This is a genomic window from Hymenobacter telluris (assembly GCF_017313265.1).
Lineage (GTDB): Bacteria > Bacteroidota > Bacteroidia > Cytophagales > Hymenobacteraceae > Hymenobacter > Hymenobacter telluris.
In genome coordinates this window covers 1-57,671 of sequence record NZ_JAFLQZ010000005.1, presented here as the reverse complement: position 1 = coordinate 57,671, position 57,671 = coordinate 1, and the positions used below count along the sequence as shown (strand labels likewise).

Annotated in this window: 42 protein-coding genes, 1 tRNA gene and 1 pseudogene (1 of these 44 running past the window's edge); 25 read left to right on the top strand and 19 right to left on the bottom strand. The window is 58.9% G+C overall.

The window, feature by feature from the left end; all coding sequences use genetic code 11:
* From atpH to atpG, 3 genes are all read left to right on the top strand, one after another.
* Positions 1-55: the 3' portion of an ATP synthase F1 subunit delta gene (gene atpH, locus J0X19_RS09850; RefSeq protein WP_206984188.1), read on the top strand. Its footprint begins 506 nt before the window's first position; 55 of the gene's 561 nt are visible here — the last part of the coding sequence; its start codon lies off the left edge, out of view; its stop codon occupies positions 53-55.
* A 4-nt stretch (positions 56-59) separates the two neighbouring features.
* Positions 60-1,643 (top strand): F0F1 ATP synthase subunit alpha, encoded by a 1,584-nt coding sequence (atpA, locus tag J0X19_RS09845; RefSeq protein WP_206984187.1) that lies wholly within the window; start codon positions 60-62, stop codon positions 1,641-1,643.
* A gap of 107 nt (positions 1,644-1,750) precedes the next feature.
* Positions 1,751-2,641, top strand: a complete 891-nt coding sequence (gene atpG, locus J0X19_RS09840; RefSeq protein WP_206984186.1) for an ATP synthase F1 subunit gamma — start codon at positions 1,751-1,753, stop codon at positions 2,639-2,641.
* 65 nt (positions 2,642-2,706) lie between these two features.
* Here atpG and J0X19_RS09835 read toward each other — a convergent pair whose 3' ends face one another.
* Complete coding sequence (locus J0X19_RS09835; RefSeq protein WP_206984185.1) at positions 2,707-3,432, bottom strand: HAD family hydrolase; 726 nt, start codon at positions 3,430-3,432, stop codon at positions 2,707-2,709.
* A gap of 149 nt (positions 3,433-3,581) precedes the next feature.
* Between J0X19_RS09835 and pafA the strand changes: the two genes are divergently transcribed.
* From pafA to J0X19_RS09820, 3 genes are all read left to right on the top strand, one after another.
* Positions 3,582-5,288, top strand: coding sequence for an alkaline phosphatase PafA (gene pafA / locus J0X19_RS09830; RefSeq protein WP_206984184.1), 1,707 nt, complete (start codon positions 3,582-3,584; stop codon positions 5,286-5,288).
* 138 nt (positions 5,289-5,426) lie between these two features.
* On the top strand, positions 5,427-6,011 hold the full coding sequence (locus tag J0X19_RS09825) for an inorganic diphosphatase (RefSeq protein ID WP_206984183.1): 585 nt from the start codon (positions 5,427-5,429) through the stop codon (positions 6,009-6,011).
* 259 nt (positions 6,012-6,270) lie between these two features.
* Positions 6,271-7,179, top strand: coding sequence for a UbiA prenyltransferase family protein (locus J0X19_RS09820; protein WP_206984182.1), 909 nt, complete (start codon positions 6,271-6,273; stop codon positions 7,177-7,179).
* A 15-nt stretch (positions 7,180-7,194) separates the two neighbouring features.
* Here the strand turns inward: J0X19_RS09820 and J0X19_RS09815 are convergent, their stop codons facing one another.
* Positions 7,195-8,709 carry an NAD(P)H-hydrate dehydratase gene (locus tag J0X19_RS09815; RefSeq protein ID WP_206984181.1) on the bottom strand — a complete coding sequence of 505 codons (1,515 nt, stop codon included), beginning with the start codon at positions 8,707-8,709 and terminating at the stop codon, positions 7,195-7,197.
* A 39-nt stretch (positions 8,710-8,748) separates the two neighbouring features.
* Between J0X19_RS09815 and J0X19_RS09810 the strand changes: the two genes are divergently transcribed.
* Both J0X19_RS09810 and msrB read left to right on the top strand, forming a co-directional pair.
* On the top strand, positions 8,749-9,579 hold the full coding sequence (locus J0X19_RS09810; protein WP_206984180.1) for a M949_RS01915 family surface polysaccharide biosynthesis protein: 831 nt from the start codon (positions 8,749-8,751) through the stop codon (positions 9,577-9,579).
* A gap of 102 nt (positions 9,580-9,681) precedes the next feature.
* Entirely contained in the window at positions 9,682-10,152 is a 471-nt protein-coding gene (gene msrB / locus J0X19_RS09805; RefSeq protein WP_206984179.1) for a peptide-methionine (R)-S-oxide reductase MsrB, read from the top strand.
* A gap of 77 nt (positions 10,153-10,229) precedes the next feature.
* Here the strand turns inward: msrB and J0X19_RS09800 are convergent, their stop codons facing one another.
* Positions 10,230-10,640 (bottom strand): hypothetical protein, encoded by a 411-nt coding sequence (locus J0X19_RS09800; RefSeq protein ID WP_206984178.1) that lies wholly within the window; start codon positions 10,638-10,640, stop codon positions 10,230-10,232.
* A 220-nt stretch (positions 10,641-10,860) separates the two neighbouring features.
* Between J0X19_RS09800 and sdaAA the strand changes: the two genes are divergently transcribed.
* Positions 10,861-11,760 (top strand): L-serine ammonia-lyase, iron-sulfur-dependent, subunit alpha, encoded by a 900-nt coding sequence (gene sdaAA / locus J0X19_RS09795; protein WP_206984383.1) that lies wholly within the window; start codon positions 10,861-10,863, stop codon positions 11,758-11,760.
* Positions 11,761-11,861: 101 nt separating this feature from the next.
* Here the strand turns inward: sdaAA and J0X19_RS09790 are convergent, their stop codons facing one another.
* The 5 genes from J0X19_RS09790 to ispF form a co-directional block, all read right to left on the bottom strand.
* Positions 11,862-19,217: an Ig-like domain-containing protein gene (locus J0X19_RS09790; RefSeq protein WP_206984177.1), complete on the bottom strand. Its 7,356-nt coding sequence runs from the start codon at positions 19,215-19,217 to the stop codon at positions 11,862-11,864.
* 489 nt (positions 19,218-19,706) lie between these two features.
* A complete protein-coding gene (locus J0X19_RS09785; protein WP_206984176.1) occupies positions 19,707-20,771 on the bottom strand; it encodes a hypothetical protein in 1,065 nt (354 codons plus the stop codon).
* 41 nt (positions 20,772-20,812) lie between these two features.
* Positions 20,813-22,267 carry a LutB/LldF family L-lactate oxidation iron-sulfur protein gene (locus J0X19_RS09780; RefSeq protein WP_206984175.1) on the bottom strand — a complete coding sequence of 485 codons (1,455 nt, stop codon included), beginning with the start codon at positions 22,265-22,267 and terminating at the stop codon, positions 20,813-20,815.
* Between the two features lie 160 nt (positions 22,268-22,427).
* Positions 22,428-24,125: a M28 family peptidase gene (locus tag J0X19_RS09775; protein ID WP_206984174.1), complete on the bottom strand. Its 1,698-nt coding sequence runs from the start codon at positions 24,123-24,125 to the stop codon at positions 22,428-22,430.
* A gap of 134 nt (positions 24,126-24,259) precedes the next feature.
* Positions 24,260-24,739 carry a 2-C-methyl-D-erythritol 2,4-cyclodiphosphate synthase gene (ispF, locus tag J0X19_RS09770; protein WP_206984173.1) on the bottom strand — a complete coding sequence of 160 codons (480 nt, stop codon included), beginning with the start codon at positions 24,737-24,739 and terminating at the stop codon, positions 24,260-24,262.
* Positions 24,740-24,989: 250 nt separating this feature from the next.
* Between ispF and J0X19_RS09765 the strand changes: the two genes are divergently transcribed.
* The 5 genes from J0X19_RS09765 (at position 24,990) to J0X19_RS09745 (ending at position 32,536) form a co-directional block, all read left to right on the top strand.
* Entirely contained in the window at positions 24,990-25,604 is a 615-nt protein-coding gene (locus J0X19_RS09765) for a TetR/AcrR family transcriptional regulator (RefSeq protein ID WP_206984172.1), read from the top strand.
* Between the two features lie 23 nt (positions 25,605-25,627).
* Positions 25,628-27,328: a TolC family protein gene (locus J0X19_RS09760; RefSeq protein WP_206984171.1), complete on the top strand. Its 1,701-nt coding sequence runs from the start codon at positions 25,628-25,630 to the stop codon at positions 27,326-27,328.
* A gap of 62 nt (positions 27,329-27,390) precedes the next feature.
* Positions 27,391-28,530, top strand: a complete 1,140-nt coding sequence (locus tag J0X19_RS09755; RefSeq protein WP_206984170.1) for an efflux RND transporter periplasmic adaptor subunit — start codon at positions 27,391-27,393, stop codon at positions 28,528-28,530.
* 192 nt (positions 28,531-28,722) lie between these two features.
* Positions 28,723-32,145, top strand: coding sequence for an efflux RND transporter permease subunit (locus J0X19_RS09750; RefSeq protein WP_206984169.1), 3,423 nt, complete (start codon positions 28,723-28,725; stop codon positions 32,143-32,145).
* Between the two features lie 127 nt (positions 32,146-32,272).
* The gene (locus J0X19_RS09745; protein ID WP_206984168.1) at positions 32,273-32,536 is read left to right on the top strand and encodes an acyl carrier protein; all 264 of its coding nucleotides are present in this window, start codon (positions 32,273-32,275) and stop codon (positions 32,534-32,536) included.
* A 510-nt stretch (positions 32,537-33,046) separates the two neighbouring features.
* On the opposite strand, the pseudogene J0X19_RS24990 reads toward J0X19_RS09745, so the two are convergent.
* Both J0X19_RS24990 and J0X19_RS09735 read right to left on the bottom strand, forming a co-directional pair.
* Positions 33,047-33,217: pseudogene (locus tag J0X19_RS24990) on the bottom strand (YkvA family protein); the annotation flags it as partial.
* Positions 33,218-33,574: 357 nt separating this feature from the next.
* Positions 33,575-34,180 (bottom strand): C40 family peptidase, encoded by a 606-nt coding sequence (locus tag J0X19_RS09735; protein WP_206984167.1) that lies wholly within the window; start codon positions 34,178-34,180, stop codon positions 33,575-33,577.
* Between the two features lie 303 nt (positions 34,181-34,483).
* Here J0X19_RS09735 and J0X19_RS09730 point away from each other — a divergent pair, with 303 nt between their 5' ends.
* Positions 34,484-34,849 (top strand): hypothetical protein, encoded by a 366-nt coding sequence (locus tag J0X19_RS09730; protein WP_206984166.1) that lies wholly within the window; start codon positions 34,484-34,486, stop codon positions 34,847-34,849.
* A 109-nt stretch (positions 34,850-34,958) separates the two neighbouring features.
* Here J0X19_RS09730 and J0X19_RS09725 read toward each other — a convergent pair whose 3' ends face one another.
* Both J0X19_RS09725 and J0X19_RS09720 read right to left on the bottom strand, forming a co-directional pair.
* Positions 34,959-35,690 (bottom strand): SDR family NAD(P)-dependent oxidoreductase, encoded by a 732-nt coding sequence (locus J0X19_RS09725; protein ID WP_206984165.1) that lies wholly within the window; start codon positions 35,688-35,690, stop codon positions 34,959-34,961.
* 163 nt (positions 35,691-35,853) lie between these two features.
* Entirely contained in the window at positions 35,854-36,657 is an 804-nt protein-coding gene (locus J0X19_RS09720) for an SDR family NAD(P)-dependent oxidoreductase (protein WP_206984164.1), read from the bottom strand.
* Positions 36,658-36,850: 193 nt separating this feature from the next.
* On the opposite strand from J0X19_RS09720, the gene J0X19_RS09715 reads away from it, so the two are divergent.
* Entirely contained in the window at positions 36,851-37,360 is a 510-nt protein-coding gene (locus tag J0X19_RS09715; protein WP_206984163.1) for a hypothetical protein, read from the top strand.
* Positions 37,361-37,518: 158 nt separating this feature from the next.
* Here the strand turns inward: J0X19_RS09715 and J0X19_RS09710 are convergent, their stop codons facing one another.
* Positions 37,519-39,822 carry a heavy metal translocating P-type ATPase gene (locus J0X19_RS09710; protein WP_206984162.1) on the bottom strand — a complete coding sequence of 768 codons (2,304 nt, stop codon included), beginning with the start codon at positions 39,820-39,822 and terminating at the stop codon, positions 37,519-37,521.
* Between the two features lie 207 nt (positions 39,823-40,029).
* Here J0X19_RS09710 and J0X19_RS09705 point away from each other — a divergent pair, with 207 nt between their 5' ends.
* The 5 genes from J0X19_RS09705 to J0X19_RS09685 all read left to right on the top strand — a co-directional run bounded on the left by J0X19_RS09705 (position 40,030) and on the right by J0X19_RS09685 (position 49,325).
* Complete coding sequence (locus J0X19_RS09705; RefSeq protein WP_206984161.1) at positions 40,030-41,484, top strand: phytoene desaturase family protein; 1,455 nt, start codon at positions 40,030-40,032, stop codon at positions 41,482-41,484.
* 168 nt (positions 41,485-41,652) lie between these two features.
* Positions 41,653-42,954 carry a glycoside hydrolase family 28 protein gene (locus tag J0X19_RS09700; protein ID WP_206984160.1) on the top strand — a complete coding sequence of 434 codons (1,302 nt, stop codon included), beginning with the start codon at positions 41,653-41,655 and terminating at the stop codon, positions 42,952-42,954.
* Positions 42,955-43,341: 387 nt separating this feature from the next.
* A complete protein-coding gene (locus J0X19_RS09695) occupies positions 43,342-46,632 on the top strand; it encodes a SusC/RagA family TonB-linked outer membrane protein (protein WP_206984159.1) in 3,291 nt (1,096 codons plus the stop codon).
* Positions 46,633-46,654: 22 nt separating this feature from the next.
* Positions 46,655-48,430 (top strand): RagB/SusD family nutrient uptake outer membrane protein, encoded by a 1,776-nt coding sequence (locus tag J0X19_RS09690; RefSeq protein ID WP_206984158.1) that lies wholly within the window; start codon positions 46,655-46,657, stop codon positions 48,428-48,430.
* Positions 48,431-48,473: 43 nt separating this feature from the next.
* Positions 48,474-49,325, top strand: coding sequence for an endonuclease/exonuclease/phosphatase family protein (locus J0X19_RS09685; protein ID WP_206984157.1), 852 nt, complete (start codon positions 48,474-48,476; stop codon positions 49,323-49,325).
* A gap of 92 nt (positions 49,326-49,417) precedes the next feature.
* Here J0X19_RS09685 and J0X19_RS09680 read toward each other — a convergent pair.
* Positions 49,418-49,490, bottom strand: a tRNA-Thr gene (locus J0X19_RS09680).
* A 174-nt stretch (positions 49,491-49,664) separates the two neighbouring features.
* Here J0X19_RS09680 and J0X19_RS09675 point away from each other — a divergent pair.
* Entirely contained in the window at positions 49,665-50,129 is a 465-nt protein-coding gene (locus J0X19_RS09675; protein ID WP_206984156.1) for a hypothetical protein, read from the top strand.
* Between the two features lie 10 nt (positions 50,130-50,139).
* Here J0X19_RS09675 and J0X19_RS09670 read toward each other — a convergent pair whose 3' ends face one another.
* Positions 50,140-50,832, bottom strand: a complete 693-nt coding sequence (locus tag J0X19_RS09670; RefSeq protein ID WP_206984155.1) for a hypothetical protein — start codon at positions 50,830-50,832, stop codon at positions 50,140-50,142.
* 98 nt (positions 50,833-50,930) lie between these two features.
* Here J0X19_RS09670 and J0X19_RS09665 point away from each other — a divergent pair, with 98 nt between their 5' ends.
* On the top strand, positions 50,931-51,704 hold the full coding sequence (locus J0X19_RS09665; RefSeq protein WP_206984154.1) for an FkbM family methyltransferase: 774 nt from the start codon (positions 50,931-50,933) through the stop codon (positions 51,702-51,704).
* The gene (locus tag J0X19_RS09660; protein ID WP_206984153.1) at positions 51,704-51,985 is read left to right on the top strand and encodes a DUF4834 family protein; all 282 of its coding nucleotides are present in this window, start codon (positions 51,704-51,706) and stop codon (positions 51,983-51,985) included. The genes J0X19_RS09665 and J0X19_RS09660 overlap by 1 nt, the downstream gene beginning before the upstream one ends.
* Before the next feature lie 73 nt (positions 51,986-52,058).
* Here J0X19_RS09660 and J0X19_RS09655 read toward each other — a convergent pair whose 3' ends face one another.
* Positions 52,059-54,689 carry a DUF5686 and carboxypeptidase regulatory-like domain-containing protein gene (locus J0X19_RS09655; RefSeq protein WP_206984152.1) on the bottom strand — a complete coding sequence of 877 codons (2,631 nt, stop codon included), beginning with the start codon at positions 54,687-54,689 and terminating at the stop codon, positions 52,059-52,061.
* A gap of 210 nt (positions 54,690-54,899) precedes the next feature.
* Between J0X19_RS09655 and J0X19_RS09650 the strand changes: the two genes are divergently transcribed.
* The gene (locus J0X19_RS09650) at positions 54,900-55,406 is read left to right on the top strand and encodes a regulatory protein RecX (protein WP_206984151.1); all 507 of its coding nucleotides are present in this window, start codon (positions 54,900-54,902) and stop codon (positions 55,404-55,406) included.
* A gap of 138 nt (positions 55,407-55,544) precedes the next feature.
* On the opposite strand, the gene J0X19_RS09645 is transcribed toward J0X19_RS09650, so the two are convergent.
* The 3 genes from J0X19_RS09645 to J0X19_RS09635 form a co-directional block, all read right to left on the bottom strand.
* Positions 55,545-55,811, bottom strand: coding sequence for a hypothetical protein (locus J0X19_RS09645; RefSeq protein WP_206984150.1), 267 nt, complete (start codon positions 55,809-55,811; stop codon positions 55,545-55,547).
* 151 nt (positions 55,812-55,962) lie between these two features.
* Positions 55,963-56,598, bottom strand: coding sequence for a DUF4230 domain-containing protein (locus J0X19_RS09640; RefSeq protein ID WP_206984149.1), 636 nt, complete (start codon positions 56,596-56,598; stop codon positions 55,963-55,965).
* A gap of 93 nt (positions 56,599-56,691) precedes the next feature.
* Positions 56,692-57,612: a 1-aminocyclopropane-1-carboxylate deaminase/D-cysteine desulfhydrase gene (locus J0X19_RS09635; RefSeq protein WP_206984148.1), complete on the bottom strand. Its 921-nt coding sequence runs from the start codon at positions 57,610-57,612 to the stop codon at positions 56,692-56,694.
* Positions 57,613-57,671: the final 59 nt, after the last annotated feature.

Below are 57,671 nucleotides of genomic sequence, written 5' to 3'. Positions count from 1 at the left end.
TCTGCGCAAGCTGCGCAACGAATTCTCGAAGAACCCCTACCAACCTTTAGTATAAGATCATGGCAGAAGTACGTCCGGATGAAGTATCCGCCATTCTGCGGCAGCAGTTATCCAACTTCAAAACCGAAGCCGAACTCGAAGAGGTTGGTACGGTACTGCAGGTTGGCGACGGTGTAGCCCGCATCTACGGCTTGGGCAAAGCCCAGTCGGGGGAATTGCTCGAATTTGAAAACGGCCTTCAGGCCCTGGTGCTTAACCTGGAAGAAGACAACGTAGGCGCTGTAATGCTCGGCGACTATTCTGATATCCGGGAGGGGGCTACGGTGCGCCGCACCAATAAAATTGCGTCTATTCAAGTAGGCGAAGGCATCGTGGGCCGCGTGGTAAACACGCTGGGTCAGCCTATTGACGGTCGTGGTCCTATCCAGGGCGAAACGTTTGATATGCCACTGGAGCGTAAAGCGCCGGGCGTTATCTACCGTCAGCCGGTAACCGAGCCTATGCAAACGGGTATCAAGGCTATTGACGCCATGATTCCGATTGGCCGTGGCCAGCGGGAACTCATCATCGGTGACCGTCAGACCGGTAAGTCGGCCGTTGCTATTGACACCATCCTCAACCAGCGCGAGTTCTTCGACCGTGGTGAGCCGGTTTTCTGCATCTACGTAGCCGTAGGCCAGAAAGCCTCCACGGTTGCTCAGGTGGTAAACGCCCTAACCAAGGGCGGTGCAATGGACTATACGGTAGTGGTTTCGGCTTCGGCGGCTGACCCGGCCCCGATGCAGTTCTTTGCGCCCTTCACGGGTGCTGCCATTGGTGAGTTCTTTCGTGACACGGGCCGCCCAGCCCTAGTTGTGTACGACGACTTGAGTAAGCAGGCCGTAGCGTACCGTGAGGTGTCGTTGCTGCTGCGTCGTCCTCCGGGACGTGAGGCGTATCCTGGTGACGTGTTCTACCTGCACAGTCGCTTGCTGGAGCGCGCCGCGAAGATCAACGCTTCCGACGCCATTGCCCGCGACATGAATGACTTGCCCGACAGCATCAAGCACCTGGTGAAAGGTGGTGGTTCGCTGACGGCCCTGCCGCTCATCGAAACCCAGGCTGGTGACGTATCGGCGTACATCCCAACCAACGTAATTTCGATTACCGACGGTCAGATCTTCCTCGAAACCAACCTGTTCAACTCGGGTATTCGTCCGGCTATCAACGTTGGTATCTCGGTGTCGCGGGTGGGTGGTAACGCCCAGATCAAGTCGATGAAGAAAGTGGCTGGTACGCTGAAGCTCGATCAGGCGCAGTTCCGCGAGCTGGAAGCCTTTGCCAAGTTCGGTTCCGACCTCGATGCTTCGACCAAGCTCACGATTGAGCGTGGCCGCCGCAACCTGGAAATCCTGAAGCAGCCCCAGTTCTCGCCGCAGAAAGTGGAAGACCAAGTAGCCGTTATCTACGCCGCTACCAACGGTCTACTCGACCAAGTGCCGGTGAACCGCGTGCGGGACTTCGAAAAGGAATTCACCCAGACCATGCAGACCCGCCACCCGGAGGCGCTGCAAGGCCTGAAAGCTGGCAAGCTCGACGACACCATTATCGGTGCCATCCGTCAGGTTGCCAAAGACCTTTCGGCCCAGTACGCTACGAAATAATTAATAATTAGGAATTGAGAATTAAGAATTAGGAGTTGCCTCTAAATGCCATCAGGTTACGGGAGCAATTCTTAATTTTTAATTCTTAATTATTAATTCAAACAAGAATGGCTAGCTTAAAAGAAGTCCGCAACCGCATCGTATCTGTGCAAAGCACGCAGCAAATCACCAAAGCCATGAAAATGGTGGCGGCGGCCAAGCTGCGGCGGGCACAGGACAATATTTTGCGGATGCGCCCCTACGCGCAGCGCCTCAATAGCATCCTTACCAACCTGACAGGTCAAACTAATGGCGAGGTAGTAAGCGAGTATGCCGTGCAGCGGGAAGTACGCCAGGTGCTGATTATTGCCGTTACCTCGGACCGTGGTTTGGCCGGAGCTTTCAACAGCAACGTGTTCAAAGGCGTAAACGCCCTGATTCGGGAGCGGTACGCGGCGCAGGCAGCGGCTGGCAACGTGACGATGATGGCCATTGGCAAGAAAGCGCACGACTACTTCGGGAAGCGCGGGCCACTGCTCGGTAATTACACGCACGTATTCGGCAAGCTCTCGTTTGACACGGTGCGGGTAGCTGCTGAAGAAGCTATGCTGGGGTTCCGGGAAGGCCGCTTCGACGAGGTGGTGATGGTGTACAACGAGTTCCGGAACGTGGCCACCCAAATCATCCGGGCCGAGCAGTTGCTGCCGCTGGTACCCGCCGAGCCGGCGGCCAACGATGCCAAAACGATGAACGTGGATTACATCTTCGAGCCCTCGAAAGAGGAAATCGTGCAGACGCTGATTCCGCAGTCGTTGAAGGTACAGCTCTACAAGGCCGTGCTGGAAAGCAATGCCTCGGAGCACGGCGCCCGCATGACGGCCATGGACAAAGCCACCGAAAACGCCGGCGAACTGTTGAAGTCATTGAAACTAACGTACAACCGTACGCGCCAGGCAGCTATTACCACCGAGATTCTCGAAATCGTGGGTGGTGCCGAAGCCTTGGCTGCCAGCCGGTAAAAAAGTATGCTTACCAAGCAAAAGGCCCGCTTCCTTTCGGAGGCGGGCCTTTTTTATGTGGCTACCTACAACTGCATGTATTGCCGCTTGGCCAGTTCCTTGCTGGGCTTGGGCGCTTCAGGATGTTGTTCTAACAATTCTATAATCCGCTCCGGCGTGAGGGTAGTAAAGTCTTTAACTACGGCTAGTGGCGCCTGAAACTTGCTGGGTTTGATGGAAGTGCTGAGGGTCAGGCAGCGCATACCGGCTTTGTAGGCAGCCTGCTCGCCCATCAGGGCGTCTTCTAACACCAGGCACCGCTCGGGCGGCACTCCCAGCTTTTGGGCCGTGAGGGTGTAGGTATCAGCGTGGGGCTTGCCGTTGTCCACGTCGTCTTTCCCGATAATCACATCGAAATACGGTCGGATATTTAGGTGGTCGATGAGGTAGCTGATGGTTTCGTTGATGGAGCCGGTGCCCAACCCGATTTTGAAGCCGGCGGCGCGGGCCGCTTGCAGAAACGGCGTGAGGCCCGGTACCTCCCGGCGCTTGTCCCAATAGAGGGTGCGGTAGAGAAATTCGCGCTGAGTGGCGTATTCTTCCAGCTTTTTCTTGGGTACATCGTGGGTGAAAACGGTTTTCAGGATGGCGGTGGCCGGCATGCCGTTCAAACGCTCAAGCAGGCGACGAGCGTTGGTGGTAAGGCCTAAGTCACGGAACAAGAGCTGGAAGGCGCGGGCCTGGTAAGCGGTGTTATCAACGAGGACGCCATCCATGTCGAAGATGAGGGCGTAAGCAGGGGTATCAGGCATAAGCAAGAAGAGGGCAGCTCGGAATGTGAACCGCTTGTTACTTCTTTACGCAGATACGCTCGATTTTGCTGCTGTGGCGCTTGGTCCTGCCCCGATGGCCTATCTTTGCAGCCTCGTACCTAAGGGGCTATTGCTCCTACTATGTTGATTTGAAAAAGAGCCTGAGTTTCGTGCTGGCCGCTGCCTTGGCCAGCCCTGTTTTTGCGCAAAAGCAGAAGCCCTTGTCGCGCCCCAAACTGGTAGTGGGCATTGTGGTCGACCAGATGCGTTACGACTACCTATACCGCTACTGGAACAAGTATGGCAACGGTGGCTTCCGGCGGCTGCTGGGGGAGGGGTTCAATTACTCCAACACCCACTACAACTACGTGCCCACGTACACTGGGCCGGGCCACGCCAGCATCTATACCGGCACTACGCCTTCGGTGCACGGTATTGTAGGCAACAACTGGCTGGTGCGTGAGGAAGGCAAAGGCACTTACGTGACCGAAGACAAAACCGTGCAAGCCGTGGGCGGCACGGCAGCGGCTGGCCAACAGAGCCCACGCCACATGCTTACCAGCACCATTACCGATGAGCTGCGGCTGGCCACCAACTTCCAGAGCAAGGTAATTGGGGTGTGTATCAAAGACCGGGGCTCGATCCTGCCGGCTGGGCACGCCGCCAACGCCGCCTACTGGTACGACGGCACCAATGGGGCTTTCATCAGCAGCACGTTCTACCAGAACAGCCTGCCCGAGTGGGTAACCAAGTTCAACGCCCAGAACCGCGCTGCGCAGTACCTCGATAAACCCTGGACCACGCTGCTGCCCATTGCGCAGTACACGGAAAGCACCGCCGACGATGTACCGTGGGAAGGCGCGTTCAAGGGCGAAGCCAAACCCGTATTCCCGCACGATTTGCCTACGCTGAGTGCCGGCACCAGCCCGGCCGTAACGCCCAGCCAGCCCACCGGTGCCGAGAAAGTGCCGGCTGCCGTCCGCAACCTCGACCTGATTCGGAGCACGCCATTTGGTAACTCGCTCACCGCCGACTTTGCGCTGGAAACCATCCGGGCCGAGCAGCTGGGGCAGCGTGGTGAAACCGACTTTCTGGCGCTCAGCTTCAGCAGTACCGACTATGTGGGGCACCAGTTTGGGGTGAATGCCATTGAAACCGAAGACACGTATCTGCGCCTCGACCAGGACCTGGCCCGCGTGCTCGACTACCTCGACAAAACCGTGGGCAAAGGCCAGGCGCTGGTATTCCTCAGCGCCGACCACGGTGCGGCTCACTCGCCGGACTTCTTACGTAGCCAGCGGATTCCGGCCGGCTCGGTGGGGCCGCGCCTCATGCGCGACTCGTTGCAGCAGGAACTGGTGCGCCGCCACGGGGCTGGTAAGTGGGTGCTGAGCTATGAAAACCAGCAGGTGTACCTCAACCGCCCCCTCATTGCCCAGAAAAAACTAACGCTACGTGCCGTGCAGGATGAAGTGGCCGATATTATGATTGGCTACGCAGGCGTTACGCGCGCCATCACCGCCGACGATTTACAGAAGTCGCACTGGGAGAGCGGGATGCTGATGTACCTGGAGAACGGCTATTTCCCCAAGCGCAGCGGCGACGTAATGGTGGTGCTGGAACCGGGCTGGCTGGAATCGTACCAGTATCCGGTAAATAAGGGCACCACGCACGGCTCGTCGGGCAACTACGACACGCATATTCCGTTGATATTCTGGGGCTGGCACGTGAAGCAGGGCCGCTCGGTAGCGCCGGCGCGTATTGTGGACATTGCCCCTACGTTGGCGCAATGGCTCAATATTCAGGAGCCCGACGGCTGTACTGGCGTGCCGCTGCCGGAGGTGCTTGGTAAATAAAAGCGGAAGCAACCGAGTTGCCTTTGGTTATATTAAAGGATAGTTGCATTTTGCACGACCATTCTTTTAAAAAGAACGTTTATTCCTGAAATCAGGATAAATTTAGACCGTAGTAACAAGTAACCGAAACATAACTCGATGGCTCATTTTAACCCGTGGCATGATGTGGAGCGTGGCACCAACACTCCTCAAACCGTAAACGGCATCATTGAAATTCCGAAAGGCTCGAAGGCCAAGTATGAGTTAGATAAAGAAAGCGGCTTGCTCAAGCTGGACCGTGTGCTATTCTCGGCGGTGCATTATCCGGCCGCTTACGGCTTTATTCCGAAAACCTACTGCGACGACAACGACCCCCTCGACATCCTGGTACTGTGTTCGGTTGATATCGTACCCATGTGCCTGGTGGAAGCCAAGGTGATTGGCGTGATGCAAATGATTGACGGCGACGAGGAAGACGACAAAATCATTGCCGTAGCCGCGCACGATATTTCGGTGAATCACTTCAACGATATTTCCGACTTGCCGCCGCATACGCTCAACGAGATGCAGCGCTTCTTCGAGGACTACAAAGCCTTGGAACACAAGCACGTAACGGTAGAGCGTTTCATGGGCCGCGAGGATGCCTACCGCATCATCGAGGACAGCATCAAGCTCTACAACGAAACATTCCCCAACGGGGCCGCTTCGGAGTCGGTAGAAAAGACCAGCGGCGTTGAGCTGTAAGCTCTAGCGTCAGCGTATCAACAGCAAGGCCCTTCCTGAACCACGTTCGGGGAGGGCCTTGCTGTGTGCGTAGAGTGGGTTCCTTCGCATTATGGCGTGACTAAGGACGTTGATCTACCTGCGGACTAGGGTTGAGCCAACCCAGCCCATTGAGGTGAGCTGCCAGGAAAAAGGCAAGAATTGGTTGTTATTTGCTGTTGGACGGTCAGCATTAAGTGCCAGTCATAGTGCAAGCAGGAAATAAGCCAACAAATACCACATGTCGCCAGAGCCACTTCATTCGTCGAGCACTGCGCCGGATGCCGGTGTGGTGCGTGTGCCACAGTGGCGGCGCGGGCTCGATGCCGTGCTGTATAGCAGTACGTGGTTGGCGCTGGCCGCCTTGGCCCTGACTTGGTCTACGTTTCTGTTCTGGCAGGTGCACATCCCGTTCCGGCTGGGGCTGATGATTTTCACGGCCACGCTTTTCCTTTATAACATCGACAGTGTGCTACCTTACAAGCACGGGCAACCGCTGATGCTGTCGGGGCGCAAGCGCTGGATGCTGGAGCACCGCCGGGAACTGCTGGCTTTGGCAATGGTGGCGCTGGGCGTGTCGGGGACGTTGTTTTTTCTGGATGGGTGGCAACATCTGATGCTGTTTCTGGGGCATCTGGCGGCTATTTCCATGCTCTACTCGCTGCCGGTGGTGAAGGTGCGCGGGCAGTGGCGTGCCCTCCGCGACTTGCCGCTGCTCAAAGTGTTTTTGATTGCCTACGTGTGGGCGGCCGTGACGGTGTGGGTACCCGCGCTGCACCTCAATAAGCCACTTTTGGGACCGGTAGTGGGGGTATTGTTTCTACGACGCTTCTTCTTCATTCTGGCCCTGGCATTCGTGTTCGACATCCGCGACTATACCAAAGACCTCCACACCGGTACCCGCACGTTCCCGGGCATGTTCGGCGTACCTGCCACCAAATGGATAGCCTTGGGCGCGTTGGTTTTGGCGGGCATAGTGGTGCCCGCAGGCGTAGGAACGGCGGAGGCACTGGTGCTAACCCTGCCGCTACTGGCCGCGGCCAGCACTATCTGGTATGCCGAAGAAACCCGCTCCGACTACTACTTCGCCTTGCTCACCGATGGCGTGATGATCTTTCAGTTTCTGGTGGTGTATGTGGTGAAGTGGTGAGTTAAACAACCACCGTCAGCTTACCAGCTCCGCTAGTGCCGGCCCAATGAAACGTACAATGTCGCCGGCAATGAGGCCAGCTTCGCCGGTTTGCTGGGCCGCTAAGTCGCCGGCACGGCCGTGGGCGAAGATGCCGAGCAATGCCGCATCGAGTGGTGAGAGGCGCTGGTCGGCGCGCAGGGCCAAGAGTAGGCCGGTTAGCACGTCGCCGCTGCCGCCGGTGCCCATGCCGGGGTTGCCGGTGCTGTTGAAGTACAGTGGGCCTTCGGGGGTGCCAAGGGCGGTGTAGGCGCCTTTAAGCACGCAGTAGCAGCGGTGGCGGGCGCAAAAGTCGCGCAGTAGTTCCAGCCGGTGGTAGTCGTCGTGGGCGGGTTCGGTGAGGCGCTCAAACTCCTTGGGGTGGGGGGTAAGCAATGCGTTGGGAGGAAGATCATCCAGCAGTTCGCGGTGCGTACCCAGGATGTTGAGGGCGTCGGCGTCAATAACCAGCGCCAACGAAGCTTCGGCGGCTTTCCGTAGCAGCTGGCACAGCACATTCGCCGTCGATTCTTCCTGCCCTAGCCCCGGCCCGATGCCTGCGGCAGCATACGGCTTCAGGTCGGGCAGCTCGGTTACGAAATCGGTGGCTGGGTCGGTGAGGGCCATGGCCTCTGGTACGGCCGTTTGCAGAATGGTATATCCTACGGCCGGGGTACGCACCGTAAGTAAGCCCACGCCGCCGTGCAGACAGGCCCGCGCCGCCAGCACCGCCGCTCCTACTTTGCCGTAGCTGCCCGCCAGCAACAGCGCATGTCCGAAAGTGCCTTTGTGGGCAAATTTCGGCCGTTTCGGATAGCGCCCAGTCAGGAATGCAGTGTTGACAAAGTGGTTGTCCACATCAGTATTGTGGATAAACTCGGTGTTCAACCCAATTGGTAGCACCTCCCATTCGCCTACAAACCGGGCATTCTGCGGTAGCAGGTACGCTAGTTTTGGCAACTCGAACCCTACCGTGTACTGAGCCTGCACCACGGCGCTTTCTGAGGGCTGGGGTGCGTCGGTAAACAAGCCGGAAGGCAGGTCGATGGCGTAGATGGTGGCCTTTGAATCATTGAGATGCTCCACTACCTCAGCGGCCAGGCCAGCGAGGGGCCGGCTCAGCCCGGTGCCAAACAAGGCATCTACTACAGTAGCTTTGGGGGATACTGAGGGTAGTTTCTTGGGCTTCAAGTGAGTGCACAGTACCTCGGTGGGCAGACGCTGGCGGTTTACGGTGAAGTCGGGCGAGTACTTGTCGGCGGGCAGTAGCCACACCTGTACGGCATAGCCCGCCAAGTGCAAGTGCCGGGCCACGGCTAGGCCGTCGCCGCCGTTGTTGCCGGGGCCGCAAAAGATATGCACCTCGTGCGGAGTGAGTAGGCTTAGCCGGTCCATCAGCCAGTCGCTGAAAGCGGAAGCGGCGCGCTCCATCAGCTCATCGGAGCGGATGCCTTCGGCTTTGATGGTGGCCTGGTCGGCGGCGCGGGTCTGGTCGGCAGAAAGGATTTTCATAAGTTGCTGCTTCTGGAATACACCTAGCTCTTACGGGAAATGCGCAAAACTTTATGGATTCTGCTGCTTGCTAGTCTAGCAGCCTGCTCCGATAACGCCAACCAACAAGCCCAAACCGGCTCGCCGGCAGCAACGGCCAGCGTTTCTCCTGACTCGGTGCCCAGCACGCCCACTACTCGTTATACCCCGCAAGCCGTAAAGCTGGCTGATATTCCGGCTAAGCTGCGCCTGCCGGGGCAGCTACTGGAAGCGTGGCGCTGGAACGACGCCAACGGAGAAAATATGCTGGTAGCATTCCGAACGGTATCTAACTCAAAGCAGCAGGCAAATCCCTCTTCCGATTCCACGGAAGAGCAGGAAATGACGGATTTAGAGCGAACTGCTCGCCTGGCTGTCCGGCAATACGTGCGCCAGCCAAAGCAAACAGAGTACAGCGAGTTGTGGCGTCTCCAAGATGCCGTTACCGACTGTCCTCTTGATATGACACTGCGCCTCCAGCCTGGTAGCACAACCGTAACTGATTTAGACCAAAATGGCCGTAGTGAAACCACGTTGGTATACGCTCTAGCGTGCCGAGGCGACATAAGCGGCGCCGACCTAAAGCTGATTATGCGAGCCGGTGCCGCCAAATACGCCCTGCGCGGTTCCTCCCTAGTGCAGTACGATTCTGTTCCGGCTCAGCAGCAGCAACCCCGCAACCCCTGTTGTCTTGATAAGCTTAGTGCCGCCCAGCGAGAACAGGGTAATACCGAAGGCTACTACCAAACCGAGGCGGAGTTTCGGACTGCCCCGCCTGCATTCCTGACGTTTGCACGTCAGCACTGGCAAAAGTTCAGTGTTGAGGAGCAAGTTGAGCATGAAGATTTATAAAATAGCCTTTGCCATCAACCTCAGCCGTGCAGAGTAAACTTCCGGCGGTCCGTTTGCGTTTTGCTTGTAAGACTCCAACCTGCTGACCCCAAAACCAACAATATGCAAACCTGGAACGACGTAATCCGCTTGGCCAATCACCCAGTTCCTTCGCCCCGCCGCGTAGAGAAAACCGATGCCGAGTGGAAAGCCCAACTTACGCCCGAGCAATACCACGTAACCCGCCAGCACGGCACCGAGCGCGCCTTCACCGGCGAATACTGCGAAGCCCACGAAGCCGGCCTCTACGCCTGCATCTGCTGCGGCACGCCTCTCTACGACTCGCGCACCAAGTTCGAGTCGGGTACCGGCTGGCCGAGCTTCACGCAGCCCGTGGATGAAAGCGCCATCCGCTACAAGAAAGACACCAGCTACGGCATGGTGCGCGTGGAAGTGCTCTGCAACGTCTGCGACGCCCACCAAGGCCACGTTTTCCCCGACGGCCCTGCTCCGAGCGGCCTGCGCCTGTGCATCAACTCGGCCAGCATCAAGCTGGTGAGCGAAACCAAAGAAGCTGCCGCCGCTGGCGTGTAGCTTCCACAAAAAACGGCGGGCAGTTTACGGCACTATGCACCGTAAACTGCCCGCCGTTTTTTGTGGAAGCTAGCCAATCAACGCAGGAAAGCGTCAGAATTGATGTTGTAGCCTATAATCCGAATAGAATCATGCGCCCCCTCCCGGCGCATGGTGAAGGTTTCAACGGCTTCTCCCTTTTCGTACTTGTTCTTGTATTGCAGCACGTACTTGCTGGCTGGGTCGGAGCCGCTGACTACAACGGTTTGCCATTGGCCCAATTCTGTGCTTTTGAGACGGCCCAGTATTTCATTGCGTTTAGCAACCATTTTCTCCATTTTTTCGCGAGGAGAGACCTGCCAGAACTGCTTGGAAAATAAACGGAAGTTTGCCGCCGTGCTGTCCATCTGCTGATTGGAAAAATAATCCAGTAAAAACTCTTCTGCTATCTGCTTGTCCTCTTCGCTGTTTGTGCGCGAAGAGTTCAGATGACAGCTAGTGAAGGGCACTGCTAGCAGCAGGTAGCAGGCGGTAGTATAAGTACGGAGTGAAGAGAAAGCCAACAAAATGAGCGAATAGCGTTGAATGATTGTTGGCCCAAAATACAGTCATTTGCAGGGTATTCGGCTTGCTCTGGACGAATTACCTCAGTAGCTGGCTAAACACCCGAAGTTCCCGTTTTAAAGGCTGGTACACACCAGCTACATGCCCTCTAAACTCCCACTCGCCATGTCGTTGCTTTTCACTGATTTCACCTCTTGGCGTGCCCATTGTGCCGCCACTGGCGAGCCTCTCTACCAGCCGGTGCTGGCCTACGAAATCGAGCAGAAGGGCCGCACCGAAGAAGAAATCTGGGATGGGTTGCAGCGGGCCTACGACGTGATGCGCGACGCCGTGCAAACCGGCCTCACCCAGGACATGACCTCCCGCTCGGGTATGGTGAACAACGGTGCTAAGAAAATTGCCGCCTCACCCATCACGGTGTTGTCGCCGGAGTTCAAGAACCTGATAATGCGGGCGTTTGGGGCCAAGGAGGTGAATTCGTGCATGGGCCGGGTGGTGGCTGCTCCCACGGCGGGGGCGTCTGGCATTTTGCCCGGCGTGTTGGTTACGTTGCAAGAATTACACAAGCTGGAAGACCGCCAGATTCTGGAAGGCCTGCTGGTGGCGGCGGGTATTGCCCTCATCATCGAGCAAAATGCCTCGCTGGCTGGCGCCGTGGGCGGTTGCCAGGCCGAAACCGGCTCGGCCGCAGCCATGGGTAGTGGCGCTATTGTATACTGCCTCGGCGGTTCCGCTGATCAGGCGTTTGCGGCGGTGGCCGTTACCATCCAGTGTATGCTTGGGTTGGTCTGCGACCCGGTGGCCGGGTTGGTGGAAGTGCCCTGCGTGGTGCGTAATGCTTCGGCGGCGGCCATTGCGTTCAGCTCGGCCCAAATTGCCATTGCCGGCATCGACCCGGTTATTCCGGTGGACCAGTGCGTGGCAGCGCTGGGCGAAGTAGGCCAGAGCATGGAAACCCGCTACAAGGAAACCGCCCTCGGCGGCCTCGCCAACACCCCCCGTGGCCGCGAAATCGAGAAGATGGTGTTGATTCAGGACGTGGACATTCTGCCCGACGAATCATAGGTTATTTTTTCTTTTTCAAAAAATAACCTACAAACCTGGGTGTATAAAAAAAGAGCCTTCCCAAGTGGGAAGGCCCTTTTCAATGTCAGAAAGCAGCGTTGCTATTCTTTGGTGATGCGGCGCACATCGAGGCCGCCCTCCGTGCGGGCACGCAGGATGTACACCCCAGCGGGCAGCTGGCGCATATCCAGCGGAGCGGTTTGCACGCCGCTCTTACCCGATACCGAGGTACTTAGCACTAACTGGCCCACCGCGTTGTACACGTTCAGCTCGGTGGCTTTGGTGTAGCCCTTCAGTTCTACCGTCACGTTGCCGTCGGCGGTAGGGTTGGGGAACACGCTCAGGGCCGAACCCGCCAGCGGCTTCACGCTGCTGTTCACAATGAGTGGCAGCGAAGGCAACGACGAGCAGCCCGTAGCCGGATCGGTTACTACTACTGTGTACGAGCCAAACTGTGCCGCCGAATTCACCACATAGGTCGGGCCGGTAGCTCCTACAATAGCCACACCGCCCAGGTACCACTGGTTGCCGGTAGGGCTGCTGCTGGTGAGCGTGGTAGTAGCGCCGTTGTAGGTGGGCGTAAACGTCGGTTGAGCTGGACGGGCATTGATGGTTACCGCGAAAGTAGCCGTAGTGGCCGCGCAGCCACCGGCCGCCGCAATGGTATTGGTTACGGTGTAGGTGCCAGCCGTGCTGGTGCTCAGGTTGATAACGCCGGCTGAGGAAATTACCAGGCCGGTGCCCGAAGCCGTGAAGGTACCCGCCGTAGCGCCCGTGCCCAGCACTGGGGCGGCCGTGCCCGTAGTGCCCACGCAGTACGCTGCGTTGGCATAGGTAAACGTAGCCACCGGCGCCGCGGTAATCGTCACGGTGAAGGTAGCCGTAGTGGCCGCGCAACCGCCAGCGGTTGCAATGGTGTTGGTAACGGTGTAGGTGCCCGGCGTGCTGGTAGCGGGCGTGAGGGTGCCCGTGCTGGCATTCAGGCTAAGGCCCGCCGTGGAGCTAAACGTACCGGCCGAAGCTCCCGTGGCAAATACGGGCGTTGCGGGCGTGGTACCACTCACGCAGTAGCTGGCGCTGCCGTACGAGAAGGTAGCTACCGGCGCCGTAGTGATAGTGACAGTAGCCGTGGCCGAAGCTGGGCAGTTGCCGCCTACGCTGTACGTCACGGTGTAGGTGCCCGGCGTGCTGGTGGCCGGCGTAATGGCCCCTGTAGTAGCGTTGATGGTCAGGCCCGTAGTGCTGGCGAAAGTACCACCGGTGGTGCCCGTAATGGTTGGCGTGGCGGCGGTGCCGCTCACGCACAGCGTGGAGCTGGCGTAGCTGAACGTGGCCGTAGCGGGAGCAGTAACCGTTACGGTAGCCGTAGCCGATGACGGGCAAGGGCCGCTTACGCTATAGGTCACGGTGTAAGTGCCCGGTGTGCTGGTCGCCAGGTTGATAGCGCCAGTTGTAGCATCGAGCGTCAGACCGGCTGTGCTGGAGAAGCTGCCACCGGCCGTGCCCGTAACGGTAGGCGTGGGGTTGGTGGTAGCGCCCTGGCAGTAGCTGGCCGCCGCGTAGCTGAAGGTGGCCGTTGTGGCCGGGTTAATTGTCAGAACGGTTTGGGCGGTGCCGGCGGCGCAAGTGGTGCCGGCCGGGCCAGCGGCCGTGAGCGTAATCGTTACGCTGCCGGCCGTTACATCGGCGGCCGAAGGCGTGTAAGTGGCGTTCAGCGTGGTAGCATCCGGCGAGAAGGTGCCCGTGCCGGTGCTGGTGTAGGTGCCCGTAGTAGCCGAGCCGCCAATAGTGCCCGTCAGCGAATAAGCCGACGTGCCGCAACTGGCCGCCGTAGCGGGCAGCGTAGCCGTGGGAGCAGGCGTCACGTTCACCTGGATAGGCGTACGCGTGCCAGCGCATGAGCTGCCAATCTGCCAGTTGTAGAAATAGTAATAGAACCCGGCAACGCTAGGCCCCGTGATGGAAATAGTGCCGCCAGGCGAAGTGTAGGGGTAACCCGTCAGGTTAGCGCCTGCATTATCGCGCAGCAACCCGCTCTGCGAAGCCGCCGACAGGTGAAGCGTGTAAGCCCCCGCTGCTGGCACAGTGTAGTTCAAAGGAATTACATAAGGCGCTACGCCGGTAGTAGGGCCGGCTGGTACGGCAAAGGCCGTCGTTTGCCCGCTAACTATTGCTCCGCTGGTGCTGGAGCCCGTGCGCAGGTCAATGGTAACGGTACCAGCGGCCTGTCCGGCGTTGAGGTACACCGTTACGCTGGCAATAGTGGTAGGAGTCGTGGCCGTGAAGTAAAGGGCACCACCCGTCTGCGGGGTCTGGCCGGTGCTGGTGTAAGCGGCGGCCCCTACGTCTTCCTGCGTGCTGGCTACTGCCTCCACGAAGTACTGCCGCGAAGCGGTGAGAGCCGGCGTGGTAAACGAGGTTCCCGTAGCCAACGCCGTACCGCCCGTAGCCGCATCGAAGAAGCGAATTGTGGAGCCCGTAGCAGCTGTAGCCGTCAGGGTGGCCGTGCTGCCTTCGCAAATAGCTACGGGTGTATTTGTGCCGGTTACCTGCGGGTTGCTCACCGTTATGGTTACTACGTTGGAAGTAGCCACAGTGGTATTGCAGGTGGTGCGGGCGCGGAAGTACGTGGTCTGGGTGAGTACTGGCGTGGTAAAGGTGGCACTGGTAGCACCGCTGATGTCCGTAAACGTTACGTTATCGGTGCTCTGCTGCACCTGAATACTGCCATTGGCCGAGCCCGTGAGGGTCAGGGCTGCGGTGCCGCTCACGCAGATTGCCGTGGTGCTAGAAGCCAGCGTACCAGCGGCTGGGGCGGTTACCGTCCGGGTTGGGGCTGGGGTTAGTACATCGTTGGCTGGCGTAGCATCACCCGTTACTGTGGCCGTTACGGCGAAGGAATAGGTGCCGGGGGCCGTCATGTCCAGCGTACCGGGCAGGGTTACGTTTTGGGTGGCGCCGCTGGCCAGTGTGCCCGTGTTGAGGGTGGTCGTGAAGGTTTGGGCCGGGCCGCTCGGTGGCGTTACCACTACCGTTACGGTAGCCGGTGCGGTGCTGAAATCAATAGCGGCGCTACCTACCGTCCGGATGGTTACTACTACGGGCTCGGCTGGGCTGTAGCAGGAGTTGCTGGCAGCCGGACCAACCAAAGCCGTAGGGGTCAAATCAGCCGTTTGGGGCAGCGCGAATTCGTCGGCTCCCAGGTCGGGCGTGGTGGCCGAGCGGGCTTCCCCGTCGTAGTCCACCGTCACCGATACGGGCGTGCCCACGTTGTTCAGGTCGAAGGAAGTGGTGTGCAGATCCGCCGCCGAAACAAACCCCGGATTAACGGATACCGAGTTGGCGTCCTGCGTGGTAGTGGTGCGCAAATCAGCCAGGGTAGCCTTATCAGCCGCTACATACGCCAGCACGGCGTTGCCGCCGCTCACGTAGTAGTCGTTGTAGTTGATGGTGCCGAAGCTGGCGGCCACGGTGGCATAAAGGGCGTAGCTTTTGGTGCCCGCGCCGCCGGTCAGGGTGTTGGCCAGCACGTTGTTGCGCAAGTCGAGGCCGGTAACCGAGCTGGTTGTTACCAGCAGTGCCGCGCTCAGGTCGCTGGTGGTAACGGTGGTGAAGGCGCCGGTCAGGTTCACCGAGTTGTAGTACACCTTGGTGCCCGTACCGCCTGCCAGCCGAATACCGAAGGGGTTGAAGGTGGTAGAAGAACCGTCGCCATCGGTGATAATATCCGAAATCATGTTGTTGCTGATTTCGTTGCCCGTAGTGCCCGTGGTGCTGGAAATGCTCACGCCGTACGCGCCGTAACCGCTGGTGCTGGTCGAGCGCAGGTTGCTGATGTAGTTACGGCTTACCACTGCATTGGCTACGTTCGAGCCCAGGTCAATGGCCGCAATGCTGATAGAGGCGGTGGTTTGCATGCCCACCACCCGGTTCTGGCTGATTTGCGGTGCCGCGGCGGCTAATACATCAATACCCCGGTACGTAACTGTGGTAGTGGCTGTGCTGCCGCCTAGTTGGTTGCCGGTTATTTGCAACCCATTGAGCAGGCCAGTGCTGGTGCCGCGGGCGTAAATGGCCTCGTAGGCGCTGCTGATGGCGTTGTTCTGGATAACCAGGTTGTCGTTGTCGCCGCCGGTGCCCGTGGCGCTCAGCGTGGTGCCCGCCGCGTAAATCCCGAAGGCCGTGGAGCTGGTAACGCTGCCACCCACCACGTTCAGGTTCTGAAGCGTGATGTTGGTAGCGCCCGCCGCGTCGCCCAAACTGCCCACCCACACCACGGCCGAAGAACCGGTGTTGGCGCTGGTCAGGGTCAGGTTGCGGGTGGTAGTGCCGTTGGCCGAGCCATCCACCGTTACGTAATCGGTGCCGTTGAATTGTAGCACTGCCCCGGCGCTGCTGCTACCCGTAATGCTGGCCGTTACGCCCGTATTAGGCTTGATGGTCAGGGTGTTGGTGGCGCTGGCATCAGCGTTGGCGTTGAACGTCACCGGGAACGTTTCGTTGGTGCCGTACGTGGCGTCAAGCAGGGCAAAGGTTACTGCTCCGCCGAGGTTGTTGTTGTTGTACGCAGCCGCGGCAGCCGTCAGAGTTGGGTAGGTGCGAGTAGGGTCTGGCGAAGTGCCCGCGCCCACGTAATACGTACCACTCAGCGCGCCTTGCACAAAAAACTGGTTTGGGGTGCCGGTAAAGGCGGTGCCGGGCGGGTTGTTGCCCGTGGCGCCTACCGGAACCGAGCTTACGTTTTGGGCCGGTGCATTGTCTTGGGCCGCCACGTAGTACTGCACTACGTCGAAGCCCGCTACGCCGCCAATGGCCGCAAAATCAAATGTAAAGGTGTAGTCGTTGCCGCTCACGCTGGTAGGATTCACGAAGCTGTAAGCGCCGCTGTTCTTGCGGTAGTACAGGCGCGGCGCGTTGGCCCCCGTTCCGATGCCGCTGGCATCCGTAATGGTGGCCGTCAGCGTGCGGTTGGCGGTGCTGTTGGTGTTGCCCAGCGCCGTGTACGCAATGGTTGGGCCGCTCAAATCCTGGGGCGTGAAGCTGCCTTCATCGGCCCCCATGTCGGGCGTGGTGGTGTTGCGCGTGTCGCCGTCGAAGTCGGTGGTGATGCCGCTGATGGGCGTGCCACCGGCTTCAATCTGGGTTGGCGTGGTGGTATTAACGTGCAGGAAGCCAGCATTGCTGCCAGTGGTGCTCAGGAAAGCCACATCCTCGGTAACCGAAACCGTTTCCCGGGGGGCCGCAAACGCCTTATATGTTACAATGGTCTGCTGCGGGTTGGTAACTGTGGCCGTAGTGCCTTCCACGTAAATTACGTTGGTGGCTGAGGGCGCGCCAGCATAGTACAAGTTGTTGTTGGAACTGCTGCCCAGGTTGGTAGGCACCGTGCCGGCCGTACCAGCGGCGCGGCGTAGCGCTGCCGTGTAGCCGCCCGTACCCGCTGCCGTCGATTTGTTCACCACCACGTTGTTGCGCAGGTCAACCGTCGTGGGCGTGCCCGAAAAGTAGATGCCCGAGGTGCCAAACGTGGCGCCCGTGCTCGTGGCATTCAAGTAGACGGTGTTGAAGTAGACGTTGATGGTTGTGCCCGAACTCAAAAACAAACCGGCCAGCGCGTTCAGGCCGGTTGCAGCCGGGGCGCGCAAGTCGCCCACCAGGTTGTTGTGGATGGTAACGGTAGTGCCGCCGGCGGTGTAAATACCGTAGATAGTCACGCCCGTACCAGTACCCGACAGGTCGTACACCTTGTTGCGGTACACGGTGGCGGTGGTAGGCGAGGTGTAAATACCATAAATCGTGCTCGATGTACCCGTAGTAGCTAGCCCGCTCACGGTGTTGCTATAAGCCGCATAGCCCGAAAAGCCCGTATTGGCGAAATACAAGCCGTAGATAGTGCCGCCCGAGCTGATGTTGCTCACGGTGTTGCCGTTGAACTGCGAAGTTGTGCTGCCGTAGGTGGTATACAGGCCGTAAATCGTGCCTGTACCGCCCACTACGTTGCTCACAGTGTTGCCCGTGCGCACCTGCGTTTCTGAGGCCGCCGTGGTCGAGTAGATACCATAGTATATGCTCGAACCGGCTACCGTCACGTTGCCAAAGGTATTGTTGCTTACCGTCTGCGTGCCCGTGCCGGAGGCGTTGTTGTAATAGCCGTACACCGAACCCGAAGTACCCGTGCGGTTTACGCTGGTAATCTGGTTGTTCTGCACATTGGTCACGGCGGCACTCGTGTTGTTGTAGTACAGGGACGTGGTGCCCGTGTTCGAAAGCGTGGCGCTCAGCGAGTTGCCGGTCATGTTCACCGTGGCCGAGGTAGCCGAGTTGTAGATACCGTTCACCGTAGCCGTGGTAGCCGTGGTGTAGCTCAGCGCTACCGTGTTGCCGGTGATGTTGATGGTGTTGTTGGCCGCCGTAGCACCCGCCCCGTTTTCAATGCCCGACAGCTGCGAGGTTGTCGCGCCGCTGGCCACCGTCACCTGATTGTTGGTGATGTCGATGTTGGCCGAAGTGCCCGAGGGCGTGTAGATGCCGCGTAGCGTGCTGGTCACCGTGCTGGCCGCCACCGGCGTCGAGGCCGTGGCGGAGGTGTAGTTCAGCGTGCTGTTGATGGTATTGCCACTAATGCGGAAGCTGATTTGGTTGGAGCCACCGACGCCCCAAGCCGAAGCCGAACTGCCGAAGTTGCCCACCGTGTTGCCAGCCGTTACCCCAATTTCATTGTCTGCATCAAGGAAACCAGCCGCCGAGCTACCCGAGAACTGAATGCCCGTGGCGGCGTTGGTCACCACGTTGCCGAACACCTTGTTGTTTGAGTTGATGCCCGACGCTGCCGTTACCGTTAGCGCGGCGGTGGCCGTAGCCAGCGAGTTGGCGCCGTAAATACCGATGCTGTTGGCGTTGGTTTTGTTTAGCGTCACCACTGCATTCTTGATGACGTTGAACTGCGCCCCGTCCGTTGCTGAGGCGCGGAACAGTGCATAGCCGAACTCCATCTGGGTAGTGGCCGTCGTGTTGGCGGCACTTTCGCTGATGCTGATGCCATCGAAGGTCACGTAGTCGGAACCCGCCACGCCCAGCACAAAGTCCAGCGTGGCACTGGTACCCACGCCGGCCGTCAGCAGTGGGTTGGCGCCCGTGCCCGCTTTCTGGAACACAATGGGGTTGGCGTTGGTGCCGGTAGCCGTCAGCAGCAGATTAGCCGCCGTTTCGGTGTACCCCGCCGCAATGTTCACCGTGACCCCACCCGCCGGTACGCCGTTGGTGTTAAGGTCGGTGATGGCCGCCGCCAGGCTGGGGTAGTCGCCGGGCAGGGTGCGCACCACCTGGGCCTGAGCGGCAGTGCCCCCAAGCAGGCCCAACAGGGCCAACACTGGTAAGCGCCGGAGCCAACGGCTGGTTTGCTGCGGTGGCACGAGGGTGGGAGGCACCGTCGCAGCAGTTTGTAAAGCTGTTTGCATAAAAAGGGAAAAAAGGATGGTAAATGAGTAGTAAAGGCAATAGGTAGTTGAGCCAACTAGCAGAGCAGAAGGCTAATGTGAAGAGCAGAGGCAGGAAAAGGGCGAAAGCAACAAGGCTTCGAAGGAAAATAACGTGGATAGTAACTCAGCGTACCAAGCCGAGTAAGCAATAGTAAAGTGTGCCTGTAAAGGAGTTTAAAGCACCAGAATAAGGATAAGGGGTGGCAGAAAAGATGTGGCCTAAGCAATAATTGCTTGATAACACCGGGCGGCATAGTACAACTTAAGCGCCCGAAAATACAGATTTAGTAGAATTATTCAATTGATAGCAACTATATATTTTATATGCGCTTTTCAAGCGCGCAGAACCCGCCGGCTCGGCAGAAATCCGGCCGTGAATAGCCCGCATATTTCAACCTGCAATCAGCCAGATAATGAGCAGGCAAACTGCTGTAGCCAGCCACGAAAAAGGGTGGGCTTAAGTGAAAACTATTGCTCGTTGCCAATCATTCTCTGGTCGGGCGACATGGTGAGGCGCGCCAGAAAGTCCAGCGCTTCGGTATAGCGCCCACGTAGGCTGTGGTAGGTTTTCCAAGCCTGCTCTAAGTCGGGCTGAAGTTGTAGGCCCGCTGCTTGCAGCTGTTCGCAGGCGCTCATAAAATCCTGGCGGCGCGGGTCTTCAATCGGCGGGTCTTTGTCTTCGGGCTGCTTCGCTGGTTCAACGTGGGCCCGCTCGTGAAAGAAACGGGTTACCCGGTTCATGGCCACGCAGCCCGCCTTAAAGCATATCTCTACATTGGGGTTGCGGGGTTGCGCCACCGTGCTGATAAGCAAAGCCGCCGCGTCGAGAATAATGCCCGCGGCTGTTACCCAGGAGCGGCCTGGTTGGGGTGAGCGGAAAAAGGAGAGGATAGGCAATGAGGTGTGCGTTTCCTCTATTTCCACAAACCACTCTTCCCAATCCTGCCACTGCGTGTTGTTGTCCTGCGATGAGCCAGCCCGGTTCAGCCACACAACCAAATCAGTGGCCGAGTGGCTGGGGCTAGAGCGCAACTCCAGGCGGGCTACCACCAATTCGCGCCGCGAAAAGGCCTGGTACATGGTCGGTAGGTAAGAGATGAGCAGCGTCAGCAGCAGCAGCCCCATGGTAGCCTCTGCAAAAGTGAAAATGGTGATGATGGGGCCGCGGGTTTTGTGGGTGCCCAGCGTGAGCAAGGAGCTACCGCTCAGCTGGTAGCTTTCCAGCCAGGAGCCTTCGTGCAGTGCCCAGTAAATGGCCGTGAAGCCCAACGAAATAACGGCCAGCCACACAATGGGCAGCGCCACTAACCCTACCGGCGCGTACAGCGCCATTATTCGGTCGCGCTGGGCGTAGGTGCGGCCAAAGCGAGTAATCTGCTCGAATACGAATCGAATACTCGTGAATACTACGTTGTTGAGCAGCACCGACTCGTTGCGGGGCAGCACAAACGAGCGGATGGCCGCCAGCACGGTATGGATAATCAATAGGACGCCCGCTGCAAAGGCTACTACCCGGAACACAAGATCAAGCATATAGCTACGAAAAGCGCCTCCCGTTGAGGCTGCCTTTGTACTCAGCTTACTGGCCCAAGGTTGGCTGTCAGGGCCGGAGTGGCAAAGCTAAGTGACTTCCGCGCCTTCCAGAGTTGCTTGAACGACTTAGGAGCCACTTGCAGCGCGTCGCGGCGCTTGCTCCAGCCTACCTGGCTGAGCAGGCGCAGCAGCACCCAGTTTTTGGCGCGGGCAGGCAGCAAATCCAGTAGGCGGCGGTTCTTCATGGCCACCAGCCACAGCCGGATGGCGGTGCGTTCTTCCTTATCGGTGAGTTGCTCGCGCACGGCTTGCTGCCGGTTCTGGAGCAGCAGATTATGAATCGGGATTTTCACAGGGCACACCGAGGTGCAGGCGCCGCACAAGCTGCTGGCGTAGCTCAGGTGCTTGTTGTCGGCCATGCCCGCCAGGTGGGGGCTGATAACCGAGCCGATGGGGCCGGAGTAGGTGGTTTCGTAAGTATGGCCGCCGATGTTCTTGTACACTGGGCAGATGTTGAGGCAGGCGCCGCACCGGATGCAGTTCAGGGCTTCGCGCTGGGCGGGCTGGGCCAGCAGGTTGGTGCGGCCGTTGTCGAGCAGCACCACAATCATTTCGTCAGGGCCGTCTTTTTCCAGCGGCTGGCGCGGACCAGTGTAAATGGTGTTGTACACCGTCACTTGCTGGCCGGTGCCGCTGGTGCTGAGCAGCGGCCAAAACAAGGCCAAGTCTTCCAGCTTCGGAATCACCTTCTCGATGCCCACAATGGCAATGTGGGTGCGCGGAAATGTGGCCGACAGCCGGGCGTTGCCTTCATTCTCCGTAACGGCAATGGCCCCAGTGTCGGCAATCAGGAAGTTGCCGCCCGTGATGCCCACTTCGGCGGTGGTGTACTTGCTGCGCAACAGGTGCCGGGCCGTGAGCACCAGCTTCTGCGCGTCGTCGGTGTACTCAATGCCGAGATGCTTGACGAAGATGTTGGCAATGTCGGTTTTGCTCAGGTGCATGGCCGGCGTCACGATGTGGTAGGGCCGCTCCCCGTTCAGCTGCACAATGAACTCGCCCAAGTCCGTTTCCACCGACTCGATGCCGTTTTGCTCCAGGAAGTGGTTGAGGTGGATTTCCTCGGTGGTCATGCTCTTGGCCTTCACCACGGTTTTGGCCTTGCGCCGGGCCATAATCTTCCCGATTTCGTGCAGCGCCTCGTCGGCGTTCTGCGCCCAGATTACCTTGCCACCCCGCGCCGTGAAGTTGCGCTCGAACTCCAGCAGGTACTCATCCAAGTGGTTGATAACCTTGGTTTTCAGGTACGATGCCCGTTCCCGCGCCAGCTCGTGGTCTTCGTAGAAACCCAGGCCGGTGCTCACGGCAGCATTATACTTGCCGATGTTGAATTGAATCTTGCGCCGGTGCTCCAGGTCAAACGCCTTGGCGTCGGAGTCGGCTAGGAACTGGGCGGCTTTGTTGGCAGCGGGCGTGGTGGTGGTCGTCGGATTCATAGCGGGCGGCAGATGGTCAGCAAATATAAAACCCGCCGGCCCCAGATGGGTTCCGGCGGGTCTAGCGGTTGTTCTGGTATGGTTCCCGCAGAGGGCGCAGAAGGTAGCGCGGAAGGCGCAGAACGTTCAGCGCCCTCTGCGGGAACCGCTATACGCATTGTTACTTCTTGTTGGAGTCCACTACGAGGCGCTGGTCACGGTTCACCACTTCCCAGGCGGAATAGAACACCAAGCGGGCGCGCTTTTCCATCTTCGGAAACTCGATTTTCTCTACTTCGTCGCCCGCGCCGTGGTAGTCGTCGTGCACACCGTTGAAGAAGAAGGCCACCGGGATTTTGTGCTTGGCGAAGTTGTAGTGGTCGGAGCGGTAGTAGAAGCGGTTCGGGTCTTCGGGGTCGTTGAAGCGGAAGTCCAGGTCCATCTTGGTGTACTTCTCGTTGGAGTTCAGCACAATTTCGTGCAGCTCCGAGGAGAGCTTGTCGGAACCGATAACGTACACGTAGTCGCCTTTGCCTTCGTGGTCTTTATCGGTGCGGCCCACCATGTCGGTGTTCAGGTCGGCTACGGTAGCGCTGAGCGGGAAAATGGGGTGGTCGGTGTAGTACTCTGAGCCCAGTAGGCCTTTTTCCTCGCCGGTTACGGCCAGAAACAAAATGCTGCGGCGCGGACCGTGGCCCTCGGCTTTGGCTTTCTGGAACGCCTGCGCCATTTCCAGCAGCGTAACCGTGCCCGAGCCGTCGTCGTCGGCGCCGTTGTGCACCTCACCGCCAATGATGCCGATATGGTCGTAGTGGGCCGAGAGCACCACTACTTCGTCTTTCTTGTCGGTGCCTTCCAGGTAGCCCAGCACGTTTTCGGTGGTGAAATCCTCCACTTTCTTGGGCGCCGTCACCATAAATTTGGCGGGCTTGAACGCGCTGGCTACCGGTTTACCGGCCTTATTAACCGACGCCGTATACTTGGTTACGGCGGCGGCATTGGAGCCCAGCAGCTTATACCCCACGGCCGGCGACACGAAGAAGGCCGAAGCCCGGCGGGCACCCGGCTTGGCATCCTTAAACGAAATGCTCGGCCGGCTGATGTACTGCGTCATGCGGCCGGCCAGCTTTTCGAAGTTGCTGTTCGGGTTGAAATCCACGAAGAACACCGAGCGGGCACCTTTCTCAGTGGCCATAGCCAGCTTGGCGCGGAAGTCGTTGCCCCACTTGCTGCCGGCCCCGTCTTTGCCCAGAATAGCCTTGCCATCAGTGCCCGTGGGCTCGCCCAGCAGAATCACTAGGTCTTTGCCTTTCACGTCGAGGCCGGTGTAGTCGGAGTAGCCGTCCTGCTCGATGCCGTAGCCCGCAAATACGGGCTGCACGGCGGTTTCCGTCTGGAAAGGCGTGGAGCCCATACCGTAGAAATCAGTGAGCCACTTGTAGGTCTGGCCGCCCACTTTCAGGGTACCGCCCTCGGCCCAGGTGCTGCGCTCCATGGTGAAGTGCTGCAAATATGGGTCGTCGGAGCCTTGCACCGGACCCGTCAGGCCCAGCTCCCGGAACTGCTTGCTTAGGTACTCGGCGGCCATTTTCTGGCCCTTCTCGCCGGTTTCGCGGCCTTCGTACGCATCCGAAGCCAGAACAGTCAGGTGCTTGCGCAGGTCTTCCTGCGTGATGGTGGGGCCGTACTGGCCGGCCAAATCCACGGCCGCAGTGGGCGTGGCAGTAGCGGCGTCGGCAGCCGGAGCGGGTGTGGCTGCGGCCTCCGTTTTGGCCTTGCGCTTGGTCTTGACTTTAACTTTTTCGGGTGCTTGCTGGGCCACGGCCGAAGCCGTAACGCCCGCCGCCAGCAGCCAGGTTAGAAAGGGTTTCTTCTGCATGTACTGTGATTGAGTGAAGTGGTGAGACGGTGAGCTAGTGAACTAGTGAGCTTGACGTTCAAGCCGCGCAGTCTGCGCTAGTGAAGCTATTGGAACATCAAACTCACCATTTCACAATCTCACAAGTTCACTGGTTAGGGTTGCACGATGAGGACGGAAGCATAGGCGGCCACGCCTTCGCGGCGGCCGACAAAGCCCAGTTTTTCGGTGGTAGTGGCCTTGATGCTGATATCGTCGGTGGGGATGCCCATGACTTCCGCCAGCACGCGCTGCATTTCCGGAATGTGCGGGTTCACCTTGGGCGCTTCCAGGCAGATGGTGGAGTCGATGTTGGAAATGGTGTAGCCGCGCTCCGTGAGCAGGCGCACCACTTCGGTGAGCAGCCGCTTGCTGTCGATGCCCTTGTACTGCGGGTCGGTGTCGGGGAAGTGGAAGCCGATGTCGCGCAGGTTGGCCGCGCCCAGCAGCGCGTCGCAGATGACGTGGATGAGCACGTCGGCGTCGGAGTGGCCGAGGGCGCCGTGGGTGTGCGGCACCTGAATGCCGCCGAGCCAGAAGGGGAGGCCCTCCCGCAGCTGGTGAACGTCGTAGCCGAAGCCAGTCCGGATTTTCATGGAATCAGAAGGGGAATAACAACGAATGAGGCGGCAAGGTACAACAACCGCCGAACCGCTTCAGCACGGTGCCGCTACGAACACCGGCACCCAACACAAGTGAAAAAAAGTGGTGGCCACTTAAAGTAAAGCCAGCACTTGTTCGTCAGGGTAAAAGATACCAGCGCAGCCGAGTGCAATTGGATAGCAAAATAAATATGGAAACTTTGGATTCATTAAAAGTTTCCGCAGTATCTTTGCTGCCGAAGTTATGGAAATCAAAGACCGTATTCTATCCGCTGCCCTCACGCTTTTCACGCGCAACGGCATCAAGAGCGTATCAATGGATGACATTGCCACGCATTTGGGAATCTCGAAAAAGACGCTCTACAAATGGTTTGAGAACAAAGACCAGATTGTATCGGCGGGTATTGCCAACCACCTGAACGGGGTGCAGGGCGAGTGCGAAGGCATTGCCGGGAAAGCCCGCAACGCCGTTGATGAGATGATACTGATGATGGACTGGGCCAAGCGCCAGTTTTCCAACGTCAACCCAACGGCCGTGCACGACCTGCGCAAGTATTATCCGGCCGCCTGGGCGCTGTTTCACACCCACAAAAGCAAGTATATCCTCAGCCAGATTCAAGATAACCTGCGCCGCGGCGTGCAGGAAGGCCTCTACCGGGCCGACCTCGATATAGAGGTGCTGTCTCGCCTGCGTCTCGCTCAAATCGATATTCTGTTCGACCCCGAAATATATCCGCACGCCGAGTTCGACCAGTCGCGGGTACAGTTTGCCTGCAACGAACATTTTTTGCTGGGCATGGTCACGCTCAAAGGCCACAAGCTCGTCAACGAGTACCGTCACGTGACGGAAGAAGAGTAAGCACCATCTCCCGCTTTCCTGATATGAAAAACAACCTCCGCGTTTTGCTGCTGGCTGCCGGGCCGGGCCTGTTGGCCCCTGCCGGAGCCGCCCTGGCGCAGACTACTGCTCCGGCCGCTCGGCCTACTTTAGGTGCCGCTACGGCCGCTGGTATCGTGCCGCTGTCGTTGCAGCAAGCCATCGACTATGCCGTTAAAAACAAATCCAGCCTGCTGGCTACGCGCTTGGCCGAGCAAACGGCCAAAGCTAAAGTAGGCGAAATCAGAGCTGCTGGCTTGCCGCAAGTGAACGTGGCCGCCAACGTAGCCGACAACTTCAAGCTCCAAAAGGCACTGGTGGATTTCGGTGCTCTAGGCGGCGGCGGCTCGGCTACCACCCTCACTTCCTCTGATATTGCGGCGGCCCAAGCTGGGCAAACCGTGAACCTGGGTACGGTGACCTTGCCCGCGGAGCCCGTGCCGCCGCAGGCATTTGCTTTCGGGCTGCGCTACGCCGGCAACACCAGCGCCTCGGTGTCGCAGCTGCTCTTTGATGGGGCCTACCTGATTGGGTTGAAGGCGGCTAAGGTGTACGAAGAACTCGCCAAAAAGCAAACCCAGCAAGCCGAAATCGACGTGGTGGAGCAGGTGAGCAAGGCCTACTACAGCACGCTGGTAGCCCGCGCCCGGCTGGGCTTGCTGGCCCGCAACGTGCAGCGCCTCGACACGGTGCTCTACCAAACCAACGAAACCTTTAAGGCTGGTTTTGCCGAGAAGCTGGATGTGGACCGCCTGCGGGTGCAGCGCAACAACCTGATTGTGGAGCAGCAGAAAGCCCAGCGCCTCACCGAGTTGAGCGTGGCCTTGCTGAAATTCCAGATGGGCTTGCCGCAAGACCAGCCCGTGCAGCTCACCGACTCGCTGGGAGCCGCCGTGGTAGATGCCGGTGCCTTGCGCCAGCGCCTGGGTAGCGCCAACTTTGCCACCGGCGGCGGCGACACCAACCTCGGCGGTGTACCTACGGCTCCGGCTGGCGGTACCGCGGGTAGCCCCGGCTCCGAGCAGGCCCGCCAGGACCAGCAAACGGCCCTCAGTGGTGGCCGCACCAACCAGCTTTCCGCCACGTTCAACTACAACAACCGCATCGAGTTCAGCACACTGGAAACCCAGCAGGCGTTGGCCGGCCTTGATTTAGCTAACCGCCGCGCCGGGGCTTATCCGCGCCTGGTAGCTACGGCGGCCTATGGTTTCTCGGGCTCAGCGAAAAACGGCGGCGACTTATTTGCCTTCCGGGGGCCTGATTCGCGCTCTTCCAACGGTTTTCCCAACCAGAACTGGTTTGGTTTCGGCAACGTGGGCCTGGCCCTGAACATTCCGGTGTTCGACGGTTTCCGCCGCAAGTATCAGGTGCAGCAGGCCCGCATTCAGCAGCAGACGCTGGAGAAAGGCTTCGAGACCCTGCGCCAGACCATCGACTTGCAGGACGCCCAAAGCCGCACCACCCTCATCAACGCCCTTGATGTGCTCGACAACCAGAAAGCCAACCTCGACCTAGCCCAAGATGTGGCCCGCGTGTCGCGCATCAAGTTTCAGGAGGGCGTAGGCTCCAACCTGGAAGTAGTAACGGCCGAAACCTCCCTGCGCGAAGCCCAAACCAACTACTACGCCGCCATTTACGACGTGCTGGTAGCCAAAGTGGACCGCGACAAAGCTACCGGCGAGCTGTACAACCAAGCCAAAAAGTAAGCTGTTGGCCGATGGCTGCTAGCTGTTGGCTTTTCCCCGAAGACACTCTCTTTCCTCTTTATATGAATCGCCTTTTCCTGACGAAAGCTGTCAGCTATCAGCTACTAGCTATCAGCTTATTTACCACTGCCTGCGGCAGCAAAGACCCCAAGGCAGAGCTGGCCAAGCTGAAGCAGGAGCAAGCCGCCAACCAAGCCAAAATTGCCGAACTGGAAGCCAAAACGGGTACCGCTTCCGATTCGGCGGCGGTAATTACCACGCCGGTTTCGGTTATCAAAGTGGCGCCCGAAAGCTTTAAGAGCTACTTGGAGCTGCAAGGCCGCGTTGATTTCGACCAAAACGCCACGGTAGGTGCCCGCGCTGCCGGTACCCTCACCAGCCTGCGCGTGCAGCGAGGCGACCGGGTAAGCAAAGGCCAGACCCTGGCTACCGTGGACGCCTCCGTGCTGGATGCCAGCATTGCCGAACTGCGCACCCGCATGGATTTGGCCCGCGTGGTGTACGAGAAGCAGGACCGCCTCTGGAAACAGCAGATTGGCACCGAAATCCAGTACCTGCAAGCCAAAAACAACTACCAGGCGCTCCAGCGCAACCTGGCTTCGCTCAACCAGCAGAAAGCACTTTACAGTGTAGTAGCGCCGTTTTCGGGTACTGTGGATGATGTGCTGCCGAAGCTTGGCGAAACTGTAGCACCCGGTGCGCCCGTGGTGAAGCTGCTCAGCGGCGGTAGCACCGGCAAAATCGTGGTGGACGTATCGGAAGCCTACGCCTCCCGCATCAAAGCCGGCGACAAAGCCTTGGTGACTATTCCCGACATGGGCGGCGAAGAACTGCCCGCCACTGTGCGCGTGGTAACCAGCACCATCAACCCCACCAGCCGGACGTTCACTACCGAACTGCGCCTGAACAGCAACAAAGCCGGCCAGTTGCGCCCCAACATGGTGGCCAACGTGCGCATCCTGAACTACGCTCAGCAGAATGCCACCGTGCTGCCCGTTGATTTGGTGCAGAAAGACGAGCAAAGCAGCTACGTGCTAGTAGTAGACGACAAAGGCGGCAAGAAAGTAGCCGCCAAGCGCGTTATCAAAATAGGCAACACTTACAACGGCAAAGTGGAAGTAATCAACGGCCTGCAAGCCGGCGACCAGGTTATTTCGGCGGGCTATCAGAATCTGAACGAGGGACAAGTAGTTACTCTGTAAAGAGCTAGAAGCTGCCCCCTTGCTGCTCTCTCAATGAGGAGAGAGAAACTAGTCCTACCTACTAGCCATCCTATCCCATTGGTAGCATACCAGCGCTAGAAAATTAAAAACTAGTTCCCCCTCTCTTCGCGGAGAGGGGGCTAGGGGGTGAGGCCTTCGTCCGCACGCCGCAGAACGTCAAAACCAGAACTCATGCAGGATCCAGAAAAAGAGTTTGGCCCAACCAGTTGGTCCATTGATAACAAGACCAGCATTTATATTATCACGCTCATACTGTGCGTGATGGGTATCTTCTCCTATATCAAGCTGGGCAAGGAGAAATTCCCCGATATCGTGATTCCGCGGATTATTGTGGCCACGGTGTATCCCGGTACCTCGCCTACCGACATCGAGAACCTGGTAACGCGCCAGCTCGAAAAGGAGATTAAGAGCGTGAACGGGGTGAAGAAAATCAACTCCACCTCCAACCAGGACTATTGCATCGTGGACGTGGAGTTCAACTCCGGCGTGGACGTGCAGTACGCCAAGCAGCTCATCAAGGACGCCGTGGACAAGGCCGCCAACGAGCTGCCCAACGACTTGCCTTCGCCGCCCACCGTGCAGGAAGTGAACCTGTCGGAGCTGCCGATTATGAACATCAACTTGGCTGGTAATCTACCGGTCAACCAGCTGAAAAAGTACGCCGACGACTTCCAGGACAAGATTGAGGCCCTGCCTGAAATTACCCGCGTGGACATCATCGGGGCCCTGGACCAGCAGGTGAACGTGGACGTGGACCTGAACCGCCTGCGGGCTTCCCGCCTCAGCTTCGGCGACATCAGCGCCGCCATTGGCCGCGAGAACATCACCATTTCGGGTGGTTCGGTGAACGTGGGCGACCAGAAGCGCGCCGTGCGCGTGGCCGGTCAGTATGCCCGGGCCGCCGACATTGCCAACATTCAGGTGAAAAACCTGAACGGCTCGGCTGTGCGCCTCGGCGACATTGCCACCGTTACCGACGCCTTCAAAGACCGGGAATCCTACGCCCGCCTCGACGGCAAAACGGCCGTTACGCTCAACGTTATCAAGCGCCAGGGCGAAAACCTGATTGACGCTTCTGATAAGATCAAGGAGATTATCAAGGACTCGAAAAAGAGCTTGCCCAACGAGCTGACTATCACCGTCACCGGCGACACCTCGAACGACACCCGCGTAACGCTCCACGACCTGATCAACACCATCATCATCGGCTTTATCCTAGTGACGCTGATTCTGATGTTCTTCATGGGCACCACCAACGCCTTGTTCGTGGGCCTTTCGGTACCGATTTCCATGTTCCTGGCCTTCGTGCTGCTACCTGGTTTCGGGTTTGCGCTGAACATGATTGTGCTGTTTGCCTTCCTGCTGGCGCTGGGTATTGTGGTGGACGATGCCATTGTGGTTATCGAAAACACCCACCGTTTGCTGCACGAGCACCCCAACCTGACCACCGCTCAAGCCGCCAAATACGCTGCCGGTGAGGTATTCATTCCGGTATTGGCTGGTACGCTCACCACGGTGGCGCCCTTCGTGCCGCTCATGTTCTGGCCGGGGATAGTAGGCTCGTTCATGTTCTACCTCCCCGTGACGCTCATTCTCACCTTGATGTCGTCGCTCATCGTGGCTTTCATCATGAACCCGGTGTTTGCCGTGAGCTTCATGGAGCGCGAAGACCACCATGCCGAAGACAACAAGCCCAAGCTGACCAAGAACTTCCTGATTGCCATGGGCGTGCTGGCGCTGATTGCCGTTATCGGCTACGTGGCTGGGTCCACCTTCGTCGGCAACCTCTCGCTGACCGTCATCGTGCTGTGCTTCCTCGATAAGTTTGTATTCATTCACATGATTGCGGGCTTCCAAACCAAAGTGCTGCCCCGCTTCCAGAACGGCTACGCCCGCATAGTTACCTGGGCCATCAAGCATCCGGCCCTAATTATGGTGAGCATGCTGGTGCTGTTTGTGGTGTCGGTATTTGCGGTAGCTGCCCGCAGCCCCAAGGTGGACTTCTTCCCCAGCGGCGACCCGAAATTCGTGTACACCTACCTGAAGATGCCCGTGGGTACCCGGGTGGAAGTAACCGACTCGGTGGCCCGCGTATTGGAGCAGCGCATTTATAAGGTAATCGGCAAAGACAACCCCGATGTGGAATCGGTGATTACCAACGTGGCCATTGGTGCCGGCGACCCTGGCGAAGCTACGGCTTCGGGTACCTCGCAGTCCAACCTGGCCAAAGTAGCCGTGGCCTTCAAGGAAATGAGCGACCGGACCGGCCCGCCCACCAGCACCTACATGGACAAAATCCGGGAGGTAGTGAAAGGTATTCCGGGCACCGAAATTTCGGTGGACAAGGAAGCCAGCGGCCCGCCGCAGGGTAAGGCTATTGCCATTGAAGTAGCCGGCGACGACTACCCCACGCTCATCAAGCTGTCTAAAGACGTAACCCGCTTTGTGGAGTCGAAGAACATTGGGGGTATCGAGCAGCTGCGCTCCAACTTGGAAGATCGGAACCCGGAAATTGCCGTGGACATCGACCGGATTCGGGCTAACCGCGAAGGTATCAGCACCGCCCAGATTGGTTCGGAAGTACGTACCGCCATCTATGGTACCGAAGCCAGCAAGTTTAAAACCCCCGACGACGAGTACCCGATTCAGGTGCGCTACGCCGAGCCCTACCGCTCCGACGTGGATGCCATCCTGAACTCGCCGCTGACGTTCCGTGATGCTACCGGCGCCATCCGGCAGGTACCCATTGCCTCGGTGGCCGACGTGAAGTACGGCACCACCTACGGCGGCATCAAGCGCAAAGACGTGAAGCGCGTGATTACCATCAGCTCCAACGTGCTCAACGGCTTCACCGGCCCCGACGTGGTAGCGCAGATTGAAACCGCCCTCAAGTCGTTCAAGGCGCCTCCGGGCTACGTTGTGAAAATGGGCGGTGCCCAGGAAGACCAGCAGGAAACCAGCTCGTTCCTTGGGGTGGCCGCCATTGGTGCCTTTGGCCTCATCTTCCTGGTACTCGTGATGCAGTTCAACTCGGTAAGCAAGCCGCTGTTGATTCTCACCGAAATCCTGTTCTCGGTAATCGGGGTAATGCTGGGCCTGGCCATTACGGGCATGAACATCAGTATCGTAATGACCGGCGTAGGTATCATTGCGCTGGCAGGTATCGTGGTGAAAAACGGGATTCTGCTGGTGGAATTCACCGACATTCTACGGGCCCAGGGTATGCCGCTGCGCGAAGCCATTGTGCTGGCCGGCCGCACCCGCCTGAACCCGGTAATCCTGACGGCTACGGCCGCCACCTTGGGCTTGATTCCGCTGGCTATTGGTCTGAACATCGACTTCTACGAGCTGTTCAACTCCGGCCACGCCAACTTCTTCATCGGCGGCGAATCGGTAACGTTCTGGGGGCCGCTGGCCTGGACCATCATCTTCGGTCTGGTGTTTGCCACGGTTATCACGCTGGTAGTGGTGCCGGTGATGTACCTGATGACCGAAAGCCTGAAGCTCCGCCTCAAGAAAGACCCCGAAACTCCTGCCGATGCCGAGGAAGTGCGGGCGGCTACGCCGCCGATTTTGGCGGAGGCAGAAGTGTAAAAACTTTTCGGAACGGCTTGCAACCATTTCTGGCAACTAAGGACTCCTTCGCCCGAACGGGCGGAGGGGCCACCCAGAAAGCCCAGCCCTCCTTTTCTTAATACCCTAGTTCTTCGTCGTTTCTCTCATGGTTTCTTCAACAACGACTCTCGCCCCCAAATCTATTCAGCAGCAAGTGCTGCGCATCATCAGCAAGCGCAAGTCCATCAAGCCGCAGCGCCTGCGTATCGGTAGCGACCTGAGCCGCGAGCTGGGTTTCGACACCGTCGACGTTGTCGACATTATCCTTGAGTTGGAACGCAACTTCCATATCACCATTCCTGACGAAGTGCCCCTGGCCACCGTCGGCGACTTTGTGAGCTACGTAGCTTCACACGCCCACGCCGCCTAGACACACCTACTGCACCACACACCAAAAAGGCCCGAAACGCATTGTTTCGGGCCTTTTTTGGTAGTTGGTATCAGGATATAAGTAGTAGCATAGAGGTAGCAAGCGCCTGTATCCTACTACCTATATCCTGATACCAACTACTTATATTCTACTACTTACATCCAACTACTACCGGACGTTGCCGCCCGTGTCGCCGCCGGTAAAGCCAGTGTCGCTGCCGGAGCGGCTGCTGTCGGTGGTGTTAGCCGCTACGTCGGCGTGCGGGGTGGTATCGGTAGTGGGTGCAGGCGTGCTAACGCTGGCCGGAGCCGGCGTGCTGCTATCGGGGGAGCCCAGGCCGGAGTCGGTGTTGGGCGTTGGCTTAGGAGCGGGCGTTACGTCGGTGGCGGCGGTGTAGCTGTCGGCAGAGGTGGTACCGTACTCCTCGTCCACTACGGCCACGGAGGGGCGGGTTTTCTCCCACTCCGCAAACTTGTCCATCTCCTCTTTAATGGTGGTGCTGAACCAAGCTACCAGGGCCACGTCGTCGAGCAAACCCAGCACCGGAATGAAGTCGGGAATCAGGTCGATGGGGCTCAGGAAGTAAAGCGTAACCGCTACGGCCGCAATAACCGTGGACGTAGGCAGGCCCGTGTACTCGCCCGCCACCGAGGCCCGGATGAGGCGAAACAGCGTCTGCATAGTCTCCCAGGCCTCGTGGGCAATGGAGCCGATGTCGTTCTTTTCGCTGGCTTTTTTGTACGCGTCGTTGAGCAGCTGCTTTACGCGGGTGGGGCGCTTGAGGTAGTCTTCGGCGGTACCCAAAAACTTCTTGAATATCGGCGACGAGGCTACCTGGTCGCCTTTAGGGGTTTGCTTAGCCATGATACAGTAGGGTGAGAGTGAAAACGAACCAGAGCAAAAATAGCCCTAACCGTTGTTGCCTGCCTATACTGTTTCAGCGCAAAATAGTTATCCGGGTGGCTAGTATCTGATTGTCAATAAAAAACCCTGCTCCGGTAGGGCAGGGTTTCATAAAGATGCGGTGCGGGCAGGCGGTTAGTTGGTTTCCACGCGGCCGGCGGCGTAGAAATTGCGGTGGTAGTACTGCTGGTTCAGGGAACTAACCATCACGCCGCCGCTGCAAGCTGAATGCGCAAATTTGCCGTCTTTCAAATAAATGCCAACGTGGTAGATAGGCTGGCCGGGGCCGCGGCGGAAGAAAACCAAGTCGCCGGTTTCCATGGCGTCTTTGCTTACGTGCTTCACGCTGCTGAACATCGAGCGGGAACTGCGCTGGAGCGTGATGCCGTACACTTCCTGGTACACGCGGGTTACGAAACCCGAGCAGTCGGTGCCTTTTTTGGAGTTGCTGCCGTAGCGGTAGGGAGTGCCAATCCAGTCGAGGACGGTACGCAGCAAATCTTTGTTTTCGGTGTGGGTCAGGTTGACGCCGAGGGCCTGACCGTAGTAGTCGTATGCCGCCGAGTCGTTGGCGGGAACGTCGTGCTTTTTGCCGTCTTCGTCGGAGAACAACGAGAGCAGCGAAGCCTCAGCCGCAATAGGGGCCGACGAGGAGGAGCCGGAAGAGGAGGGAGTCGTTTCGAAGAAGAAGGAGAGGGCCATGGAGGCCGCGGCGAGGCAATACAGGGGGATATTCTTCATTGTCCGTCGTGGGGTGGCAAAAGTGGTTTTCGGAGTGGCCGAAGGAACCGGGAAGTACTTCTTATTCGATAGAAGCGGGGTGAAAAAAGGGAGGTAACAAACCAACAAAAGGCGGCAAAATCGAGAGGATTCTGTTCCGACCTATGCTTCAAACTAAGCTCTAAAATCGGGAACAACCAAAACCGGGCCCCGAAATGACATAATATTCTTCTCAAAAGTCAACTTAATCTTGAAAAGAGCTTGCAACCCGCGCAACCAACCAACTTGTTTACAACGTATAATCCGCCGCCTTTTTCCTGCCTTATGAAGCTTCCGCTTATCATCGAAAATTCCCCGCTGGCTCGGCTGGCACGCCTCAAGCTGGGCACCCGGAGCGTGGCCATGGTGCTGGGTAATAAAATCCATTTGAGCGGGGCTACCCGGGAGGAGTTCCTCAACGACCCGTACTGGGTGGCCCACGAAATGGAGCACATCCGGCAGTTCGAGGAGCACGGCAGACTGGGCTTCCTGCGCCGCTACTTGCTGGGCTGGATGCGCTATGGGTACTACAATATTCCTTTTGAAATAGCGGCCCGCGAGGCCGCTCTGCTCAACGCGCCCCTCTACACCCGCGGCCAGCCCCTCCCCAACCCCGCCGATATGCACCAAGGGCCAAAAGCGAAATTGTGAAATGGTGAAGTGGTGAGTTTGACGTTCTGGCGTTGCTAGTTGCGCAAATAGCGTAGTCTGGCTAGCAAGACGTCAAACTCACCACTTCACCATCTCACAATTTCACCACTTACAAAGCAGCCAACCGGCCGCCGTCTACTACCAGGGTGGTGCCGTTGACGAAGTTGGCCTCGGGGGAGGCCATAAAGCAGATGGCGGCGGCCAGTTCATTAGGGGTGCCTACCTGGCCGGTGATTTTCTCTTTGCCGCTTTTCACGTTGGGGTTGCTCCAGAGCATGGGCGTGTCCACGGCGCCGGGCGCTACGGCGTTGATGCGGGCGTGGGTATGCGGAATTTCCAGACTGAGCCCGCGCACGAAGGCCTCTACGGCGCCTTTGCTGGCGGCGTAGGGCACCACGTTGGGCGTGGTTTGATGGGCGTGTACCGAGCTAACGGCCACAATGGCGCCGCGCTTCATGTGGGGCAAGCACAGCTGGGTGAGCCGGAACAGGGCCCGTAGGTTCACGTTTAGTACCTCATCCCACTCCTTGGGGTCGAGCTTGAGTAGGGGCTTGAAGGTCATCATGGCGGCGTTGCTGACCAGCACATCCACCCGGCCCCAGGTATCCAGAATCTTCTGCACGGCAGCTTGCAAAGAAGCGTCGCGGCCCACATCGGCCCTGATGAAAATAGCGTCGCCGCCTGCCGCCTTTATTTCACTCACCACGGCGCGGCCGTCGGCTACGTCGCGGCCCAGTACGGCCACGCAGCCACTTTCGCGGCCCATTTGCACGGCCACGGCCCGCCCGATACCCGAGGTAGCGCCCGTCACGAGGCATACCTTATTCTTGAAACGCTGCATAACTGAAGCTGGAGTCGAAAGCGGGTGCCGGCCAGCGGCTGGTGGTTGCAGAGAAATAGGTTTCCTGCTCGCCGCCAGCTGTTGCTTGCACCCCACAAAAAAAGTTGCCGCTTTCCCGCGGTCAACGGAAAAACGGCAACCTCAACTATAAGTTTAAAAACTCTTACTTGGAAGGCTCTTCAAACACCTTGCGCATCCCCGCGGCCACCAGACCGTCGGGGGTGATGTTGGTGAGCATGGCCTGGATTTTATTGGTGATGCCGGAAATGACGCGGGCTTCCCCTTTCATCAGGGCTTCGTAGCCGTCCTTGGCCACGTCTTTGGGGTCGGCGAGGCCCATCACGCCGTGAGCGGCGCGGGTGTCCTCAGCCCCGGCCCGCTCGAAAAAGTCGGTATCGGTGGCGCCGGGGCACAGGGCGGTTACGGTTACGCCAGTGTCTTTCAGCTCATTGGCCAGCGCCTCGGAGAAGCTCAGCACAAAGGATTTGGTGGCCGAATACACCGCCATGTTGGGTGAGGGCGTGAAGGCAGCCGTGGAAGCCAGCTGCAAAATGCGGCCCTTGCCGCGCGACACCATGTCGCGCCCAAACAGGAAAGTCAGCTCAGACAGGGCTACAATGTTGGTGTGAATTACGGCCCGGTTGCGGGCCACATCCGACTCCAGGTAGGGGCCGTACTCGCCGAAACCGGCGTCGTTTACCAAGATATCCACGGCCAGGCCCTGGGCTTTCACTTCGTCGTACACGCGCTGGGCGGCGCCGTCGTGGCTAAGGTCCTGCGTGATGAGTGTGGGCTCGATTTGGTGCACGCTGCGCAGGTGCTCGGCAAAGGTGTTGAGGCCAGCCGTATTCTGGTCGACGAGAATGAGCTGATACTGGTCTTTGGCGAAGAGGTGAGCGAGTTCTTGGCCAATGCCGCTGGCGGCACCAGTAATGAGGGCAACGGAAAGATTGGAATCGGGTGACATAGGAGCTGGAGTTAGATAAGTAAGGGGTACTGTGGGGCTTACTCACTTACCAACAGCCGGGTTATGTCGAGCTTGGCCGCGAAAATCATCTGCCCGCAACCGTAACCCGCAGTGGGTTTTCAACGAATACTCTCGCACGAAAGCCGTTCAGTAGTCAGGCTTTCCTTCTGTTGTACCTTTTTAGTTATCCATCATGGCCAAGCACAATCAAGTAAATCCGACCGGTTCCTCTTTGTCTGCTACCGATAGCCTCACCGACACGGCTGCGTCGTTGGGCAACGTAAGTGACGATTCGTTTGAAACCACTACCAGCCAGCCCACCGCCTCGGCCTCTACGGCGGAAGGCAGCCAGCCTCAGGACACGCAGCGCAAATCGTGGCTGAACCAGGATGAGCTGTTGAAAAACGTGAACCTGAACCAGTTGCCCCAGTCGGTGAAAGACTTCGGCTCGAAAGCGGTGGACCAGTTCAATAGCCTCACCACCCAGCAGAAAGTAATTGGCGGTGCTTTGCTGGTAAGCGGCCTGAGCTGGCTGGCACTCCGCAGCAAGAAATCCAAGGCGTCGTCGGACATCTACGCGCCCTACAACCCCAAGAAGAACGAGGATTCTAAGTGGAAATCCAGCAACGAATCGGTGTACCGCGGCGCTTCGGCCGGTCTGCACAACTCCGATACCACTTACGGCATCGAAAACGGCTTTTAAGCCCGCATAAATAAGCCAACAAAACGGCCCCGCACTCTCAGGAGTAGCGGGGCCGTTTTGTTGGTAGCCAGTCAGTTGCTTGTTATGAAGCAGGTTATAGGCGCAAATCAAAGCCGTCGGACCGGAGCAACGAAAGCAGAGTGCGCGCTTCTCTACCGCTATGCTACCCTGCCGGGGTTTCGATGGCAGCCAGTGAAGCTACTGGCTCGGAAAGCCCGCAGGCGGAGCGAGTTGGTTAGCACCGATACTGAGCTAAGCGCCATGGCCGCCGCCGCCAGCATAGGGGACAGCAGCACCCCGAACACCGGGTACAGCACCCCGGCCGCAATGGGAATGCCCAGGATGTTGTAGATAAAGGCGAAAAACAGGTTTTGCCGGATGGTGCGGATGGTCTGGCGCGACAGTTCAATGGCCGTGACTACGCCGTGCAGGTCGGAGCGCATGAGCGTAATGCCCGCCGCTTCCAGGGCCACATCCGTACCCGAGCCGATGGCCAGCCCGATGTCGGCCTGAGCTAGCGCCGGCGCGTCGTTGATACCGTCGCCGACCATGGCCACCACGCGGCCTTCGGCTTGCAGCTCCTTCACCTTGTTGGCTTTGTCGGCGGGCAACACCTCGGCAAAATACCGCTTGATGCCTACCTGGGCGGCTACCTGGGCGGCCGTTTGCGGGTTGTCGCCAGTTGTCATCACCACCTCAATGCCCAGGGCCTGCAACCGGCTGATGGCCGCCGCCGAGGTGGCGCGCACGGTGTCGGCCACGCCCAGCAGTGCCACGGCTTGGTTGGCTACGGCCACGTACAGCACCGTTTTAGCGTCGGCTAGCAGCCTGGCTGCCTGCGTGGTTAGCTCTGGGGAAAGCAGTATGCCCGCTTCTGTCAGTAACCGCTGGTTGCCGATAAGTACGGGCTGGCCGTTTACCGTGGCCGCCGCGCCGCGGCCTTCCAGGGCTTGAAAGTCGGTAGCGACCAGCTTCTCGGGGCTGTGCGCGTCGGCGTAGCGCACCACGGCCTCGGCCAGCGGGTGCTCACTCTGCCGTTCTACGGCGGCCACTAGCCGGAGCAAGTGGGCGGTATCCTGATTGGGAGCCGCAAAATCGGTGACGGTGGGCTGGCCGCTGGTGATGGTGCCGGTTTTGTCGAGCAGCACGGTGTTCACCCGATAGGCCTTTTCCAGCGCCTCGGCACTCCGAATCAGCACCCCGTGCTCGGCGCCTTTGCCGGTACCTACCATAATAGCCGTGGGCGTGGCCAGCCCCAAAGCGCAGGGGCAGGCAATGATGAGCACCGCCACAAAATTGACCAAGGCCAGCGGCAGCCGGGTAGCTTCCGGGGCCAGACCAAACCACACCGCAAACGTGAGCAGGGCAATAACTACCACCGTCGGCACAAATACGGCGCTGACTTTATCGGCGAGGCGCTGAATGGGGGCGCGGCTGCCTTGGGCATCTTCCACCAGCTTCACAATCTGGGAAAGCAGGGTATCGGCGCCCACTTTCGTTACACGGAAGCGGAAGGAGCCGGTTTTGTTAAGGGTAGCGCCAAACACCGGGTCGCCCGCTTTTTTCTCGACGGGCAGACTTTCCCCGGTCAGCATGGCCTCATCCACCGACGAGTAGCCTTCGAGCAGAATACCATCGGTGGCTATTTTCTCGCCGGGCCGCACCAGCAGCGTGTCGCCGAGCTGGACCTGCTCGATGGGTACGTCCAGCTCCTGGCCGTTGGGACGCACCACGCGGGCGGTTTTCACTTGCAGCCCCAGCAGGGCCTTCATAGCCGCCGACGTGCGGGTTTTGGCGCGCATTTCCAGCACCTTACCCAGCAAAATCAGGGCAATGATGGTGGCGGTGGTGTCGTAGTATACTTCCGGCATGAGGCCCCGGCTCATAAAGAAGTGGGGCGCCACCGTAGCGGCCAAGCTGTACAGGAAAGCGGCGCCCGTACCCACGGCTACCAGCGTATCCATGTTGGCGGTGCGGTGCCGCAAGCCGTTCCACGCCGATACGTAGAACTCGCGGCCACTGTAGAGCAGCACGGGTAGCGTGAGTGCTAGCAGCAAGTAGTTCAGCCACTGCACGTTCACGCGCTGTAGCAAAGCCGGCCACAGCATCAGCATGCTCAGCGGCATAATTACTACGGCCAGCCCCAGCGCCACCCAGAACCGGCGCTTCAGCTGCTGATAGGCCAAGGCTTTCTGGCGGTCCAGCTCGGCGCTCCGGTCGGCGGCGCTGGTGTCGGGGGCGCGCTCCACCACGCCGTAGCCGGCCTGTACTACGGCCTCTTTCAGCGTGGCAGGCGAGGCCTGGTCGGGTAGGTACTGAATGGTGGCTTTTTCGGTGGCAAAATTGACAAGCGCACTCTGCACGCCCGGCGTGCGGCTCAACGACTTCTCCACGAACGACGCGCACGAGGCGCAGGTCATTCCTTCGATGTCGAGGGTGGTGGTTTCAGGAACAGAAGACATAGTAAAGCAGCGAAATAGAAGCGGCAGGCCCGTTTCGGCGTACAGATGCCGTACGGCGTGAAGGCAATACAAAGGAACGGCCAGCCACCGCGCCGGGCCGTACGTAATCCTAAACAAGACCTACATAATTTCTGGTGCCCTAGCCGGTAGGTGCCGCCCAAAAAAAATGCAGGAACCTCTTCCTTTCTTGCCATAAACCAACGGTTGATGTCTAAGCCTGAATTTGATGCGGTAGTAGTGGGCTCGGGCCCGAACGGGCTGGCGGCGGCCATTGTGCTGCAACAGGCGGGCTTGTCGGTGCTGCTGCTCGAAGGCAAGAAGGAGCTGGGCGGCGGCCTGCGCACGGCGGAGCTGACCTTGCCCGGCTTCCGCCACGACATCTGCTCGGCTATTCACCCCTTGGCGGCGGCTTCGCCCTTCTTCCAAACCTTGCCGCTCGCCCAATACGGCCTGGAGTACATTACGCCCCCAGTGGCTGCCGCCCACCCCTTCGATGGCGGTACGGCCGCCACGGTGGTCAACTCCCTCGCCGATACAGCCCGAAGCCTGGGGGCTGATGAACGCGCCTATCGTCAGCTACTGGCGCCACTCGTGAAGAGCTGGCCGAACCTGGCTCCCGACGTGCTGGCCCCGCTACACGTGCCCAAGCACCCGCTGGATATGGCCCGTTTCGGCTTGTCGGCCCTGCAACCGGCCACGCTGCTGGCCAAGCGTTTTCAGGCCAAAGAAGCGCGGGGCCTGTTTGCCGGCATGGCCGCCCACGCCATTCAGCCGCTGGAAAACCTGACCACCGCGGCCATTGGTCTGGTGCTGCTGACAGCCGCGCACCGCAAGGGCTGGCCACTGCCCAAAGGCGGCTCCCAGCAGATTGCCGATGCGCTGGTGGCGCACTTTGTGGCGCTGGGCGGGCAGATTGAAACCGGCACCTTCGTCCGGTCTCTCTCGCAGCTGCCCCCGGCCAAGGCCGTGCTGCTCGACGTCACGCCAGCCCAATTGCTGCAACTGGCCGGGCATAAGCTTTCCGGCATCTACCAGTGGCAGCTGCGGCGCTACCGCTACGGCATGGGCGTGTTCAAGGTGGATTGGGCGCTGGATGCCCCGATTCCGTTTGTGGCCGAAGGGTGCCGGCAGGCGGGCACGGTGCACCTGGGCGGTACGCTGGAAGAAATTGCCGCCGGCGAAAAAGCTGCTGCCGCCGGCCAGCACCCCAGCAAGCCGTTCGTGCTGCTGGCCCAGCAAAGTGTCTTCGACGACACCCGCGCCCCTTCCGGTAAGCATACCGCCTGGGCCTACTGCCACGTCCCGAACGGCTCCACGCAGGATATGACCACCGCCATTGAACGGCAGGTAGAGCGGTTTGCGCCCGGCTTCCGGGAACGAATTATCGGCCGCCATACCTTCAATACAACCCAGATGGAGGCGCACAACCCCAACTACGTGGGCGGCGACATCAACGGCGGCCTGCTCGACCTCACCCAGCTTTTCACCCGGCCCGCGTTGCGCGCCTCGCCCTACCGCACCTCCCAGGCCGGGCTGTATCTGTGCTCGTCGGCTACACCACCCGGCGGCGGGGTGCACGGTATGTGCGGCTACCACGCCGCCCGCCGCGCCCTGCACGACGTGTTTCACCTGAAACCCGCGCCATTGTACCAGGAAGCATAACCCGCGCGTTTCACTCCCGATGCCGGGGCCTCTCCCCGCCCGATGATTCATCTTGCTTCGCACTCAGGCTATTCCTTTCCGGAAGAGGTTTGTCAGCCAACCTAAGTTCAGGCGCAAGCCCTACCTTGCGTATCTATCTTCGTGCCTTTCCACCCTTGTTGCCTCCTCATGAATAGAACGCTGCTTTTCTTTCTGTTTTGCGTGGTGGCGCTGGCCCGGCCGGCGCACGCCAAAGACTATGTTATTACCAAGTTTGGCGCGAGTACCGATAGTACCAGGCTGAACACGAAGGCTATCCAGAGTGCCATCGACAAGGCCAGTGCCAGTGGCGGCGGCACCATCGTAATTCCGAAAGGCGTGTTTCTGAGCGGGGCGTTGTTTTTCAAGCCCAAGACGCAGCTGCGGCTGGAGGCCGGGGCCAAGCTCAAGGGCTCCGACAACATTGCCGATTACCCCCTCGGGCCGTCGCGCATGGAAGGGCAGAAGCTGGATTATTACGCGGCCCTTGTCAACGCCTACAAGGTGAACAACTTCCGGGTGAGCGGCCCCGGCAAGATTGATGGTAACGGGCTGCGGTTCTGGAAGGCGTTTTGGGCGCACCGGGACTCCATGCAGAAGGCCGGCAAATCATCCACCAACCTGGAGGTGCACCGACCCCGGCTGCTCTTTATCTGGGGCTGCGACAACGTGACCATTGAAAACGTGAAGCTGCACAACGCCGGCTTCTGGACCACCCACCTCTACCAGTGCAACAACGTGCTGATTGAAGGCTGCGACATTCGCTCTCCGTTCCGGCCGGTGAAGGCCCCCAGCACCGACGCCGTGGATATTGACGTGTGCAAGAAAGTGACCATCCGCAACTGCTACATTTCCGTCAATGACGACGGCATTGTGATGAAAGGCGGCAAAGGCCCCAACGCCCAGAACCTGCCGGAAAACGGCCCGATTGAAGACGTGCTGGTGGAAAACTGCACCTTCGGCGAAGTACACGCGGCCGTCACCTGCGGCAGCGAGTGTATCCATGCCAACCGCATTACGGTGCGCAACTGCAAGGTGGACAACGACCGGCCGCTGCTGCTCTTTAAGATGCGCCCCGACACCTACCAGCTCTACGAGAACATCACCATCGACAACGTAACCGGCAAGTGCGGTACCATCGTCACCCTGTCGCCCTGGACGCAGTTTTTCAACATGGCGGGCAGCACCGAAAAGCCCTTCGGCACCATCCGCAACATCACTATTTCCAACGTGAAAGTGAACTGCAAGCAGTTTGCGGTGCTCGATGGCAACCCTACCGACAAGGTGGAAAACATTGTGTTTAAGAACGTAGATGCTACGGCTCAGAAAGTCGAGTTTCCCAACAAGTACCCCGCTGTGAGATTCGAGAATGTGACCCTCAACGGCGCGCCACTCAAAGCCACGCAAGACGCCCGCACCGGCCCCGCCGTAACCCCGTTGAAACCCGACTAGCAGCCTGCTATTGCCCTGACCCTAGCAAAACGCCCCGCCAGTTACTGGTGGGGCGTTTTGCGTTACGGGGGCAATTAAGCTAGTGGGAGTATTATCAGGATATTACTAAAACGACAACGAATTGAAACCTGTCTGTTACCAATTTGTCAAGTCTATTTAATGTTAAATAAACCATAGTTAGCCCATTCTATCTTTGAGGCTCGAAAGGGTTTCGTACAATCAAGTACATGTCGGTGTGGAGTGTATTAGAGGAATTGGCTAAGTAAAGCCTGTTTTTCTGTAGTGTTTTCAATAAGCAAGAGCGTCAAAGTTCAATTTTTTGACGTGCGGTACCTCTGTGTCCTGACCTCAGTTTTTTCTCTCTGGAAAACTAACCTAAGCCCATGCATGAAAACATCTACTAGCTCTTCCAGGTGGAAGCAACGGTTGCTTGCACCCGTAGTAATCTGTTGCAGCGTTACGGCGTATGCGCAACAAAACCAAAATGTTACGGGCCGCGTGACCGATAAGGCGGGCGAAGGGCTGCCCGGCGTGACAGTACTGGTGAAAGGTACCAGCGCGGGTGCCAGCACTGGCCCCGATGGTACCTATAGTGTGCAGGTGCCCAGTGGCGCTACCACGCTGGTAGTATCGTTTCTGGGGTTTCAGCCGCAGGAAGTGGCCATCGGGACGCGCACGGCCATCAACGTGACGCTGGCGCCGGATTCAAAGGCTCTCGATGAAGTGGTGGTGGTAGGCTACGGCACCCAGAAAAAAGTGAACCTGACTGGGGCTGTGGACCAGGTATCGTCGGAGGTGCTGCAAAACCGCGCCCTGCCCAACCTCACGCAGGGCCTGCAAGGCGTGCTGCCCAACCTGAACCTGGTGCCCGGCGACGGCAAGCCCACTACCTCGCCGGCCTACAACATCCGGGGGGCCACGTCCATCGGGCAGGGCGGCAACGCGCTGGTGCTGATTGACGGCGTGGAAGGTGACCCGAGCCGCATCAACCCCAACGACGTGGCCACCGTGACGGTGCTGAAAGATGCCTCGGCGGCGGCTATTTACGGGGCGCGCGGCGCGTTCGGGGTGGTACTGATTACCACCAAAAACCCTGCGAAAGAGAAAACAAGCGTCACGTACGCCTTCAATCAGTCCATCAAGAGCCCGACCACGGTGCCCGATTTCGTGACGGATGGCTACGTGTTTGCCTCCATGTTCAACGAGGGCTGGTCGGCGTGGAACGACTATTCGCAGACGCCGCAGAACATCAACAAAACGGTGAAGTTCTCACCCGCTTACCTGGCCGAGCTGAAGCGTCGTTCCGAAGACCCGAGCCTACCGAAAGTGGAGGTGAATGCCGCCGGCGAGTACGTGTACTACGGCAACACCGACTGGTACAAAGAGCTATATAAGAAGCGCACCAGCGCCACCGAGCACAATTTGTCGGTGTCGGGGAGCAGCGGTAAGGCCAGCTTCTACGCCACGGGCCGCTACTTCGGGCAGGACGGTATTTTCCGCTACAACTCCGACGATTACCGCATGTACAACTTCCGGGCGAAAGGTGCTATCGACCTGTTTCCGTGGCTGCGCATCGACAACAACACCGACTACTCCAGCATGCGCTACCACAACCCGCTGAACGTGGGCGAAGGCGGTGGCATCTGGCGCAACATCGCCGACGAGGGCCACACGGTAGCGCCCATGTTCAACCCCGACGGCACCCTCACGTACTCGGCCGCCTACACCGTGGGCGACATGTGGTATGGTAAAAACGGCATCGACTTGGACGAGCGGGTGACGCGCAACACCACTGCGTTTCTGGCGCATTTTCTGGAAGACAAGGTGCGGCTCAACGGCAACTTCACGTTCCGCAACACCGACAACGACCGGACCCAAACCCGCGTGCCGGTGCCGTACAGCCGCAAGCCCGGCGTGATTGAGTACGTGGGCACCAACACCAACGACCTGCTGCGCAACTTCGGGCAGACCCGCTACCTGGCCGCCAACTTGTTTGGCGAGTACGAAAACCACTTCCAGGACGTCCACTACTTCAAGGCCATGGTGGGCTACAACTACGAGCAGTCCACGTTCCGGGGCCTGCAAACCCAGCGCAACGGCCTGATTTACCAAAGCGCCCAGGACATCAACCTAGCGCTGGGCCAGTCGATTACCACGCAGGGCGGCTGGGACCGGTGGAACATCATGGGGGGCTTCTACCGCCTCAACTACTCGTTCAAGGAGCGCTATTTGCTGGAAGCTAGCGGCCGGTATGATGGCTCCTCGAAGTTCCCTTCCAACGAGCGGTTTGCCTACTTCCCATCCTTCTCGGCGGGCTGGCGTTTGTCTAATGAGTCGTTCTGGAAAGTGTCGCCCAACCTGATTTCCGAGCTGAAAATCCGGGGCTCGTACGGGGCACTCGGCAACGGCAACATCAACTCCTACGCTTACCAGGAGCAGTTCGGTATTTCGCAGTCGGGACGGGTGCTGAACGGGGTGCGGCCGCAGCTCACCAGCCAGCCGGGCGTTATTCCGGATGGCCTCACCTGGGAAACGTCCACTACCAAAGACCTGGGTTTCGACCTGAGCATGCTGAATAACCGCCTCACGCTGAACGCCGACGGCTACATTCGCAACACCACCGACATGTTTACGGTGGGCATGACGTTGCCGGCCGTATTTGGTACGGCAGTGCCCAAGGGCAACTACGCCGACCTGCGCACCAAAGGCTGGGAAGTGGCTTTGAACTGGCGCGACAATTTGGACCTGGGTACCAAGCCGCTCAGCTACGGCGTGCGCCTCACGCTGGCCGACTACCAAGCCACCATCACCAAGTACAACAACCCCAACAAGCAGCTCAACGACCCCAACAACAACAGCGCCGACCTGAGCTACTACGAGGGCCAGAAGCTGGGCGAAATCTGGGGCTACACCACCGACGGCTTTTTCACCTCGCAAGACCAGATTGCCAGCTCCCCCTCACAGGCGCTGTTCCGGGCTTCTACCAGCGGCCAGCTACTGCCCGGCGACATCAAGTTTGCCGACCTGAATGGCGACGGAGTTATCAACAACGGCGACAACACGGTGGGCAACCCCGGCGACCGGCGCGTGATTGGCAACGCCCTGCCGCGCTACACTTATGGTGCCATGGCCGACGCCAGCTGGCACGACTTCTTTGTGTCGGTGTTCTTCCAGGGCGTAGGGCATCAGGACTGGTATCCTGGCTCCGAGGCCGGCACGTTTTGGGGCCAGTACAACCGGCCCTACAACAAGCTGCCGAAGTCGCACTTAGGCAACATCTGGTCGGAGGACAACCCGGATGCCTATTTCCCGCGCTACCGCGGCTACGTGTCGCAGAACGGGGCCGGCGAGCTGACCCAAACCCAGACCCGGTACCTGCAAAACGTGGCCTACCTGCGCCTGAAAAACATTCAGCTCGGCTACAACCTGCCCCAGTCGTTGATTGGACGCATCAAGATGAGCAACGCGCGGGTGTTTGTGTCGGGTGAGAACCTCTGGACCTGGTCGCCCTTCTACAAAATCACCGAGGACATCGACGTGGAAAACATCGGCCGCTCCGACGTGCTCCTGAGCCCGCCTTCGGCCACCTCCACCAATCCCAACAGCAACAGCAGCGGCAACGCCAACAATTACCCCATTCTGAAAAGCGTAACGCTGGGGTTGTCAGCTACTTTCTAACCCGGCGCAAACTTACCGCATCATGAAAAGATATTTTGGTTGGCTGATTTTGCTAAGCCTCACGTTTGCCAGCTGCGAAAAGCTGGACCAGGAGCCGGAAGCCACCGTCACCAACGAGGCCGTATTCGGCAGTGAAGCCGGTTTGCAGCTCTACTCCAACTCGTTCTACGACGTGCTGCCTACGGCCAACGACATTCACCAGGGCGACGCCATGGCCGACTACTCGGCCCGTACCCAAGTGCCCGATTTTCTGCGGACCGGGGCTTTCAGCGCCCGCCAAAGCTCGGGTTGGGACTGGACGCGGCTGCGCAACATCAACTACTTTATTGCCAACTGCAACAACCCCGCTATTGCGCCCGCCGCGCGCAACCACTACCTCGGGCTGGCGCGGTTTTTCCGGGCCTGGTTCTACTTCGATAAGGTGAAGCGCTTCGGCGACGTGCCGTGGATCAGCAAGCCGATGGCTGTGAACGACCCGGCGCTTTACAACGGCCGCGACCCGCGCACCTTGGTGATGGACTCGGTGCTGGCCGACCTGAATTTTGCCTGCCAAAACCTTAACACCACCGCCGACAACAGCCGCAGCTTGATTACCCGGCAAACGGCTTTCGCCTTCAAGTCGCGGGTGTGCTTGTTTGAGGGCACGTTCCGGAAGTACCACACCAGCTACAACCTAGCCAGCAGCGCCAATACCTGGCTGACGGAAGCCGCTTCGGCCGCCAACACCGTCATGACCACCGGCGGCTTCAGCTTGAACACCGCCGGTGGCACCGACAAAGCGTATCGCCAGCTGTTCACCAGCACCGCCGTAGTACCGTCCGAAACCATTCTGGCCGCCGTGGTGGACCCCGCCCTGAGTATCTACAACGACGCCAACTGGTGGTGGACCAGCGCCACCTACGGCGCCCGCGTCAGCCTGATTCGCACGTTCGTGAACACCTACCTCAACATTGATGGTACCCCGTTTACCAGCCGGCCCAGCTACGAAACCATGCCGTTTGCCCAGGAAGTGAAAAACCGCGACAAACGCCTGCAACAAACCATCCGGATGGGCGACTACAAGCGCGTAAACGGGGGCGTATCGGAGCCGGCACCACCGGTTTTCTCCTACACCTACACCGGCTACCAGCCCATCAAGTGGACGCTCGACGACACGTACTACGATGGGGGCAGCCGCAACATCAACTCCATTCCCATTATCCGCTACGCTGAGGTGCTGCTTAATTTTGCTGAGGCCAAAGCCGAGCTAGGTACTTTCACCGACGCCGAATGGGTGCGTACCGTGGGCGCATTGCGGCAGCGGGCCGGCATAACGGGTGGTTTGACCGCCAAGCCTACCGTGGTAGATACGTACTTGCAAACCAACTACTTCCCCGGTATCTCCAATGCGGCGCTGCTGGAAATACGCCGGGAGCGGGGCGTTGAGCTGGCGCTGGAAGGGCTCCGGTTCTATGACCTGGTGCGCTGGCACCGCGGCGAGCTGATGGACATGGCCTGGAACGGTTTCTACGTGCCGGCCCTCGACCAGCCGCTTGATTTGAACGAGGATGGCATCCTGGATGTGGCCTTCTACACCACGCTGCCCGCCAACCGGCCCGCCGGCGTTACTTACATAAACGTGGCGCCCACCATCAACGGCGGCAGCCCCAATCCGCAGCGCCTCCGCAACGGCACTTCCGGCGAAATCACCTGGCTAACCAACATTCCGCGCCGCTGGGAAGAGAAATACTACCTGTACCCCATCCCGGAAACCGACCGGCTACTCAACCCCAAGCTGGGCCAAAACCCCGGTTGGTAAGTAATTCTGTTTACCTTTCTTTTCTTCCCTTTCTTTGGTTGCTATGATTAAAAAGGCCCTCTGCGCCCTGTTCCTGCTGCTTGCTGTATCGGCCACCATTTCGGCCCAAACTATGAAGGTGGCTACCTACAACGTCCGCTACGACAACAAGCAGGACACGGCCAACGCCTGGCTGCGGCGGCTGCCCCACCTCACCAACCTGATTCGGTTTCAGGATTTCGACTTGTTTGGTACCCAGGAGGTGCTCTACACCCAGCTTCAGGACATGACGAGCAAGCTGCCCGGCTACGCCTACATCGGGGTGGGCCGCGACGATGGCAAGCAGGCCGGCGAGTATTCGGCTATTTTCTACAAGCAAGACCGGTACAAGCTGCTCAAGCAGGGCACCTTCTGGCTGGCGCCCAATACCACTGCGCCGGTGAAAGGCTGGGACGCCGCGCTGCCGCGGGTGTGCACCTGGGGGCAGTTTCAGGAGAAAACCACCGGCTTCACGTTCTACCTCTTCAACACCCACTTCGACCACGTAGGCGTGCAGGCCCGCAAGGAAAGCGCCAAGCTGATTCTGGCCCGCATCAAGGAAATGGCCGGTGCTTCCCCCGCCATCCTCACCGGCGACCTGAACGTGGACCAGCGCAACGAAAGCTACACCTTGCTCAGCACCTCGGGCACGCTACGCGACGCTTACCAGACGGCTGCCGTGGTATACGCGCCCAACGGTACGTTCAACGACTTCAAGGCCACCACCAAAACCGATGCCCGCATCGACCATATCTTCCTGAGCCCGGCTTTCACCGCCACCCGCTACGGCATCCTCACCGATACCTACGGCGGCGGCAAAACCCCTTCCGACCACTACCCGGTGGCTATTGAGGTGCGGTATTCGGTAAAGAAGTAGCCGGTTAACCACGGATGCCTTTCTCGGCTTGCCACTGCCGATAAAATAAAAAGGCTCCTTCTCACGTGAGAAGGAGCCTTTTTGCTTGTGTGAGCCGATTATTGGACTCGAACCAACGACCTGCTCATTACGAATGAGCTGCTCTACCAGCTGAGCTAAATCGGCGTTTCCGCGGCGGCATATCCGCCAGGGGCAGCAAAGATAGAAAGCCGAATCAAAAAGCCGATAAATGAACTCGTATTTTTTGCGTTGGCTCCCAATTAAGTTAGGCATAACTACTCTAATGGCTTTCCCGTTTTCAAGAACCACAATCCACCATTAGGCTGTGCGCTGCTGTTTATGAAATCAACCAAACCATCCGTTATGCCTCAGGCACTAGCTAGCGGCCTAGCTGGTGCCACCGCCCTCACCTTGCTCCACGAAATAGCCCGCCACCTGCGGCCCCAGGATGCACCGCGCATGGACGTGCTGGGTATGCGCGCCTTGCGCAAGCTATTAGGCAAAGCCGATGCGCCTCAACCTGACCATAATACGCTGTTCAACCTGACTATGGCCGGTGACCTGCTTTCCAATGGGTTGTACTTCAGCTTGGTAGGCCGGGGTAAGAAAGCGTGGCAGCGCGGTGCCGTACTTGGGCTGGCAGCCGGCATAGGCGGCGTGGTACTGCCGGGGCCGCTGGGCCTGGGCGAAGCTCCCAGCAACCGCACGCCGCAAACCAAGCTTATGACGGTAGCCTGGTACCTAATAGGCGGGTTGGTAGCGGCCGGCGCATCACGCGCCTGGAGCAAAGCCCGGAAACGGTAGGCAAAAGAGCCTAACGAGCCTGCTGGCGCGTTTCGTGCCATGTATTGTAACGCCGGATAATCCGTTCTATGTCGCGAATGTGGTAGTTGCCGGCCCGCAAATCGGCGGCTAGCTCCGGGTAATCGGCAAAGTAATTGGCCGCATCCTTTCGCAAATCCCACCAGTTCACTTCCTCTAAGCGGGGCCGCCCTGCCTGAAATACAACCAAACAGTGCGGCGCATTATAAGAGGAAAACTCCGCCTCACGTCGGCTCAAAGGACCAAACAATGGATATTTATTGCCTAACGACGCATCTATTCTTAGTTCGGAAGCGCGGCGAGGTGCCAGTTTGATATACCTATACTTATACAGCTGAACCTTACCGTCGACTAGCTGCTGCAAAAAGCCGCGCGTCGGGACCGTACTACCATTCTGGTAAAAGGGCAGTCCAACGTAGCGTATGATGTCCTCGTCTTCATAATAGGTGTAAGACGCTAACTGATAAGCATCTAAAAAGACAATTTCAGTGCCTTGCAACGGGACAAACTCCACATGACGCTGCTGGGCAAACTCGTCTCGAAGAAAGATAGCGCCGCGAAGTGTATCGCCGGCCAACGTAACAACATACCCACTTCGTGGCTTTTGCGCGTAAGTTTCTGTAGCAGCTAGAAGTATAAGCAGCAAACAAAGCAGCCTGTGCCAAAAGGAAACCCAAGTGCGCATACTGGAGGCTAGCAGAATAGAGAGGTAAGGATAAAAGCAGGTCTCTAAGTAAGCAAAACAAATGTATTTGCCGGCTTTCCAACATCTTTGCGGCTGTTATGGTGAAACAACTCCGCAAACTCCTCGTCCGCACGCTTGGCTTCGAGCGGTACATTCGTTTTGTAAGTGGGGTGTACCTGCGGCTGGTGGGCGCGGGCTGGGGCAAAAAGAAGTACCCGGAGCTGTTTTTTCTGGAGAAAATAGTCAAACCCGGTTTCGTGTGCCTGGATATTGGCGCCAACCTGGGCTACTATTCGGTGGCGCTGTCCAAGCTGGTAGGGGCCGAAGGGCAGGTGCTGGCCGTGGAGCCGATTCCGGCATTTCAGGCCATCTGGCAGGACAACGTAAAGCGCAGTGGCTACCAGAACCTGACGTTGCTGCCCTACGCCCTGGGCGGCCAAGATACCATCGTGCAGATGGGCACGCCCGAGCGCAACGGCCTGCTGCACCACGGCATGACCAAGGTAGCCGCCAGCAACCCCCACGAAACCTACGCCCGCACTTACGACGTGCGCATGCGCAACCCCGACGGCTTACTGGCTCACCTGCCACGCCTGGATTTTGTGAAGTGCGACGTGGAAGGCTTTGAGTACGAGGTGTTTCGGCACATGCAGGCCACGCTGCGCCGCTTTCGGCCGCTCATCCAAACCGAGCTGAACGGGCTGGAAAACCGCCGCGCCGTAGCCGGGCTGTTGGCTGAGCTGGGCTACAAACCATTTTTGCTCTCGGAGCGTTCTGAACTTGTACCCTGCACCGAAACGCAGCTGGAAAGCGCTGTTTCGGCCGATTTCTACTTTCAACCCACTAACCCCGCCTCCGAAGCAACGTCTTGATGGTCAAGTTTCTGCTGATATTTTTTCTTGTCTCTATTGTCCTTCGTTTTGTGCTGCCGGTGCTGATGCGCTGGCTGGTGGTTGCCTTCGTGAAGAAGCAGACCCGCCGCTACGGCCAGCAGTTCGGGGCCAACCCGTTTGAAGCACCCCGGCCCGCGCCGCCGCGCAACAGCACCGCCACCGGCCAAGTCCACGTCGATTACGTGCCGCCCAAGCAGAAACCTACGCAACCTAAGGAATTCAAGGGCGGCGAGTACGTGGATTTCGAGGAAGTGAAATAGAACAGGTCGATTTCAAGTGAAAGCCCTTTGATAGATATCTATCAAAGGGCTTTCACTTTTATACTCAGCCCACCTAGAATCCAATACCGACCCGTACGCCGGTGCCTACCCGCTCACCGGATTGCAGGCCGGTGTAGAAATCCACACGCATCACCTTGAATACGTGCTCCAGCCCGACACCTAGTTCCACGTAGTGCCCGGCTTCGGGGGTGGTGAGGTAGTTGAGCGAGGCTACTTCCTGCCACTTCAGCTGGCGTAGCAGCGGGATTTTGTTGAGGAAGAAGCCGTTGAAATGGTGGTTGTAGTGCGCTTCCAGGAAACGGTTCCGGGTGCTGTAGCGGTAGTAGTCGAGCAGCTGGAAGTCGGTGAAGTCGGCGGCGAGGTAGGTGCGGTTGCCGCTGAAATGGCGGTAGTCCATGAACGACAACTCGGGCTGACCCAGGAAGCCGCCGGCGGCTACTTTGTAGCTGCTCGTGCCCAGCAGGCCCATGCCAATGGTCTGCCGGATACCCGCTTCCAGCAGCGTGTAGCGCACATCGGAGCCCAGCACGCCACTGAGGCCCTGCCGCCAGGTGCCCGTAAACGTGGGAAGCTTAGAGCTTAAATTGATTTTGCCATCGGGGCGGCTGATGTAGCGCTGGCCGGGCCGGAAGGACGCCGTTAGCTCAACCGTAGCAGCCTGGTTTCGGCCAAACCCGGTGCCGTAGGGTAGTTCGGCGTTCAGCGGCTGGTTGGGCGTGAAGGCCACGCCCGGCTTATCCACCCACAAATCGATGGTGGTGTTTTCCAGCTGGCGCCGGTCGTAGTAGCTGAGGGTGCCTTGCAGCGTGAGGCCGTTCACCACCTCGTTCTGGTAGCTGATTTGGGCGCCGTCGCGGCGGTAGAGCTTGGCGTAGTTGCGGTTTTTGAACAGCGTGTAGTAGGTGTTGATGAACGGGGTCAGCTGGGAGCTGGCATCGAAATTCTCGATGAAGCGGCCGGCTTGCAAGCTCACCCGCGCCACCTTGGCCGGCGCGTATTGCCAGGTAGCGGCCAGGCTCGGGCTAATCAGCTCGTTGCTGAAGCCATAGCGCACCGAGGGCGTGATGGTGTAGAACCGCCGGTCGTCGGTGCGCTGCGTGAACGTAACCTGGGGCTGGATGACGGCCCCTTCCACGGTGTTGTAGTTGAGGATGTTGAACACCGGCGCCACGTACCAGTAGCGCTTGTAAAAGGTGTTGGAGTACGTGTAGCCGCCTAATAACAAAGAGCTGGGGGAGAACTTGTTACGCACCCGGTCCAAGGAATCCTGATAGGGCCGCGAGTTGCGGATTACCTCGGTGCTGTCTTTTACGTGGTAGTCTTTCTGCTCCTCGGCCGTCAGTGGAATGGGCCGCACCGAGTCCCAGTAGCTGGAGTCTCGCTCGTTCACGCCTTTCTCCACCAGCATCACCTCGCCGCGCTTCAGCTTGCCGATGCTTAGGCCGGCCGTGTCGCGCTCCGCCAGCTTGGTTTGGCGTCGCACCTCCCGGCTCAAACCCGCCAGCTTGGGCTTCTGCTTGCGAATATCGGCGGCGGTTTCGCGGGTGACGGGGGCATCGGCGGGCTCGTTGGCGGCCACGGGCGGGGCCACGGTGGGCGCGGGGCGGTTGGGGTAAGTGGGCGTGACTTTGTAGTTGCTGAGCACGGCCGTGAGGTAGCCGCTGCCCTTGAACCCAAACGCCGTGAAGCCCACCGTAATCTTCTGCGACTGAATCACCCACACATCGGAAGGCCCCGGCGCGGGCGCAAACAGCTGCTCGATGTGAAACTGGTCTACGTAATCGAGCTGGGCGTTTTTGTCGAGGTTCAGGGAGATGGAGTGGATGCGCCAGGTGCCATCCACGATGTAGATGTGGCCGCTGGAAAACACCGGGTCGGTGCGGCGGCGGAGCGTCACGCGAATTTTGTGCACCGTCACGCCGCCCTGCTGGGTGGTGCCTTCCAACTCATACTTGTAGAACAGCATGGCCCCATCGGCAATCGGCGACACGAAGCCCCGCTCGGAAAAGCCGCTTTTCAGTACGTTCTCGTAGAAATTGAGGCCCGCGCCGCGCCCGGCCCGGTTGAAGCTGATGCCCTTCGTGTCGCCGCTGACCCGCGAGGAAATCATGCGCTCCTGTATCACGTTAGGCTGCCGGAAGCTCATGTCCGATACCGATTCGGAGAGGTAAAAAATGCCTGGTTTGATGTCGGGGCCCACTTTTATCAGGCCGAATACCTTGCCCGGTACTTCCAGAAAGCGAGCCAGCGTTTTGATGTAGGCACGAGCCCGGAAGGCGGCCACTTCGCGCAGGTGGTAGCGCCGCCACTGCTGGGCCTGCTGAATGATGGCGTAGGCGGGGTCCCGGTCGGTGGAGCGCACCACCACTTCCTTGAGCTTGTAGCTGTCCGGGGTGAGGGTCACGTCGAGCACGGTGGCGGTGTCGCCGCCCGCTACGCGCACCTGCTCGATGCGCGGTTTGTAGCCCACGTACTGAAATACCAGCTCGTATTGGCCGGGCTGGAGCCGCAATTGGTAGTTGCCCTGCTCGTTGGTGGCGGTGCTGGTGGTGGTGGCCCGCACGGCTACGTTGGCGAAGGCCAGCGCCGCGCCCTGTGGGTCGGTTATGCGGCCCCGCACCACGCCTGCCGAGGCCGTGAGCGTAATAAGCAGAAAGGCAAGTAGCAAGTAGTAACGCGGCATTCGGCAACGAGTATGATTGGTAGCAAGATAGATAGGATAGCCCACCAAAAGGTTGTCTGCTGCCCCAACAACAAGACGATTCGCGGCGCTGTTTGTAGCAAAGCAGGCCGCAGCTTTATTTCATGAACGCTGCCAGCCACGGAATGCGTACTGCGTAATTCGTGTTGCTTTCTCACGCACAACGCCCGATCTGCCTTTTCCGCTCAACCTATGTATCAGCCCGACAAAAAGAAGAAAACCTACACGCCCGGCGAGGCGCTCCACAAAATAGCCGCCTTTTGTGCCTATCAGGAGCGCAACCAGAAAGAGGTGGAAAGCAAGTTGCGCGAGTATGGCCTCGACGAAGACGAAGCCGGTGAAATCATCATCCGGCTAAGCCGGGAAAAGCTGCTTGATGAGGAACGCTACGCCCAGGCTTTCGTGCGCGGGCACTACCGCAACAAGAAGTGGGGCCGCCGCCGCATCACGCAAGAACTCAAGCAGAAAGGTATTTCCGAATACTGCATCAAATCGGGCCTCAAGGAAATTGATGGCGACGAGTACTACCAGAACCTGGTGGACGTGCTGGAAAAAAAGGACCGCCAGGAAAAGGAGCGTAACCCCCGCATCCGCCGCCAGAAGATTCAGGTGTACCTCACCGGCAAAGGCTATGAGCAGGACCTCATCAAAATGGCCCTCGACGACCTAGGCAAAGCGCCGGAGGAAGACGAAGATTAGGTTGCTTTTCGTTGACCGTCATGCTGAGCGCAGTCGAAGCATCTCGCGTGCATCGTTGAACGGGCTCTGACATCAGCACGCGAGATGCTTCGACTGCGCTCAGCATGACGGTCGATTAAGAACGTTCCGAATAAAGCTTTAACCGATGATATGCACCTGATACGGCTCGCCTTCGTCGCGGATGAGGCAGGCGCCGTCCAGTAGCACCATATTGGGGTTTTGCAGGTGCTGGACGGGGTTGCGCACGAGGGGAATTTCGTGGTGGCACCAGCGGCATTTGGGGCCGGCGGTGGGGGTGAAGTGGCCACCGCACGGGCATGCTGGCAGGGTGGCGGCAATTTGGGCTAATAGCTCCGGGGTAGCTTCGTAGTACACCAACTCCTGGGCTTTCCGGTTCAGAAACACATTAGAGCACTGCGAACAGTAAAAGTGCGGAAACGCTTCACTCATGCCGCTGGAACGCCAGCCTATGTTGTCTTGCCGGCAGCTGGGACAGTGCAAATGCCCGACCCATTGCAGACTACGCTCATATTCTACCATCTTCATAAGCTGAAAATTAGCGCTGCGCCGGGCGGAGCGGGTTCTGCATTTGCTGGGTGAGAATGACGCGGCGGCCGGTCATGGTTTCCAGCATGGGACGCAGGATTTGCTGGGCATTCTGCTCGGTTTGGGCCAGGATGCCGGATTGCAGTGCGGCGCGGCGCACGTTGGCTTCGGCGTACTTGTAGCCGGCATCCACCAGCTCAGCATCCTTGAAAAAGCCGTTTTCCACGCTGTACACGCGGCTGGCGCTGTGGTCGATTTGCCAGGTACACAGCTCAGCGGGCGGTAGAGCCACACGTACCACCGAGTCGCCTTCAAATACCACGTCCTGAGCCCGCACTTTGCGCAAATCCAGGCAGCCGATGGCGTCGCCGGCCACAATGAGGGCCACTTTGGCGTCGGGCAGGAAACGGTAGGTGCTTTTTTTGTATTCCACTACGTCTTTGAACCGGTAGCGGACCAGCTCCAGGCGGCCCAGGCTTTCCACTTTTTCCAGCACCGTATTGTGCGTGACGGTGATGCGCGGGGCAGGGTCGAGCGGATTTTCCAGCCCATCCAGCGCCGGCCGGACTTTCGTCCAAAGAAACCACCCCAGCCCCACCAAAAACAACAGCGGCAACAAACGGCGGAGCAACAGGGAAAACGACATACAAGAGCAGAAACAAAAGACAGTTACCACATACTACGATAACGCCGCAAGTTTTGCCGACGAGCTAGCTCTGAAAGTAATGCGCCGCCAGCCTCAAACCACAGTAGGCCACCACGCGCTACGGTTCCCGAACCGCTGTTGAAACCCCGTCCAACCCTGCAAGCCGCCGGTGTGCACGGCTATTACCGTGGAGTTGGGAGCGAAGTAGTCCTGGCGCAGCAAGTCGAAGATGGCGTAGAGCAGCTTGCCGGTGTAGATGGGGTCGAGGAGGATGCCGTAGGTGGCTTCGAACTCCTGAATGAAGCGCAACAGCTCCGGCGAGAAATGCGCGTAACCGCCCAGGTGGTAGTCGGTGCGCAGGTCGTAGTTCAGGTAGGTGCGGCCGGTGGCGGTTTGGGTTAGCTGGTTGATGTCGGTGCGCAGGAACTCGCCGCCTTTCAGGGTCGCTACGCCCACGGCCTGCCCTTGGCCGGCCATGCCGGCGAGCAGGCCCGCCAGCGTGCCGCCCGTGCCGCACGCTACGCAGAGGTAATCGAAGGAAGTTGCGGCGGCTAGCTCGGTTACCAGTTCGGCACAGCCGGGCAACGCCAGCGCGTTGGAGCCGCCTTCGGGGATGAGGTAGGCCGGGCCAGTTTCGTGCAGTAGCTCCGCCAAGAAGGCTGGGTCCTGCTTGCGGCGGTAGCTGGTCCGGTTGAGGTAGCGGAGCTGCATACCGTCGGCGGTGGCGCGGGCCAGGGTGGGGTTGAGGGGCTGGGTTTCCTCGCCCCGAATCAAGCCGATGGTGCGGAAGTTATGCAAGCGGCCCGCAGCGGCTACGGCGGCAATGTGGTTGGAAAAGGACCCGCCGAAAGTCAGCAGCGTATGGTGGCCTGCTTGGCGGGCTGCCATGAGGTTGTATTTCAGCTTGCGCCACTTGTTACCTGGCAGCTTTGGGTGGGCGAGGTCGTCGCGCAGGAGCAGCAGCCGGATGTTGCGGCGCGTGGCTTCGGGAGCGGCTATGGGTTGGAGAATCATGTACTGAAGTTATTAGCCCGCAGAGGACGCAGAAGGGGCGCAGAAGTCGCAGAACGTTC

Coding starts and splice junctions, on each gene's coding strand:
- J0X19_RS09835 (WP_206984185.1), bottom strand. CDS start 3,432: ATGCCTGATACCCCTGCTTACGCCCTCATCTTCGACATGGATGGCGTC.
- msrB (WP_206984179.1), top strand. CDS start 9,682: ATGCAAACCTGGAACGACGTAATCCGCTTGGCCAATCACCCAGTTCCT.
- J0X19_RS09820 (WP_206984182.1), top strand. CDS start 6,271: ATGTCGCCAGAGCCACTTCATTCGTCGAGCACTGCGCCGGATGCCGGT.
- J0X19_RS09760 (WP_206984171.1), top strand. CDS start 25,628: ATGAAAAACAACCTCCGCGTTTTGCTGCTGGCTGCCGGGCCGGGCCTG.
- sdaAA (WP_206984383.1), top strand. CDS start 10,861: ATGTCGTTGCTTTTCACTGATTTCACCTCTTGGCGTGCCCATTGTGCC.
- J0X19_RS09660 (WP_206984153.1), top strand. CDS start 51,704: ATGGTCAAGTTTCTGCTGATATTTTTTCTTGTCTCTATTGTCCTTCGT.
- J0X19_RS09810 (WP_206984180.1), top strand. CDS start 8,749: ATGCGCAAAACTTTATGGATTCTGCTGCTTGCTAGTCTAGCAGCCTGC.
- J0X19_RS09750 (WP_206984169.1), top strand. CDS start 28,723: ATGCAGGATCCAGAAAAAGAGTTTGGCCCAACCAGTTGGTCCATTGAT.
- J0X19_RS09825 (WP_206984183.1), top strand. CDS start 5,427: ATGGCTCATTTTAACCCGTGGCATGATGTGGAGCGTGGCACCAACACT.
- J0X19_RS09670 (WP_206984155.1), bottom strand. CDS start 50,832: ATGCGCACTTGGGTTTCCTTTTGGCACAGGCTGCTTTGTTTGCTGCTT.
- J0X19_RS09690 (WP_206984158.1), top strand. CDS start 46,655: ATGAAAAGATATTTTGGTTGGCTGATTTTGCTAAGCCTCACGTTTGCC.
- J0X19_RS09650 (WP_206984151.1), top strand. CDS start 54,900: ATGTATCAGCCCGACAAAAAGAAGAAAACCTACACGCCCGGCGAGGCG.
- J0X19_RS09735 (WP_206984167.1), bottom strand. CDS start 34,180: ATGAAGAATATCCCCCTGTATTGCCTCGCCGCGGCCTCCATGGCCCTC.
- J0X19_RS09755 (WP_206984170.1), top strand. CDS start 27,391: ATGAATCGCCTTTTCCTGACGAAAGCTGTCAGCTATCAGCTACTAGCT.
- J0X19_RS09710 (WP_206984162.1), bottom strand. CDS start 39,822: ATGTCTTCTGTTCCTGAAACCACCACCCTCGACATCGAAGGAATGACC.
- J0X19_RS09780 (WP_206984175.1), bottom strand. CDS start 22,267: ATGAATCCGACGACCACCACCACGCCCGCTGCCAACAAAGCCGCCCAG.
- ispF (WP_206984173.1), bottom strand. CDS start 24,739: ATGAAAATCCGGACTGGCTTCGGCTACGACGTTCACCAGCTGCGGGAG.
- J0X19_RS09775 (WP_206984174.1), bottom strand. CDS start 24,125: ATGCAGAAGAAACCCTTTCTAACCTGGCTGCTGGCGGCGGGCGTTACG.
- atpA (WP_206984187.1), top strand. CDS start 60: ATGGCAGAAGTACGTCCGGATGAAGTATCCGCCATTCTGCGGCAGCAG.
- J0X19_RS09715 (WP_206984163.1), top strand. CDS start 36,851: ATGGCCAAGCACAATCAAGTAAATCCGACCGGTTCCTCTTTGTCTGCT.
- J0X19_RS09705 (WP_206984161.1), top strand. CDS start 40,030: ATGTCTAAGCCTGAATTTGATGCGGTAGTAGTGGGCTCGGGCCCGAAC.
- J0X19_RS09640 (WP_206984149.1), bottom strand. CDS start 56,598: ATGTCGTTTTCCCTGTTGCTCCGCCGTTTGTTGCCGCTGTTGTTTTTG.
- J0X19_RS09665 (WP_206984154.1), top strand. CDS start 50,931: ATGGTGAAACAACTCCGCAAACTCCTCGTCCGCACGCTTGGCTTCGAG.
- J0X19_RS09725 (WP_206984165.1), bottom strand. CDS start 35,690: ATGCAGCGTTTCAAGAATAAGGTATGCCTCGTGACGGGCGCTACCTCG.
- J0X19_RS09785 (WP_206984176.1), bottom strand. CDS start 20,771: ATGCTTGATCTTGTGTTCCGGGTAGTAGCCTTTGCAGCGGGCGTCCTA.
- J0X19_RS09790 (WP_206984177.1), bottom strand. CDS start 19,217: ATGCAAACAGCTTTACAAACTGCTGCGACGGTGCCTCCCACCCTCGTG.
- atpG (WP_206984186.1), top strand. CDS start 1,751: ATGGCTAGCTTAAAAGAAGTCCGCAACCGCATCGTATCTGTGCAAAGC.
- J0X19_RS09745 (WP_206984168.1), top strand. CDS start 32,273: ATGGTTTCTTCAACAACGACTCTCGCCCCCAAATCTATTCAGCAGCAA.
- J0X19_RS09700 (WP_206984160.1), top strand. CDS start 41,653: ATGAATAGAACGCTGCTTTTCTTTCTGTTTTGCGTGGTGGCGCTGGCC.
- J0X19_RS09720 (WP_206984164.1), bottom strand. CDS start 36,657: ATGTCACCCGATTCCAATCTTTCCGTTGCCCTCATTACTGGTGCCGCC.
- J0X19_RS09815 (WP_206984181.1), bottom strand. CDS start 8,709: ATGAAAATCCTTTCTGCCGACCAGACCCGCGCCGCCGACCAGGCCACC.
- J0X19_RS09695 (WP_206984159.1), top strand. CDS start 43,342: ATGAAAACATCTACTAGCTCTTCCAGGTGGAAGCAACGGTTGCTTGCA.
- J0X19_RS09675 (WP_206984156.1), top strand. CDS start 49,665: ATGAAATCAACCAAACCATCCGTTATGCCTCAGGCACTAGCTAGCGGC.
- J0X19_RS09765 (WP_206984172.1), top strand. CDS start 24,990: ATGGAAATCAAAGACCGTATTCTATCCGCTGCCCTCACGCTTTTCACG.
- J0X19_RS09685 (WP_206984157.1), top strand. CDS start 48,474: ATGATTAAAAAGGCCCTCTGCGCCCTGTTCCTGCTGCTTGCTGTATCG.
- J0X19_RS09730 (WP_206984166.1), top strand. CDS start 34,484: ATGAAGCTTCCGCTTATCATCGAAAATTCCCCGCTGGCTCGGCTGGCA.
- J0X19_RS09655 (WP_206984152.1), bottom strand. CDS start 54,689: ATGCCGCGTTACTACTTGCTACTTGCCTTTCTGCTTATTACGCTCACG.
- J0X19_RS09635 (WP_206984148.1), bottom strand. CDS start 57,612: ATGATTCTCCAACCCATAGCCGCTCCCGAAGCCACGCGCCGCAACATC.